This window comes from Cetobacterium sp. (assembly GCF_051653945.1).
GTDB lineage: Bacteria > Fusobacteriota > Fusobacteriia > Fusobacteriales > Fusobacteriaceae > Cetobacterium_A.
Genome location: NZ_JBOFXD010000074.1, coordinates 1 through 52975 on the forward strand (window position 1 = coordinate 1; position 52975 = coordinate 52975).

Below are 52975 nucleotides of genomic sequence, written 5' to 3' on the forward strand. Positions count from 1 at the left end.
TTGTTCATTTACTTCAGCCATATTTCTTCCACTTCCACCAAAAGAATATGTTATTGTTTTAGGTAGTCCTACCTCATCTAAAATCTCTTTTATATGCTTTTGACCTGTCACTAAATCTAATCCATTAGAAGTGTTAGCGTCAATTGTTACCATTGTAATCTTATCCTCTTTATCAATTCCATATGCTCCTTCACCAATTTCAAAAGTAGCTATATCTTTTAATTTTACAACTCCGCCATTTTGAGATTTTATTCTCATCTCCTTTATTTTTTCAGGCGAGTTTCTAAACTCTTCAGCAAGTCTTAAGCTTACATCTACCTCTTCATTCGCTGTTTTTATCTTTATTGGAGCTCCACCTAATATTTGATAGCTTACTGAAAGTGTCAAATCGTTAACTTTAACTCCATAATACTCCATTTTTTTTCTATCTAAAATTATTCTCACTTCTGGATTTCCATTGACCATAGAGTTATTTATATCTGTAAAGCCTGGATTTGCTGCCATTTTCTCTGAAATTACTTTTGAAACATAACTTAACTGATTTAGATCATCAGATTTTAAAATTAAAGATATATCTCTTCCCGTACCTCTTCCAAAGGCCATTCTAGGAACTAGATTTAATTTTACATCTGGTATATGTGAAACCTTTTTTCTTGTCTCCCCCATTATTTGTTGTACTTTTTTGTCTCTATCGCTTTTAGGTCCTATATCCACAATTATTGATACGGCTTCTTTTCCTACTGAAGATATAAATTTCTTTGTTTGAGGATCTTTTCCTACAATAGATTCCAACTCTTTTGCCACTCTATTAGCTTTTTCAATCTCCATACCACTTGGAAGTTCAGCTATAATACTATATATTCCATCATCAGTTGTTGGCATAAACTCTCCACCAATATTTCTAGCTCCATATCCAACAATACCTATAAACAGAGACACCATACCTATAATAACTATTGCTTTATGTTTTAAAGAGTTTGATAATATCTTTGAATAATATCTTTTTATATACTTTAAAACCCTTCCCTCTTCATGTACTGTATTTTTAGACTTTAAAATTCTACTTGATACCATTGGTACAAAAGTTATAGCTATTATCAACGATGCTAATAAAGAAAATGTTATTGAGTATGCCATATCCTTATAGATTTCCTTTGCTCTTCCCTCTCTTATAACTATTGGAATAAACACTGCTATTGTTGTTGCTGTTGATGCTATTATTGGAATGATAACCTCTGTAGCTCCATTTTCAGAAGCCTCCATTCTATCTTGTCCTAACTCTGTTAAATGTCTAAAGATATTATCTAAAACAACTATCGAGTTATCTACTAGCATCCCTACACCTAAAGATAATCCCATTAAAGATATTATATTCAGTGTCATTCCTTTAGCTCCAAAGAAACCAAATGTTGCAATTATAGAAACTGGTATAGCTACTGTTACAACTAAAGTGGCTCTCCAATCTCTTAAGAAAATAAACAGTATTATTCCCGCTAATACAAGTCCTGTTACAGCATTATTTTCAACTGTATTTATAGATCGGATTATATCCACAGCAGAATCTCTATTTATAGTAAAAGATGCACCCTTGGGTAAAAGGGGTTCCATTTTCTTCAATTCCTCTTTTGCTACTTTAGATATTTCAACTGTATTTCCAACGTCACTTTTCTCTATGTTTATTATTATATTTTCAATTCCATCAGTTCTACCGTAACTACTTCTATCTTTTATTCCTAAATTAACATCTGCTACATCTGTTAAATACAGAGTATCTCCATCTAAATTTTTTAAAACTATTTCTTGAATATCTTCTAAAGTTTTAGCTTCTCCAGATACTTTCACCAAATATTCCTTATCCCCTTCTCTTATATATCCAGATGGGAAATTTAAACTAGCACTTTTTAATGTGCTATACAAATCAGTAACTGTAAGATTATATGCCTCTAATTTCTCTGGATCAATATTTATGCTTATCTCCTTTTCTAATCCACCAAAAACACTTACAGTTCCAACACCTTCTATTCTTTCCAATCTTGGAATAACAACGTTATCTGCAAAACTTTTTAGGTTTATCAAATCATTTCCTCTTAATCCAATAAGCATTACTCTATCTCCAGAAGATGAAGTTTTTCTTATAACAGGTTCATCAATATCATCTGGTAAACTATTTCTTATTCTACTAACAGCTGTTACTAAATCATTAACTTTATTGTCTATAATAACACCATATTCAAACTCAACTGTTAGAGCTGATTTTCCCATAGTTGATTTAGTTGTAATTCTTTTTATTCCTTCTACACTTGTTAAACCTTTCTCAATCTCTTTTGTTACTAGTTTCTCCATATCATCTGGAGAAGCTCCTTTCCAGCTTACTCTTATAGCTGCCATTGGCATATTATAATTTGGCATAAGCTGTGTTTTTAAATTAACTAATGTCAATATTCCTAGTATAACCATTGATATTATTATCATCATAGTGACAACAGGACGTTTTATTGAAAATTGTGCTATATTCATCTGTCCTCCCTAATTTAAAATGTTAACTTTATCTCTATCTTCTAATAAAAATTGACCCTCTGTTACAAGTTTCATATTTGAATAAAGTTCATCACTTATAATCTCTTGCTTTTCATTATTCGAATATCCTCTTTCTACCTTTATCCTCTTAGCCTCTCCATTTTCTACTACAAAGATATATGAATATAGTTCCTTTATGACAATAGAATTTTTCGGAACTAAATATCCATTTTTACTTCCTGTTTCAACTAAAACCTTAGAGTACATTCCTTTTTTTATTTTTCCCTCTGGATTTTCAATCTCTACCTTTATTTGATATTTTTTATTATCTTTATTTGCTACAGGATTTATTTCATATACATTACCAAAATAGTTATTTTCAATTCCCTCCAAATCTATTTCTGCTCTATTTCCAACAGATAATTCACTTATTTCATGAACTGATACTCCTGTTTTTACAAGTATTTTACTATCATCAACAACTGTTACCAAATCACTATTTGGTGTTATTTTTTCATAAAGTTTTAAATTTAAATCTGTAATAACTCCACTTAATTTTGCCTTAACAATTAAATCTTCATAATCTTTCTTAGCAGCTAAATAAGTTGCTTCTGAATTTTTTAAAGCACTTTCTCCTTGAAGAAAACTAGTCTTCTTCACTAAATACTCATCTTCGGATATAAGTTGCTTTTCATAAAGTTGCTTAAACTTTTCATAATTTTTTTTCTTTATTTCAAAATCTGCTTTATTAGAAGTATATGTTGCTTGAGCTTTCAAGTAAGTCGATTGTACTTCTTGATCTTCTAAAACTAATATAACTTGATTTTTCTTTACTTTATCCCCATTTTTAAAGTTTATCTGCTTTACAGTTCCACCCGTTTTAGTTACAACTTTAACCTCATTTAAAGGCTCTGTTACTCCACTTGATATATTTAGACGTATTATCAATTCTGGTTTTATCTCAGATACTTTAATATTTTTTCCTAAAATTTCTTTAGCTTTCTGTTTTCCATTACTATTATCACATCCAAATAATATTAATGATATTGATATTATCAGTAACTTTTTTATCACTTTTTTCCTCCACCTATTATTATTTTGTATATAAAACTATTTTATCATATTTAATATTTATTTGCACCGCTTATATTTAATTAATATTATACTATATTTTTAAAAAAATATACTTACTTTTATCAACCAAATGTAACTTTTTTTATATTGTTATGTTATAATAATAAACACACAATCGGGAGGTACTTTTTATGAAACATATAAATCTTTTAATAAAACCATCATCCAGCCTTTGCAATATAAATTGTGATTACTGTTTTTATAATGATGTTGCATTTAATAGAACTCATCCAAGTTTTGGTTTTATGAGTATAGAAACTTTAGAAAAATTAGTAAAAGAGAGTTTCTTCACTGCAAAGAATTCTATTACCTTTTCTTTCCAGGGTGGAGAGCCTACTCTAATTGGAATTGAGTTTTATAAAGCATTTCATAGTTTTATAAAAATATATAATACAAATAATATTTCCGTTAATTTTGCTATCCAAACTAATGGAATTCTATTAAGTAAAGAATGGGTTGATCTATTTAAAGAAGAAAAATATTTAGTTGGTATTTCTCTAGATGGTCATAAAGAAATACATAACTTTTTTAGAAAAGACAAAGTAGGAACTGGAACTTTTAGTCAAACTTTTAAAAATATTAAACTATTACAAAAAAATAATGTCGATTTTAATATTCTTTGTGTAGTTAATAAAAAAACTGTTGAAAATTTAAAAGATATCTATCTTTTTTTTAAAAACTCTAAGTTTAAGTATCTACAATTTATTCCCTGTTTAGACAAACTTAATAATTCCACTGGAGATTATTCTTTAACAGAACAAGAGTATGGATTTTTCTTAGATGAACTTTTCAAACTATGGAGTAATGATTTAAAAAATAAAAAATACACTAGCATTCGTTTTTTTGATAATTTGTTGGCTATCATTTTAAATAATCAAGCTGAATCTTGTGATATGAACGGTCACTGTAGTGTTAATACTGTTGTTGAAAGTAATGGGAATATCTACCCTTGTGATTTTTATGTTTTAGATGAACTTCTACTAGGAAACATTCACTCTACTTCTTTAAAAGAGATTCTTATTTCTGAAAAAGCTTATGATTTCGTTAAAAGTTCGTTAAAATTCGACCTAGAATGTAAAACTTGTAATTATTTTGATCTTTGTAAAAGTGGCTGTAGAAGACATAAAAATTTTCAAGATGGAACTTATAAAAATAGATTTTGTAACTCTTTTAAATATTTTTACTCTAAGAATATTAAGCAACTTTTAGAAATTGCTCGTTCATTTTAATATTTATAACAAATCAATAAGGAGTTTATATGAGAAAATATAAAAAATTTGAAAGAGTTTTATTCTTAATTTTTATTTTTACTAATATCTTAATAGTATCTTTAGTTTATAAAAAAGAGGAGGAAAATTATAATAAATACTTAATAAGCCAAATTGAAGAGAAAAAAAGAATATTTCAACTAAAAACTGATTTACTATATTCGTCTATTTTAGATTTAAAAAACGAAAACGCTTTTTTAGAATATGAATCCAATCCAACACCATATAATCTTCTAAAAGTTTTTAAAACATTAAAAACTAAAAATAGTTTTTTTAGTAAATTTGGTTACAAAATCTCCTTTGGAAGTAGTGACTCTGATATTTTTATCACTCCAGAAGAAACTGTAAATAAAAATGATTTTTTTACTGATTTAAAATTTCAATTAAATTCGAATGATAACCTTCAAATAATTGATGATGAATCTACACTGTATCTTCTTAATTTTCCATCTAAACTTGAAACATTACAGAAAAGTTTGTGGTTAATTACCATTGATAAAACCATCTTTTTTTCTGACATAAAAACAAAAGATATTGGGAAATGGGCAATTGAAAAAAACAATATTTTTTATTCAATTATGCCATCTTTTGAAAAACTCAAAATATTAAATATTGAAAGTCTATATACTTTTAAAGATAACGCTTTTGATTTTAATTTAGTTTTCGAACCAAAAAAATATAAACTGTTTTCTAGTATTCTTTTAGATATTTTTAAGATAATAACTTTAACTACAACTATATTTATTTTCATTCTTAAAATATTTAAATTTTTTCAAAATCCTATTATTTATATTAACCAACGAAAAAATCTTAAAGATTACATCTTGGGAATTAAACATACTAAAGATATAGAAAATTTTACTGAGAAATTTGAAAATTTAAACTTTCCATTGAGATTAGTTTTAATTGAACTTTTCGACTCTGATACTCCTGAACTCTATACAGATACTTTACCAATAGTTAAAGAATATTTAATAAATTCTCTAAGTGGATCTTTACAATACGAATATGTTGATATTGATTATAAAAGTATTCTTTTTATAGTTTCAGAAGAAATTTTAACAGACATTGACGACGGATTTTCATTTTTGTTAGAGCACATTCACAAGAAATATAATTTGAAATTAACAGCTTCTATATCCAATGAAATTTTACATTTAGAAACAATCCCAAAAGAATATATCAAATGTAAACGAACTTTAAACTTCAAATTTTTATACAGCAGTTACTTTGTTCTTTTAGAATCTTTTACAAATAAAAACAATCCTAGCTTCTTTTATTCTATTGATATAGAAAATAAACTATGTAATAGACTCTTGAACGGAAATTTTTTAGGATGTAAAAAAATAATTGATGAAATTTTTGAAGAGATTGATATTAATTTGGATAAAAATAAAGTAAATGATTTTTCATTGCTTTTATGCAATACTTTAGGAAGAGTTATTTCTCAATTGGAAGAGTTCAATATAGATAACAAAATAGATATTCATATAAAAGAAACTAGCATTCCAAATTTAAAAAATACATTTTTAAAATTTTGTAAAGAGATTTGTGACCTAAAACAAGTAGAGGAGAATACTACTAATATTGAAATTAAAAACAAAATTCAACAATATTTAGAGGAGAACTATTCAAATGATTTTTCTCTTGAAGATTTATCTGAACATTTAGGCTTCTCTTTTAGATACACAAGCTTACTTTTTAAAAAAAATATGGGTGATAATTTTAAAAATTACCTCAACCTCTTTAGAATAAATAAATCTAAAGAGATTATTCAAAATAATAAAAATATTAAAATTAAAGATGTCGCTGAATTAGTTGGATACAATAGTTCTAACACTTTTATTAGAATATTTAAAAAATATGAAGGGATCTCTCCAGCTAGATTTTTCTTAGAAAATATAAACGGTAACTAGAATAAAAAAAGGAGATAATAATATCTCCTTTTTTACTTATTTATTACTGAACTCTATCATATGCTCTTTGATTTATTTCTAAAAGCTCTTTTAAACCTAATTTATTAACTCTCTCTACAAATTTTTCATAAGATTTGTCAAAATCCTCTGCACCTAATACCCATTTTTGACTCATCTCATCTAAAGCCATTGATATTTGAGAATTAATCTTTTGTACTTTTTTTGCTTCTTCTGGAGTATATTTAAAAAGTGGAACTTGATCCATTATATAACCATTTGCCATGTACATTTCAGACCATTCAGTTGCTTTTGGATCTCCCCAAGCTTTTTCATATTCATAATCTTGACGTGCTCCCATTTTAAATTGTAATCCGTTATCTCTTAACACTTGTAACGCATTTTTTCCAGGAGATTTCATTACTTTATCTGTATAATATTTTTTCCCATTTTCATCCTTTGCGAAAGTATCTCCCTCAACTCCCCAGTTATAAAGTTCATATCCTTTATCTGAGAACCAATAATCCATGTATTTAATCACTGTTACTGGATCTTTAGCACTTGCAGAAATTCCCCATCCACCTAAAGATGTTGTTCTTGCATCTGGAGCATAGCTCTTCCCTTTATATTTTGGTGGTGCAATTGCTATAAATTCAAATTTTTCATTTTGTTTTTTTAATTCTTCATCATTATTGTATCCTGTAGTACTTGCAAACCAATCAAATGTCACTCCTCCAACATCATTACGTAACATATAATCTCTTCCACTGAAACCTCTTGTATAAATCTCTGGGTCTATAAGCCCCTCTTTATACCATTTAATTACTTCAGGCATGGCTTCTTTGAATCTCTCTTGAGTAGGCCCATACTTTACTGTACCATTATCTATATAAAATCCATATTCAGCTCCAAACAACCCCACTAACTCTTTTGTTGCAAATTCAATAGTTCTATCAAAATACGGAATTTCATCTGCTTTCCCATTTCCATTTGGATCTTGCTCTTTAAAAGCTTTTAAAACTTTATAAAAATCATCCATATTTTCTGGAACTTGTAATCCTAACTTATCTAACCAATCTTTTCTTATAAATAATCCCTGTGATGCTTTCATTGCATACCAATCATAGTAGCATGGAATATAATATATTTTACCATCTGCAGCTACTGCATCCATTTTATATCTTGGATATTTTTCAAAAAAAGCTTTTATATTTGGAGCATGCTTATCTATTAATTCATTTAAAGGTACCATTCCTCCTGCCATTCCTAAATTTTCAATTTTATCTGGATAGGCATAAGAGATAATATCTGGTAAATTACCTGAAGATACTGCTAAATTAAAAGCTTGGACCTCATCAGTTAAATTTTTAGATGTTGCACTTTCTAATTTTATATTTGTATCTTTGAAAGCTTCTTTAAATACTAGCCAATTTTCATCAAAAACTTTTCCATTTTGAATTGCCAAAATTGATAATGTCACTGGCTTTTCAGATACTTTATAATTTTTATTTTTTTCATTAACATCATTGGAAAAACTTTTTAATCCTAATAAGGCTAATGATAAAACCAACATAGACTTCCTTCTATACATATTTCAGACCTCCCAAAAATCTTTCTTATTTTCAGTATACCCCCTCATACCTTCATTTTTCAATGGTTGTTTTTCTAACTATATGCTTTTTTCCTGTTTTGAATATACGATTTTTTAATATTGAAAACTGAATATTTACTTTTTTTATAACTAAATGTATTATTAAATATATAAAAGAATTACTACTTATTAAAAAGAAAAAATTCTTTTAAAATACTATAATAATGGTAATTTTTACTTATAATTAAATATTAAATTGAAAAAGTAAAATTATTTAATTAACTGGGAGGAGCTATGAAAAATAAACTATTCAAAGAGAATAGTAAAAAAATAATCGAAACTTGTGATTTACTTTGTAAAAATACATTTATTTTTAATCACAAATGGGATATGGAGGCTTGTAAAACTCCATATACCTTTTCTGAAGAAATTATTTGGAATAAAATTCCTTTTGACGATCCTGAATGGACATTTATGTTAAATCGTCATAAATTTTGGATCTATTTAGCTAAAGCCTATGCCTTAACCTCTGAAAAAAAATATTTTGATACTTTTATCTTACAAGTTAACTCATGGATTGACACTGTAGACGTTTTCAAAGATGAATATTTCAATTGTTCTAGGACTATTGAAATAGGAATTCGATGTTTAAATTGGATAAAAGCTATTAAAATTTTTAAAAATAGCTCTTGTAATTTGAACTTTATTGAAAATAAAATGATTGAATCTCTTATATATCAATGTGAACTTCTAATTAAAACTTATGATGATTTTAGAACTCTTAGCAATTGGGGAGTTATGCAAAATTGTGGATTAATATCTCTAGCTTTAAATTACCAAGAAAAATACTCTATTCTAAGCCAATACTTAATTATTGCACTAGAACGTTTAGAACATCAATGTAAAATTCAAATTTTACCCGATGGAGTTCACTGGGAGCAATCTCCTATGTATCAAAATGAAGTTTTAAATTGTCTTCTTGATATTGCTTTTGATTTTGAAAAATCAAATTTAGATACTCCTACCTTTATTCTATCTAGTATAAGAAAACTAGCTTATAGTAATGCTTCTATGAAAAAACCAAATCATAATCAACCTATGCAAGGAGATAGTGATGAAACTGATTTAAGAGATATTATTACTCGATCAGCTTACATTTTAAAAGATCAAAATCTAAAGTACTTCGGTTATAATTTTGTAGACTTTGAATCTATCTGGGATATTGAAGATTCAAATGTTTCTAAATATGAAGAACTACCAATTAAAAAGCCTAATTTTACTTCAGTCGCTCTAAAAGAAAGTGGAAACTTTTATCTAAGAGATTCCTTTGAAGATAATAGTAATTACCTTTGGTTTAGATGTGGAGCTCTTGGTAGTGGGCATGGGCATGGAGAGCACCTACACTTTGATTTAGTGTCTAATGGAGAAGATTTTATAAGTGATCCTGGAAGATTTACTTATGTTGAAGGCAATAGAGATCGAGAGTTTTTAAAAAGTTGTTTTGCACACAACACTACTATTATTGATAATCTTCCATTTAGTAGATTTAATGGAGCATGGGGTATTATTGAATCTGCTTTAACTTTAAATACATACCATTCTTTTAATACAACCTTTGATTTTGTAGAAGGCGGACACTTGGGGTACATCTCTTTAGAATCCCCTGTTGTTACTAATCGAAAAATCTTATATTTAAAAAATGATTTGTGGATTATTATTGATGAATTTTTAACTGAAGGTGCTCACGAATATTCTCAAATCTTTAATTTTTATCCAGATAAAAAGCCTATAATTGAGAGTCAAAAAGCTTTTATAAAAGGAAAAAATAGCAATCTTTTCATGTATTGGATTGACAAAGACTTGAACTTAAATTTAAAAGATAGTATTTTTTCTACTGAATATAATAAAAAAAATTCTAGTTTTCAATTAGTTAGTTGTATAAAAAGCAGTAAAAGTAAAACACTGTTTACTGTAATATCTTCTAAAGAACTCACTATCAAAGAGGCTTCCATTTTAAGAGGAGATGGATCTTTTGTTCCCTCTTATGAGGCTCAAGCAATTGAAATTACTTTAACTCCAAATAATAAGATCGTTGTTTTTAACTCAATGATTGATATAAACAATCAGAAAAAAAGCTATTTAGTTGATGATATCTTACTTTATGGAAAAACTGGATTTATTAAAAAGTATAATAATACTACATCTTTTGAAATTATTAAATATTAAAAAAATATCCCTTAGATTTATTCTAAGGGATACTTCTTTATATTTTTTCTACTTTTACTTTATCGAATAACTCCTTAACAGTATCTAAATCAATATTTCCTGTTTCGTCCATCATTGCATTAGATATTCCGCAAGCCATTGCTAATTTTAATATTTCCTCTGTTGATTTCTTTTCATTTAAACCATATGCAAATCCAGCAATTGTTGAGTCACCACTTCCTACAGGATTTTTTATTTTTACCTTAGGTATACTTACTCTATAAACATCATTTTTTTCATCAATAAAAATAGCTCCATCTTTTCCTAAAGAAACCAATAGATTTTTGCATCCTCTATTTTTTATCTCTTTAGCACCTTCTAAAAGATCTGAAAAAGTTAATAGTTCTCTCCCTAACATTCCTTCTAGCTCTTCTTTATTTGGTTTTATAAGATATGGATTGCCTTCAATACCCTTTAATAAAAATTTACCACTTGTATCAAGTATCACTTTTTTATTACCAGCTATCTCACATAAAACTTTATAGATATCATCTTGAACTCCTTGAGGAGCACTTCCACTAATACATATTGTTTCAAATCTATCAAAATTATTTTTAAAAAACTCTAAAAATTTATCAATATATTTTGATGAAACTTTTTCTCCTGGTTCTAATATTTCAGTTTGTGTTCCTTTTCCTAATATGGCTATGCAACTTCTTGTTTCTGCGTCTGTTTTTATAAAACTATCTTTAATACCTATACTTTCTATTTTGCTACTTATCCAATCGCCACTGTTCCCACCTAAAAAACCACTTGCCTCAACACCTTCTCCAAGTAATCTTAAAACTCTTGAAACATTTAATCCTTTTCCACCAGCTGTTTTAGATGCTTTTCCTCTAAAAATGCTATTTATTTCAAAATTATCTATTTCATATCTTATGTCAATTGCAGGATTTAATGTTATTGTTAATATCATAATTATCCTCTATTATCACTTTTACACATAATTATTTTATCTACAACAACCTTTTTCATAGCTTCCTTTGCTGGAATTAAATATTTTCTTGGATCACTTTCATTTGGATTTTTTAAGAAAAACTCTTTTAAACTCTCTGCGAATGGTATTTTTAATTCTGTTGCAATATTGACTTTACAAATCCCATCTTCTATTGTTGTTCTAACTGAGTCAAAAGGTACTCCAGATGCTCCATGTAAAACTAATGGTATATCCACTAATTTCTTTATCTCTTTTAATCTATCATAATCTAGTTTTGGTTCATTTTTATATAATCCATGAGCTGTTCCTATAGCTACTGCTAACGAATTTACTCCCGTTCTCTCAACAAACTCTTTAGCTAACTTTGGATCTGTATATGAAGATTGTGATTCATCAACTATTAAATCATCCTCTTGTCCTACTAATTTTCCTAATTCTGCTTCTACACTCACATCATATCTATGAGCAAAATCTACAACCTCTTTTACTATTTTTACATTCTCTTCAAATGGATGATGTGATGCATCTATCATAACTGACTTGCACCCTAATAAAATAGCTTCTTTTATACTATTTACATCTTCATGGTGATCTAAATGGAAAGCTATTGGTATATCATACTTTTCACTTGCTGCCTCTATCATTTTTATCAGATATTCAATACCTGCATATTTAACTGTACTTGGTGTTGCTGCTAATATAACTGGTGATTTTAACTCGTTTGCTGTATCTACTACCACTTGGATTGTCTCTAAGTTATGAATATTAAAAGCTGGTACTGCATACCCTCCTTTTTGTGCATCTAATAACATTTGTCTTGTTGAAACTAACATTGTGATTCCTCCTTATAATCGTATATTATAACACCTTGTACAACCCTATTTACCTCTCCTGTTGGACACGGATTATCTGGATTTATTCCAAAACTTTTTGATTTATAAAATGCAAATAATTGAGCAAAATATATATAACTAAACATATTGAATACTTCATCTACATTGTCATCATTACTACTAAATGTATAGTAATAATGTGAATTTTCTCTAGCTTCATCTGAATTTTTCATGTCCAAAGTTACTAAAACCTTCTTTTTGTTTTCACTATGCATCTCTTTTAATAGATCTAACTCATATTTTCTTGTATAATCATTATTTGAAAGCAATGTAATAATCATTGTTGTATCATTTATAATTGACTTTGGTCCATGTCTAAACCCTAGCGGTGAATTGTAATGTAAACTCATATGACCTGCTGTTAACTCTAGACATTTCAATGCTGCCTCTTCTGCTACACCTTTTAAACATGAGCTTCCTAAATATACAATTCTTGATATATCTAAAGTTATTAATGAATCAATTAATGACTTCATATCTTCATCTTTTATCTTTTCTATCTGATTTTTCATTATATCTTCTATTTTTTCTAGAGATTCTAAATTAAATATTAAAAGCCCTGTTAAAGACATACAAGTAAAGCTACTTGTCATTGCAAATCCTTTATCATTAGATTCTTCTGGCATTAAAAGAACAAGTGCTTTTTTATCATCTTTTTTATTTATTGCTAACTTTCCATCTTTATTACAAGTTATTAAAATATGACAAACATCATCTATTATCTCATCTGCTAACTTAACCGTTGCCACACTTTCTGGACTATTCCCTGAACGAGCACATGAAATCAGGATTACTTTTTCATCTTTTTTTAAATAGTTTTCTGGGTTAGAAACTATATCAGTTGTAGCTATCGAAAGAACATTTCCTCCTAAAGCTGGAGTTATACTATTTCCTACAAATTCAGAAGTTCCTGCACCTGTAAAAATAATCTTTCTATTTTTAAAATCATTTTTATCTAAAAATGATTTAATTTCTTCTTTTTTTTCTTTCACTAAATTTATTGTTTCTAGCCATAATCTTTTTTGTTGTTCAATCTCTTTTAAGGTATAAAAATCTTTCATTTATTTATTCTCCTCCCATAATTTTAATGCATAAAGTGCTGATCCATAAACTGGTGTATATTTTGGTTCAAGTATTAGTGTATCAACTTTATTATCTTTTAAATATTTTTTTAAATTATCAAAAATATATTTTGAAGCTTTAAATACACCACCTACATAAGAAACCTTTATAGGCTTCTCAATGAAATCTATTTTTTCAGATATAGCTTTTATCATAAGTCCAATCTCTATTGATGCTTCTTTAAATATCTCTATACAATATGGGTCATTTTTTTCTGCTGCTTTATAAACAATTATTGATAATTGAGCTATTTTTCCCCTATCAAGAGAGTATTGATTATAGATTAAATCTATTAAATCAAAATCCTCTTTTAAATTTAACTCTTCTCTCATAGTCGTATATAAAACTGTTTTAGGATATCTTCCATCTGCTTGTTTTGTAAATACTTCAATTCCTCTTTTAGCAATCCAGTAAGCTGATCCTTCATCACCACATGCATGTCCCCAACCACTTGTCCTTGCTTCCTCTCCCAGTTCATTTATTCCATATCCAATAGCTCCTGTTCCAGCTATGATATTAATCCCAGGATTACAATCCAACGATCCAGCCCATCCAGCTTTCATATCGTTTCCTAGTTGAAACTTTACCTCTCTCCAAGCCTTTTTAGCAACATCCTCAATTATTTTTTGATCCTCTTTTACCTCTCCATATCCTGGAATCCCTGCAAATATATAACCAATATCATCTTTAGTTATATTTAACTTTTCTAAAACTTCCTCCAATATAGATATCAACAATTCTTCTAATCCATTAAAACCAATTTGTAAATAATGACCAGTTCCTTTTTGAAAACTCAAAACTTCATTTTTATTTTCATCTATAACTGAAACAGCTGTTTTTGTTCCACCGCTATCTATTCCTATAAAAAATTTCATTATGTACCACCCCAACATTTTTTTACTGGTACATACCAGTTAAAAAGATTATAGTTAATTTTTTTTATTTTGTCAATTATTTTTTCAATAACAAAAACAAACCCACTTATAATAATTTTAAACATACTCATCTCCCTCTCTAACCTATATTTTATATAAAAAAATTTCAAAAATATTTTTTTCAAGACAAATTCTCATAACTTTGATATAATTTGAAAAAATTAAACTTTATTAGGGAGGCACTATAGTGATTGATAAATCTTCCACAACACCACTGTATTTACAGTTAGTTGAAATCATTTTAGAACAAATAAAATCTGGTACATACAATGAAGGTGAAAAAATTCCGTCTGAAAGAGAATTGTCAGAAACTTTTAGTATTAGTAGAGCCACTGTTCGACAAGCCTTATCTGAACTTGAAAAACAAAAAGATATCTATAAAATACATGGAAAAGGAAATTTTGTGTCAACTCACAAAATAAATCAAGATTTAAATGGTTTTTATTCTTTTAGTGACGAAATGATTAAATTGGGTAAAATTCCTGGAAATAAAATTTTAAATCTGATTTTGAAAGAAGCTGGAAATATTATAGCTACAAAACTAAACATACATCCTAATGATAAAATCTTTATTTTAAATAGAGTTCGTTTAGCTGACAATGAAGCTCTAATGTATGAAACAACATACTTACCTCAGTGGAGATTTGAAGAAATTTCAGAAAATGATATTGAATTAAATGGACTATATAATCTCATGAAAAATAAATACAATGTTTCTATCTCATATGCTGAAGAATCTTTTTCTCCATGTATTTTAAATGAAAATGATAGTTTATTTTTAAATGCAGTTCCTGGTGATTGCGGTATGATTCTTGAGAGGTATACATTTGAAAAAAATAGTGTTATTGAGTATACAAAATCAATCGTTAAGGGAAATAGTTTCAAATATAAGGTTCGTCTAAATAACTTTATTTAAATATAATTTATCGGTGTTTCAGAATTATGAAGTTCTCTTATTGGTATAGTAAATTAGATTGCTAATTATTGGAAAACAAAAGGTGATTGGAAATAAAAAATGGGCTAATTAGCCCATTTTTTATTTATTTTAAAATTTGATCTTTATCTTTTGAATCATACTCTATAACTCTTCCTAAAGAGTCCCCAGGTTCACTAAAAGGATAATCTTTTACACTTGCTACTACTCCATCATTTGGTGCTTCATAATTTTTTAAAACCTTTCCAAAAGCATCATATTGAGTAAATAAAATATCCCCTTTTTTTACTTTATCCATTACATTGACCTTCGCCTCTACAAAGCCACCTTTTTCAGCTCGAATACGACTCCATGAATTTCCATAAAATGTTTCTATCTCTGGTGTTATTTTTTTCCCACTTAAATTATCCCAATAAATAAGATTGTTTATAACTCCATTGGTAGCTCTTTCCACTATTGTAGCTTCTTGTGTTTCAGAAGACCCCAATTCAAATGTGATACTTGGAATTCCCAATTCTACAAATGATGTTTCTACAGAACCTTTTTCTCCATTATCCATTTTTACAATATCTGCTCTTGTTAGCTCCGCCATCTTTTTAATATCTGAATTTCTAAAGTCAGCATAAACAAATAATGGAAATTTACTTCCTTTTCCACTTGTATGTAAATCAATTACTTTATCTGCATTTTTTGATAACAGATTATTCCAAAGCAGTGTTGAGTATTTTTGATCTGAAGTTGCTACTTTTCCTGAGTCCATCTGTCTATTCAAATCTGATGTACTTTCAGAGCCCCCTCCAAATGTATAACCTCTATTATTATTTAACAATCCAGGTATATTCATTCCATGAACTATTGTTATTGTTCCCTTTAAATCTTGTGGTTTTAATTTCTCTTTTATCTTATAAGTAGTCAAAATAGGATTTAATTCATTTCCATGAACACCTGAATTAATTAAAAATTTCTTACCTGATTTTTCCCCTTTAATTACTGTAACTGGAATATACCACGGATTTCCTAAGCTATTCTCTGTTCCTTCAAAGAAAAATTCATATATTTTTCCATTCTCCAAGTCCTCTACATCTAGGTTTGTTACTATATCTTTCCCAAGATATTTTTCTCCAGTGTACTCAGTTTTAGCAAGTACTAGTGTAGTTAATGATAAAAAAGTTAATAAAAAAGTTTTTGACATTTATATCCTCCCAAATTTTAATGTCTACCCCAAAAGAAAAAGACATACCTAAATTGGTATGCCTTCGAGAACTTAATTACAAACTAATAAGCGTATCGTTATGGCAGCGTCACAATACTTAATTCACAGGGTTCATAAAGATCATCGCCGTCGGCCTTAGGCTCCTTTTATGGAAGTGAACTAACCTCTCTTCTATTGTTAGGAGGAGTATACTATAAATCAAAAATTTATGCAACTATTTTTATTTTTTTAAAGGATTTATATTGATATTTTGTAATAGTAGTAATATAATTGTAATTATTTAAGGAGGAAATTATGAAAATATCAATAATTTTAGATTTTGTATGCCCATATTGTTATGTTGGAGAAAAAATTTTAGAAAAAGCTTTAAAAGAAAAAAATTTAAAACCAGAGTTCAAATTCTTTCCTTATGAGCTTTCACCTGAACCAAAACCACAACCAATAGTTAATGAAGCTAGCAAAGAATATTTTGAAAAAAATATAGTTAATTGGGCAAAAGAGGAAAATATTGAAATTAATTTTCCAACAATCAGTCCAAAACCTAGAACAGCTTTAGCTTTTGAAGGAATATATATCGCTGAAAAATATGACAAAGGAATTGAATATGTTAGAGCAGTTCTTAAAGCGTATTGGCTACACAATAAAGATATAGGAAATGTTGAAGTATTAATTGAAATTGCAGATGATCTATTAATACCAAAATTTGAATTTGCTGATGCTTTATTATCTGGTAAATTTAAAGAAGCCCATCAAAAACTAAATGCTGAAGTTTCTGAATTTGATTTTGATGTTGTACCTACTTTCTACATTGATGATACTCAACTTGAAACTTTTCCTAGAACAACTGAAAAATGGTTGGAATTATTAAAATAGTAAAAATGGCTATCTTTTAGATAGCCATTTTTTTAATACATTCTATAACCCATATTTGTTAATTTTTCTCTCACTTTTTCTTGATGCTGTTTATCAAAACACTCTAATACAAAAGTTGCTTCTTGAGAAGTTATCCCTAAATTTTGACTGTACATAGTCTGGTTTATGCTTAAAATATTTGCATTCATTTCACAAATAGTAGCTACTACTTTTGCCATCTCTCCAACTTTATCCGAAAGCTCTATTGAAAATGCAAATCTTCTTCCTTCAAGCATAAGAGCCTTATTTAAAACTCTTTCAACAAGGTTTATATCAATATTACCACCTGATATTACAGCACAAACTTTTTTATTTTCAACTTTTATTTTTCCAGCTAAAATTGCTGCAACCGTTGTAGCTCCTGCTCCTTCAGCCACAACCTTACTTTTTTCCATAAGGAATAGTATTGCTTTTGCTATTTCATCTTCTGTTACAGTTACAATTTCATCAACACATTCTTGAACTATTTTAAATGGTTCGCATCCTGCTTTTCTTACTGCTATTCCATCTGCAATTGTTGGTTTTGTTGAAATTTCACAGATTCCTTTCATAGCAACAGCTTCTGCCATTGAAGCTGCATGAGCTGCCTCAATTCCAATCACTTTAGCTTCTGGTCTTAATGATTTTATAGCTTTTGCTATACCACCAATAATTCCTCCTCCTCCGATAGGAACTAAAACAACATCTACATCTGGGATGTCCTCTAATATTTCTAAACCTATTGTTCCCTGTCCTGCCATTACAAATTTATCATCAAAAGGGTGTAAAAAAGTGGCTCCAGTTTCTTTTTGAATTTCACAAGCTTTTCTATAAGCATCATCATAAACTTCACCTTCTAAAATTACCTCTGCACCATACGATTTTGTAGCTGCAATTTTTGCTAATGGAGCTGTTGCTGGCATAACTATTGTAGCTTTTATTCCTTGAGCTGCCGCTCCTAAAGCTACTCCTTGAGCGTGATTTCCTGCAGAAGAAGCAATAACACCTGCTGCTCTTTCCTCTGGTGAAAGACTTGCTATTTTATTTAAAGCTCCTCTTAATTTAAACGAACCTGTTTTCTGAAGATTTTCTAACTTAAAATACACTGTATTTCCAGTCATCTCTTTAAGAGTTGGACACTCTACTACAGGTGTTCTCTTTAATGAATCCTTTATAGTTTCATTAGCTTTTAATATATCTTCTAAGGTAAAATTACAATCCACGGTTTAACCCCTCCAAATTTCATTATTATATAACTTTTTACAACTTTATTATATATTTTTAGAACATTTTTTTCAAGAATTTTTTAATTTTTTTGATTTCTTGTAATTTTATATATTGTAAATAACAATACACCAGCACTCATAAATTGAATTGGAGATAATAATCTTCCATTAAAGATATAATCAAATACTATTGAAGAAACAGGAAAACATAGTTCACACATAGTTGCAATATTTGCTTTTATATATCTAAGTCCTATATAATAAAGAAGTACCGCTCCACTTCCTGTTGTTAAACCTATAATAACAAAAATCATCCATTGATGAGGAGTTGTTTTTAAAAACCATCCTAAATTTCCATTAGCTATAACTATTAATCCAGTTATAATTGATGTAAATAAATATCTTGTATATAAGGCCGTTCTAAAAGTGGAATGTGCCAGTATTTTTTTACCAAATACTGTAGAACTACCAAAAGAAAATGCCGCTAAAACAGCATAAATACTTGCTAATCCTATGTTATCTCCAACTTCAAAATGAGGTAAAGAAAACTGAAACGTTAATAAATACCCACTCATCAGTGCAGCTATCGTCCAAAATACAAAGTTTTTCCCCACTCTTTCTCCTAACAAAATTCTAGCAAGAAATATTGCAAAAACTGGTTGTAACTTTTGTAAAAGAGTTACTACTGTTAGATGATTAAAGTTAACTAGAAATAAAGCTTTTACTATAGATAACGTTCCTAGAGTTCCTCCAAATAAAGCTATTAAAAAATAAAAAAATAGATCCTCTTTACTTAATTTTTTTATATTCATAATTTCAGATTTTCCAAATAAAATACTCATACCTATTAGAGGTAATAGATGTAGCACAAACACAACATACGCTACATTTAATTGATACAATCTAGGAGTCAAGACTATTCCGTCAAATCCCCACATTGTTGCAGCTAAACAAATTAATCCTGCTCCTAAATATTGCTTTTTTATATTAAACACTTTTCCTCCTAGAAAAATAAAGTCGTCTGATTTGTTTCACTTAAAGACTCTATACAGTTAAATTCCTTTAATTTATCTACAGTTGTTTGAGAAGCTTTTGTTCTTCTTTTAAGATCTTCATAAGATATGAACCTTCCTAGCTCTCTTTCTCTAACTATATTTTCCACTACTGATGCTCCTAGTCCATTTAATCCCATTAGTGGAACTCTTATCTTTCCATCTTCTATTATGAATTTAGAACCGTGAGATTTATAAACATCTAAATTTAAAAATTGAAATCCTCTTGCATGCATCTCTACTATTATTTCACATACTGCTAGTTGAGCTTTTTTCTTAACATCAAGCTTTGGTTCCCTATTCAATTCTTGAATTTTTTCTTTAACTTTTACCAAATCATTCATTAATTCAAAATCAAAATCCTCAACTTTTCTGCTCAAATATGCTGCATAGAAAGCTAAAGGATAGTGAACCTTAAAGTAAGCTATTCTCATAGCCATCATTACGTATGCTACCGCATGTCCTTTAGGGAACATATATTTTATTCTTCTACATGACTCTATATACCACTCTGGAACGCCATGGCTTTTCATCAAATCAGAGTACTCTTTCCATTGAGCAACATTTTTGCTCGGTTGTCCTTTTCTTACAAACTCCATAATTTTAAAAGCTGTTCCTTTTTCAATACCTTGATCTATTAAGAAGTTCATAATGTCATCTCTAACAGATATTACTTGTGACAGTGTTGCTTTTCCCTCTCTTACAAACTCTTGGGCATTATTTAGCCATACATCTGTTCCATGTGATAACCCCGATATTCTAACTAATTCTGCAAAAGTTGTGGGCATTGTATCAACTAGCATTTGTCTAACAAAGCCTGTTCCAAATTCTGGAACTCCATACGTTCCTACAACCGAACCTATCTCTTCTTGAGTAACACCCAATGCCTCTGTTCCTGAAAATATCTTCAATGTCTCAGAATCACCTAAAGGTATATCATAAACATTTACTCCTGTATACTCTTGTAACATCTTTATTGTTGTAGGATCATCATGCCCTAGTATGTCTAATTTTACTAATTGTTCATCCATTACGTGATAATCATAATGAGTTGTTGTTGAATCACTACTCTGATCATTTGCAGGTCTTTGAACTGGACAAAACTCATATATTGAGTTACCTTGAGGAACTACAATCATTCCCCCTGGATGCTGTCCTGTTGTTTTTTTAGCTCCTTCACATTTTTGAGCCATTCTCATAACTTCAGCTCTTCCTGAAAATATACTATGATCTTCAAAGAACTTTCTTACGTAACCTTCAGCATTTTTTTCTGCTAAAGTAGAGATTGTCCCAGCTTTAAATACATTTGATTTTCCAAATAAATCTTCACAATATCTGTGAATTTCCGATTGATACTCTCCTGAGAAGTTTAAATCTATATCTGGAACCTTATCTCCATTAAATCCCATAAATACTTCAAACGGGATTGAATGTCCATCTTTTTTCATCTGTATACCACATTTTGGACAAACTTTATCTGGTAAGTCAACCCCAGCTCCTTCTCTTTCAATAAATTCTGAGTGCTTGCACTCTGGATTAGTACATAAATAATGTGGATAAAGAGCATTAACCTCTGTTATTCCCATCATGTAAGCTACAATCGATGAACCTACTGATCCTCTTGATCCAACTAAATATCCATTATCTAAAGATTTTTTAACTAGTTTTTGAGCTGATAAATACAGTACAGAGAATCCATTTCCTATAATTGCTTTTAACTCTCTTTCTATTCTTGCCTCAACATTTTCAGGTAAAGGATTTCCATATAGTTCATAAGCTTTTGTGTAAGTCATTTCTCTAACTATGTTTTCTGCATTATCTATTTTTGGAGGATAAAATCCACTTGGAATAGGCTGAACTTTTTCAATCATCTCATTTAATTGATTTGTTGCCTCAACAACAATCTCTTTAGATACATCTTCTCCTAAATAATTAAACTCTTCTAACAATTCGTCAGTAGTTCTAAAATAAAAGCTATTGTCTACTCTATATTGATTTTCTCTGAATACACTTCCACTTCCATAAAGAAGTATTGATCTTATTTTATGATCCTCTTTTTCTAAATAATGTACATTTGACGATCCAGTAATTAACTTTCCTCTCTCTTTTCCTAAATCATAAAGATATCTATTCATCTTTTCAACATCTTTAAAAGAAGATATAGCTCCAGTTTCATCACTATCTAAAAATTCTGAAAACCCAATCCTAGGTTGAAGCTCAATATAATCATAAAAATCAATCAATCTTTCAACTTTTGATAAATCATTTCTAAAGTATGCTTCTGACAACTCTCCACTATTTGAAAAATGAATTGAAGTTGGAGCTCCAATGATCAATCCTTCTCTATTTTCATTTAAAATAGTTTTCAAAATTCTTGGCTTTTTGTTTCCAAAATAGTCAATGTGTGCTTGAGATACTAATTTGTATAGATTTTTTAATCCTACTAAATCTTTAACCAAAACCATTACGTTTCGTATATCCTGTTTTCTATAATTTAAAGGAAACGCTCCTGTCATATCTAACTGATTTGTAACTCCATTTTCTAAATACTTTTCTAAGAATATAGCAAACATAGCTGCTGTAGCTTGAGAGTCATCAACAGCTCTATGGTGATTTTCTAAAGCTACTTTTAGAAATTTTGTCATAGGTTTTAATCCATATCCTTTTTGATTAGGATATAAATCTCTAGCCATTTGTAACGTATCTATTACAGCTGGATTATAATCTATTTCTAAATATTTTTTTATATCTCTTTTTAAAAATCCCATATCGAAGGGTGCATTGTGAGCTACTAAAGTAGCATCTCCTATAAACTGTATAAAATCTGGTAATATTTTATCTATAGTTGGCATATTCTCAACTAACGCATCATCAATTCCTGTAATTTCCTGGATTTTTTTTGGTATTTTTTTTCCTGGATTAATTAATTGTGAATATCTATCCACTATTCTTCTTCCCTGTAACTTTACAGCTCCAATCTCTATAATCTCATTTTTATGAGAATTTAAACCTAAAGTTTCCAAGTCAAATACAACATATGTTTCTTCGTCTATTAAAACATCTTTAGCATTTTGAACCATTGGCTGCGTGTCATCTACCATATACATTTCACATCCAAAGATTATCTTTAGATCTTTTCCCTTAGCTGCTTTATATGCAAATGGAAAAGCATGAACAACACCATAATCTGTTATTGCTACAGCTTTATGACCATATTCTAAAGCTCTTCCTACTATCCCCTTTACATCTTCTACTCCACACATTTCACTCATTTTTGTATGAGTATGAAGCTCAATCATTTTTTTATCAGCTGAATCTATTTTTTTAGATTTTACTTTATCTAACTTATTTAATATATTCACTAAAATTATCTCTTCGTTGTTTTCAAAGCTATCAATTTGCTTTTTACCACTAATTTTTACAAAATCTCCAACTTTAACATCAAAATCTTCTGGACTATTTAAAAATATTTTAGCAGTTATTGAGTCCTCACCATCTGTTATTCTTAAAACTTGAAGAATTTTTCCAGTTCTTAACTCTCTTCCTTCTGTAGCAAAAAGTTCTCCCTCCACTACTGCTATCTCATTTTCTATTAACTCTTTGAACTCTGATATTGGCATACTTGGACTCTTTATGTCTTTCTTTTTGCTAAAGCCACCTCTCCCCATAGGTACAGCTGATTTAATTTCAACTGGTGGAGTTGCTACTTTTTCTGTTGGTACTTTTTCAGAAACTTTAGAATTTAAAGTTATTATTTTATTTTCTATTTCAGTTTCTATAGATTTTATTTCACTATTAAAATCTCCCGATATGAAATTTACTCTAAATCCTCTAATTCCATAGTTTTCTAAAAGAGTCTGTATTTTTATATCTAAATTTGAACTATACAATGTTTCTACTGCCATCTCGTTTTTCAGTTCAATATCAATTACTTCATTTTTTATAGATATTCTATATAGATATAGAAATGATTTTGAAATTGCATTAGTTCTCTTTAATTTTTCAATAACTCTTTCAATAATTTCTAAAAAGTTTTCTTTTGTAATCTCTTTCGTTAAATAATCTATTTTAAAATTAATATCCAACTCATTTCCAAACTTCTTTTTTAAATTTTCATAAGCCTTATCTAATCCTTTTAAATCTTGAGGTGTAGAAACTACACAAATGAGATCCATTTTTTTATTTCTTTCACTAAAAACAATCTCTGTTATCTCTATATTTTCAATCCCCATGTCTTTAAAAATATTTCTTTGAGGTCTTATTCTAATTTCTCTTCTCAATTAATTTTCTCCTAATAATCTATCTAAAATTATTGAAACTGCCGATCTAACAGATAAGTGATTATATTCTGCATTTCCTCTAATTGGTTCTAATATATAATCTGACATATTCATTACTTCATCTATTAATCCCCAACCTGTTCCAAATAATATTAAATATGGCTGATCATCATTAATCATTTTTTCAGATAAATTTTTATAGCTTATTGAGTTTGGAAATATTTTTGCCGATGTTGTTATTATTAGAGGCTTTTTTCCCTCTCTCTCTTCTATTTCAGAAATACTTTTTTCTATTGATTCGTAAACTCTTGTTCTACCAAAAGCTTCCTCTCTATCTCTGTTATACCCCGCTCCAAATCCTTCTTGCCAATATCCAATAATTCTTTCTGTAAGTTTTTTTTGTGCATCTACTGATACTATGATATGGTATTGATTTACATCATATGTTCTACACGTTCTTGAAATATCATGTATATCAAAGTTCGTTACTGACGTACAAACTACATCTCCTCTTTTATTGTAAACTGGTGAGTGAACTAGTCCTAAATATATTGCTTTTCTCATTAATCTTACCTACCCTATTCTCTCTAATTTTTTGTACATTTCTATTTTTTCTAAATATACTTTATTAGCATATTTTAAATAATCTATATTTTTATCAGAAAGTTTTTTTACTACTTTTGCAGGAGATCCTATTATCAAATCTCCCTCTTGTGCTTCTAACTTATCAGTGACTAAACTTCCTGCTCCTACGATACAGTTTTTAGGAATTTTAGCTCCATTTAATAAAATTGATCCCATTCCTACTATGACATTATCTCCAACTTCACATCCATGTATAATACAGTTATGTCCTATTGTTACATTTTCTCCTATTATTACAGGATATGGTGTATCTCCATGAACTGTTGTATTATCTTGGATGTTTGAATTATTTCCAACTGTTATTTTACTCATATCAGCTCTTAAAACTGCAGAAAACCAGATACTTACATTATCTCCAGTTTCTACATCTCCAATTATAGTCGCATTATCAATAATAAGGTTATTCTTTCCAATTTTTGGAACTAACTCTCCTAATTTATATATCATATCTCTTGCTCCTCTTTTATCTCTTTTAAAAGTTTTTTTTCTAGTTTACTAAACTCTCTACCTTTTAAAAGCTCTGGTCGTCTTTTTAAAGTTCTTTCTAAACTCTGCTTTAATCTCCACTCATCTATATTTTTATGATGACCTGACATCAAAACTTCTGGAACTTTTAATCCTTCAAATTCAGCTGGTCTTGTATAATGAGGATAATCTAATAATCCATTATAAAAAGAGTCATTTTCATAAGACTCTTTTTTTATAACTCCAGGAATAAGACGAATTATTGCATCTGATATTACCATAGCTGGTAACTCTCCACCTGTTAAAACAAAGTCACCTAAAGATATCTCTAAATCTACTTTACTATCTATTACTCTCTCATCTATTCCTTCATAGTGACCCGCTATTATAGTTATCTCTTTTTCAGTAGATAACTCACATGCTAATACTTGATTTAATTTTACACCTTGAGGAGAGGTATAAATAACTTTTCCTTTATTCCCCTCTAGAGCTCTCAGTAATGGTTCTGGTTTCATAACCATTCCAGCTCCACCTCCAAAAGGTATATCATCACACTGCTTATGTTTTCCTTCAGCAAAATCCCTTATATTAACTATGTTAATTTCTACTTGTTCTCTTTCCACAGCTCTTTTTACAATACTGTGTTCTTTAAAAGAATTAAAAAACTCTGGAAATAGTGTTAATATATTTATTTTCACAACGTTCTCCTTAATCTTTCTTTCTTTCTCTCATTCCTTCAATTAAAGAAACTAATATCTCTCTTTTATTGAAATCTATATTCTTTACAAAAACCTCTACATCTGGAATCATTGTTTCAAACTCTTCATCCTCTATAACATAGATGTCATGAGCTGCAGTTTCATATATATCTACAACTTCACCTATACTTTCGCCATCTTCTGTTATAACCTTCATTCCCATTACATCATTAGCTAAAAACTCATCCTCTTCAATTCCTAAAAGATCTCTTCTTACTTTTATAACTCCATTTTGAATTAAACCAGCATCTGTCTTATTTGTTAACTCTTCAAATTCTACAATCCATTTTTTATCTATCATGCTCGATACTTTTTTTATAGTTAAAATTTTTACCTCTCCTGATGGTAGCTCAATCATAACTTTATTCCCATTTAAAATCTCTAAATCATCTATATTTGAAGTAACTTTTATTGCTCCCTTTAAGTGATGAGTTCCTGAAACTCTTCCAACTGATAATAACTCCATTGACATTCTCCTTTAATTCTTTTAAATTTTAGTCTACAAATTCAACATTTACATTTAATCTATCTTTAACTCCAGCCGCTTGCATAACTCCTCTTATTGAATTTGCTGTTAAACCATTTTTCCCAATAACTCTTCCCATTTCACCTTGAGCAACACTTACTTTAAAAGTTACAGTATCGTCTATTAAATCATAACTTATTCTAATTCCCTCTTTTGTTTCTACTAATTCCCCTATAATATAATTAATTAATAACTCTAATTTTTCCATAAATTTATCCTCCTAATTTTTATTTTATAACTCTCCAGACCAAGGTCCTTCCCAAATTATTTCAGCTTTTACCCATTTTCTATTTAAGTCTTCAACAATCATTCTAACATCCTCTTTAAAATCAGTTGTAGAAACTATTGTTAAATCACCCTCGTCGGCATTTTTTGTCCTTACAATTCCAACGCCCTCATATGCTTCCATTATTTTATTAATAAAATCTATATCTTCACGTTTTGTTTTTATTTTAAATTCATAACTGTCCATTTTTTACTCCTTATTTAAGCTAAAAGGAGGCTTTCAAAAATTAGGAAACTCCCTCTTTTATCCATGCCTCACTTATTAAAAGTTTTATTCTTCAAATATCTCAGCTAAATCTATAAACTGTTCAATTGTTAAATTTTCAGCTCTTTCTGTTTCTGATATTCCTAATTTTTCTAATTTTTCTCTTATAAAATCTTTAGAATACCCTAAAGTCGTTAGATTATTTATGATATTTTTTCTTTTGTTTGAAAAAGCTGCTTTTACGTATTTAAAAAATAGACTCTCTGAAATTCGATCCTCATATCTTCTATCATTGTAAAACTTTATTGACATAAAAGCTGAGTCCACCTTTGGTGGTGGTGTAAAAAATGCTTTTGGTATTGTGAATAAATACTCTGCTTCTCCATAATACTCTACAGCTAATGTCAAGACGCTTCTCTCTTTTCCAGATTTTGAGCATACTCTTTCTGCAACTTCCTTTTGAACCATTATAAACATTTCACTTATTATATCTCTATTTTCAATGATTTTATTTATAATTGGTGATGTTATGTAGTAAGGAATATTAGCAACTACTCTTCCTTTACTCAATACATTTTTTAAATCTACTTTTAAAACATCCTGCATTATTAAATTAAATTTAGGATTTGATGCGTATTTTTTTGTAAGTATCTTTTCTAAATCAGTATCAATTTCAATACATGTTACATTTTTTGCTTTTTCTAATAATAAAGCTGTCAATGCACCTTCTCCTGGTCCAATTTCAACTATATGCTCATCTTCTTTAACATCTGAAACTTCCATAATTTTATTCAAAACATCATTTTGATCTGTTAAGAAGTTTTGCCCAAATTTTTTCTTATGTTTAAAGGACATCTTTCCTCCTTTTACTTTTTTACTTTCTAACTACTTTTCCAATATAAGGAAGGTTTCTATATAGCTCATCATAATCTAAACCATATCCAACTACAAACTCATCTGGAATTTCAAATCCAATATACTCTCCAACCATCTCTACTTTTCTTCTACTTGGTTTGTCCAATAAAGAACACACTTTTAAAGAGTTTGGTTGTTTTGACATTAAGAATTTTTTAACTGATTCTAAAGTTAAACCTGTATCGATTATATCCTCTATAATTAAAACATCTTTTCCTGTTAAATCTTCATCAACATCTTTTAAAATCTTTACTACACCTGTACTATCAGTTCCTCCATGGTAACTAGAGACTTTCATGAAATCCATAGCTAAATCTAACTCTACATTCTTTAGTAAATCTGCCATGAACATGATTGATCCCTTAAGTAGACCTACACAAATAAGATCTTTTCCTTCATAATCTTTTTCAATCTTCTTTGCAACCTCTCTTATTCTAGCTTGTAAATCACCCTCAGAAATCATTTTCTCTATCGTGTAATCCATTTTACCCTCCTAATTTTCAAATAATAGTTTACAAAATATTCTATCATTTAAGCTACTATTTATCAAGTAATTATTGATATTTTAGTGCCACTATGATATTATTTTATAAGTATTTAGAGTATTTTATTATTTAATTTCATAGCACCACTTTAGGAGGAAAAATGAAAAAATATTTAGCATATTTGCTATCATGTATACTTATTGTTTTTATCTGTTTTTTTAGTTTTAGTATATTCTTAAAAACATATTTTAACAAAAGTTTTTATTCTTTACCAAATCTTGTTGGAATGAATTTAAAACAGATAGAAAACATACCATCTATTGATAAAGTAAATGTAATCGTTGCAGGAAATGATTTTTCTGATTTACCCATTGGAACTATCTTCAAACAAAATCCAGCTCCTGAAAAAGTTGTAAAAGAAGGAAGAACTGTTAGAGTCTGGCTAAGCAAAGGTAAAGATGACTATACTATGCCTGATTTTACAAATAAAAACCTTATCGAAGTTTCAGCTAAACTCCAAGAAGAAGGAGTTAAAATAAAAAAAGTTTCTTATACATCTTCAAACTTACCATACAACACTGTTTTAGCCACAACTCCATCTTTTGGTCAAAATACTCAAAAGAATAAAGGGGTATCTCTTTTATTAAGTAATTCTAACTCTGTAGCTTCTGTTGAGGTTCCTGATACAATAGGATTTACATATGAAGAGGCTACTAACGAATTAATTTCAAAAGGTCTTATTGTTGGTGTTGTTACAGAAAAAGTAATTCCTAATTTAGAAAAAGGAATTATCGTTGAAACTACTCATATTGGTGATACTGTTCCTGCTGGAACTATCATTGATATTGTTGTTAGTTATTAATTTAAGGAGAGTGAATTATTATCGAAGGAATTGTTATCAATAAAATTCAAGGATTTTATAATATTGAAAGTGAAGGAAAAGAATATCTTTGTAAATTAAGAGGAATTTTAAAAAGATCAGACAAAAGAGAAAACTGTACAGTTGGTGATTACGTTGTTTTTGATGCAGATGGTTTCATAACTCAAGTTAAACCTAGAAAAAATCTTTTAAGAAGACCTTTAGTTGCAAATATTGATTATGGTGTTATTCAATTTGCTGCTAAAGATCCTGCTATTGACTATGAAAGAATAAATATTTTAATATTAAACAGTTTATATAATAAAATCAGTCCTGTACTGATAATCAATAAAATAGATCTTTTATCACATGAGGAATTAGAAGAAATTAAATCTAATTTAAAATACCTATCTAAGATAGATATTCCAGTTTTTTATATATCAACTTACAAAAATCTTGGTATGAATGAACTAAAAGAATTTTTAAAAGATAATGTTACTGCTTTTGGGGGGCCTTCTGGAGTTGGTAAATCAAGTATTTTAAATCTATTACAAGATTCAAAAGAACTAAAAACAGGAGAAACAAGCAAAAGATTAAGAGCTGGAAAACATACAACTAGAGATAGCAAACTACTTGTTCTTCCCAGTGGAGGATTTGTTATAGATACTCCAGGGTTTTCATCAGTTGATCTACCACCTACTAGTGATGCTCAAGATTTAATAGCACTTTTCCCTGAATTTCAAAAATTTGGAGATGGGTGTAAATTTAATAATTGCGTTCATGTGAATGAGCCTCAATGTGGAATAAAATCTGCTGTTGATTCAGGAAAAATTACAAAAGAAAGATATGAGTTTTACAAACGTTGTTATAATAAATCTAAAAATGAAATTTGGAATAAATATTAGAGCAAATATTATTACTTAAACTATTACACAAAGGAGTGAAATTTTAAATGATAAAAAAAGATATCAAAATAGCACCATCAATTCTTTCAGCAGATTTTAGTCAGCTAGGTAATGAAGTTATCGCAATTGACAAAGCTGGTGCTGACTATATACACATTGATGTTATGGATGGAATGTTTGTACCAAACATAACTTTTGGAGCACCTGTTATAAAAGCTATTAGAAATAAAACTAGTTTAGTTTTTGATGTTCATCTTATGATTGAAGCACCTGAAAGATATATTGAAGATTTTGTCAAAGCTGGTGCTGATATAATTGTTGTTCACGCTGAAGCTACAAAACATCTTCATAGAACTATTCAATTAATTAAGTCTTTTGGAGTTAAAGCTGGTGTATCTTTAAACCCTGCTACTTCTGTTGAAGCTATAAAATATGTTATTGATGATTTAGATATGGTTTTAGTTATGTCAGTTAACCCTGGATTTGGAGGACAAAAATTTATTGAAAACTCGATTCAAAAAATTCAAGAAGTTCGTACTTTAAATAATACTGTTGATATTCAAGTTGATGGTGGAATAACAAATGAAACAATTGGAAAATGTATAGACGCTGGAGCAAATATTTTTGTTGCAGGTTCTTATGTTTTCTCTGGTAATTATGAGGAGAGAATTAAATCTTTAAAGGAGAGATAATTATGAATAATATAAATAAAGTAAATGATGTCTTAGAGAATTTTTATAAACTTTTCTATGAGACAGAAGATTTAGCATTAAAAAGAGGCATTAAATGTATAACTCATACTGAGTTACACATAATTGAAGCTATTGGAAAAGAATCTCTTAGTATGAATGAACTATCTGATAGACTTGGAATTACTATGGGAACTGCTACAGTGGCGATTACAAAACTAAGAGAAAAAGGATTCATTGATAGAATTCGTTCTGATGCTGATAGAAGAAAAGTTTATGTTTCTCTATCTAAAAAAGGAATTGAAGCATTAAACTATCATAACACTTATCACAAAAATATAATTTCAACTATCACAGAAAATATTCCAGAAAAAGATTTAAATCATTTTACTGAGACTTTTGAACTGATCTTAAAAAATTTAAAAGATAAAACTGAGTTTTTTAAACCTCACTCTGTTACAGAGTTTCCTGTGGGAACTGTAGTATCTATTAATGAAGTTAAAGGAACTCCTATTGTACAAGATTATTTTGCTAATAATGGAATTGAGCATTACACAACAGTTAAAATTGTAGAATCTGAAGAAAAAGATAAGGTAGCACTTGAAAAAGAGGACGGTTCTATTTTAAAAGTTAATCTTTTAGACGCAAAAAATCTTATTGCTATAAAGGTTGAAGAATAATGTTGTACCTTGATGGTATATCTTTAAATAAAGTTAAAACTGAGTTAGAGAACTCTTTAAAAGGAAAAGGTGTTAATAAAGTAGTTCAAACCAGTTCACTTGCTGTAAGTATTAATTTTGGGAAACAGAGATTTATACTCTCTTGTTTCCCTTCTCTTTCATTATGCTACCTATCAGATACAAAAGAGGATAACTTATTAGAAGAAAATAGTTCTTTTGCTTTAAATTTAAAAAAATATATTGTTGGTTCAACATTAATATCTATTAATCAATTGGGATATGACAGAATTCTTATCTTTACTTTTTCTAAACTAAATGAACTTGGAGAAGTAAAAATTTATAACCTATATTTTGAGATGATGGGAAAGCATTCTAATCTTATTCTTACTACAAAAGAAAATAAAGTTCTAGATTCTGTAAAGCGTTTTTCTATTGAGGAGAATCCAAGTAGAGTATTGTTCCCTGGAATTGATTATTCAACACCATCTCTTGAAAAAAAACTTTCTCCCTTAAATTTAAATGAGGAGGAGTTTCTTAAAGAGAAAAATGAAAAATCACTTCTTAAAAATATTGAAGGACTTGGAAAAACTCTTGCTAATTCACTTACAACATTTGAAAATCTAAAAGATATTTTAAAAGATGAAATAGCTCCTAAAATCTTTTTTAATGAACATAATGAAATTATCTTAGCTACTGTTTTAAATATAGAACCCAAAGAGTATGCCTCTGTAGTTACGTACAGCTCATTCCAAGAGTTAATAAATTTTTATTTAAACAATCAAAATTTATCTAATACTTTTAAAATTTTAAAAGATAAACTTATATCTTGCATAAAAAAAGAGATTAAAAAATCTGAAAAAGTAATTATTTCTATAAAAAAAGATTTAGAAGAGAAAAAAAACTTTGATAGATATAGAGAGCTCGGAGATATATTAGCTGCCTCTTTATATTCTTTAAAAAAAGGTATGACTGAAGTAGAACTTTACGATTTTTATAATGATTGTATGTGTACAATTCCTCTAGATCCATTAGTAACACCACAGATAAACTTAGAAAAAATATATAAAAAATATAATAAATTAAAAAAAGGTATGGAACATAACCAAAAAAGATTAATTGAAATATCTGATAATTTAAAATATTTTTTAGGAGTTGAATCTTTTATTAATAATAGTGATTCTAAAGAAAATCTAAAATTAATCGAGGAAGAGCTTTCTAGTCAAGGATATTTAAAAGTTTCTTTTAAAGCAAAACATAAAAAAAATATTAAAAAACAAGCTATTAAAACTTTTAATTTTGGAGAAATTACCATTGATGGTATTCTAGTTCGATACGGTCGAAACAATTTAGAAAATGATGCTTTAACAACTAAATATTCTCACAGAGAGGATATGTGGTTCCACTGTAAAGATATGCCTGGAACTCATGCTGTTATAAACGCCAGTGAGTCATTGTCTGAAAAATCTATTTATGATATCGCTGTATTTTGTGGTCAACAATCAAAGTTACCTAAAGGTACTAAACTTACTGTAGACTACACACAAATCAAATATTTAAATAAGCCTAAAGGAGCTAAACCTGGGTTTGTTACTTACAAAATTTTCAAATCGATTCTTGTTACTTTATAAAATGTAATAGGAAAATTCTTTATAAGAATTTTCCTATTTTTTTATTTTTTTCTCTACTTTTTGACCTATTTTTTGTTATAATAAAAAAAACAAAATTCTATTTTCCAGGAGTGGTTTATGAAACAAAAATTATCTTTTTTATTTTTTATTCTTTATATGACTGTTTTTAGCTCTACTTCATCTCTCTATAAATCATTGGAATTAAAAGATAAAATGAATTATATTGTATTTAAAAATGCTGTAAAAGGAGCTTCTAAAATTAAAGGAAAAAACTTCCAGTTTTTAACAGTTATTGATTTTACTAAACCATCTACTGAACCAAGATTCTCAGTTATTGATTTAAAAGAAAAAAAATTACTTTACTACACTTATGTTTCTCATGGGAAAAACAGTGGAAAAGTTCTTGCTACAAAATTCTCTAATGCACCTAACTCTTTCCAAAGTTCTCTTGGATTTTTTATTACTGATACAAAGCCATATTTTGGAAATTATGGTTATTCTTTAAGATTAAAAGGGCTAGAGAATCGTTTTAACTCTAATGCTTATGATAGAGCAATTGTCATACACGGTGCTGATTATGCATCTAAAAAATATATTGATCAAATGGGGTTTTTGGGAAGAACTCTTGGATGCCCTGCTATTCCAACCGAACTATCCAAAGAAGTTATTGATCTTTTATCCAATAACTCAATAATTTTTATAGCTGGTGACGATACTAAATATTTAAAAGAAAGTACATTTATAAATTAAAAGGAGAGAATATTACATTCTCTCCTTTTAATATTGATCAATTGTTTTTAACCAGCTTTCTTCATTATTTAAAAATTTTTCTACTTCTAGTTCTCCACTCTTATTCATCTTAAAGTTTATAACTCCCTCAATTTCTTTTTCATTTGCCAGAATAGAAAATTTATGAGTTACCCCTTTTAAATCAAATACTGCTTTTTTATTCTTCCCTATTTTTTTATCTTTTTGTCCAGAAATTTTTATCACTATATTTGTACTCATATCTTTATTTTTATAGTTATTATTTACAATTAGAGTGTGCTCTTGACCTGTTGAATATAAAATCCAGCCAATTAAACATATAGTAGTCAAAAATATCGATATACTTAACTTTTTTCTCATATAGTTTCCCCCTTACTATCAGAGATTTCATTTGCTCTTTCTGCCCGTTTCTCTCGTTCTCTTCTCCATTCGTGCATCACTAAAACTAAAGCTATTATTCCATACGATACAAATACTCTAAAATACTCTCCTATTTGAGCTGATCCCATCAGTTCCTTTCCTGCCACAGGGGAAATAATAAACATCATATGAAATAAAATAATTCCTGTTATTGCATTTGGAATACTTGCTTTAACAGCTGATGCTCCTCCAATTAATAAAGCAGCAATAGAAAACATCCCTATTTGTTCATGACTATTGTAAGTATTCATAGTTCCTATATTTTGTAAATATATAATTTGACCAAATCCTGCAAGCACTGTTGATATTACAATAGCTAAAACTCTTGTTCTATCTACATCTATTCCTGCTGCTCTAGCTATTTCAATATTTTGTCCCACTGCTCTCATATCTTGTCCTAACTTAGTTTTTCTAAACCAAACTATAAATACACATAGGAGTCCTACTAACAAAAATGTTGCTGCAGGTATTTTTTGTCCTAAAATATCTATCTCCAACAGGTTATCTAATCCTCTTCTAATACCTTGCAAATCTATTGCATTTCTTATTCCACTTCCTCTTGAAAGTATCAATTTTGGATTTGATATTTTTATTATGCTTCCCATTCCATACAAAACAACTAATTGATAAATTCCATTCATAAATAATCCTAAAATCATAGAAGTTATCATCTCTTTTCCTTTAGATTTATTTAATATATTTCCACTAAAGTATCCCAGTGCCATTGCTATGGGAGTTGATAAAATCATAGCTAAAAATACTCCTTGATATCCTATTATTCTATATTCTGTTATAAAAATAAGAGCTATTTGTCCCGCCATTGCTCCTAAAACGATACCAAAGTTTAAACCCATTCCAGCTATTATTGGAATTAATAACGATAGAACTAAAAATAAATTTCTATCCAATCTTAATATCATCTCTTGAATTAAGTATTGAGGAGTTAATTTAGATATTGGAATTATTGAAGAAATGAAGATTAAAATAAAAATTGGAACTATATTTTTTTGTAAAAAACTTTTTATTTTTTCCATTATCTTTCCCCTCCTTTTCTAGTTAATGCATAGATTATCATTCCATTTGATATTATAACTCTGATAGTTTCTGACATATCTGTTTTTATCAATCCACTTATTACTATTGGAGTCATTGTTATAACTCCTTGAAACAAAACAGTTCCAACAATAACATTGAATATAGAAGCTTTTCTCACTGAAGCTCCCCCAATTAAAATTGCTGCTATAGCAGGAAATGCCATATAAAAAGGTGCTAAATACAGTTGTATAAATCCAAAACTTTGTTGGTAAACAATTATTCCAATACCCGCTATCATAGTTGACATTATAACTGAATTTATTCTTGCTTTGTTAATATCAACACCTATTGATCTAGCAAATTTTTCATTAGCTCCAACAGCTTTCATGGCTAATCCATTTCTACTTTTAAAATATTCTTTTATTAAAAATGCTAATAATAAAAAGAATACTATCTCTCCGATATAACTAAAGTTTCCTGATAATGAAAATATTCTACCTAAAATTTTATCCCAATATCCTTCAACACTTATTGTTGTTCTTAATCCCTCTCCACCATATGCCCAAATCATATCAGGCTTTTTAAAAGGTAATACAAGCCACATAATACACATAAATGCAACTGATGAAAATCCAACATACGTTGCTATCATCATCTCTCCACCTTTAACTCTATTTAATATAGAGCCATATCCATAACCAAATAATATTGATATTGGTAGTGATATCAATATTGCACATAAAAATCCAATTACTCCAGTTAATCCTAGCTCTATACTTAAAACTGCTCCAAGTAATCCCGCTTCTACACCTAAAGGCATACCAAAGTTTAATCCTGTTCCTCCTTGAATCATTGGAATAAGAGACAATACTAATATTATATTCATTCCTACCCTAATCAAAGTATCTTGAAATGCTACTTTTAAATTAACTCCCACAAAAGGTGCCAATGTATATAGAGAGAGTAAAAACAAGGCTATTATTATTCTTGGTAATCCTATCTCTTTTATTTTTTTAACTATATTCTCATTCATTTTTCTCCCCCTTAACTCCTGTCATTAATTTTCCAAATTCTAACAGGTCATCCTCTGGAGATAGAATACCTGCAATTTCCCCCTCCGTTACAATTGCGATTCTATCACAAACTGATCTTAACTCCTCTAATTCTGACGAAGTTAAAATTATTGTCATTCCACTATTTTTATTATATTCCTTCAATGTTTCAAGAACAATTTTTTTTGCTCCAATATCGATTCCTCTTGTAGGTTCAGATATAAAAAGTATATCTGGGTTTATTGTAAATGCTTTTGCTAAACATACCTTTTGTTGATTTCCACCACTTAGTTCTCCTACTCTTTGGCTTCCTCCCATACATTTAATCTCCAATTTTTCTATATAGTGCTGACTGTTTTTATCTATTTCCTTTTCATCTATACTTTTTAATAATCTAAAATATTTTTCTTTTAAAAATTTATTTTTTATATATATTGATGGATAAGCTATATTCATACTTATCTTTTCATCAAGTATAAGTCCTACTTCTTTTCTATCTTCAGATACAAAATACATCCCCTTCTCCAAAGGTATTTTAGGATTATTTAAGATTATTTTTTCATTTTTATATATAACCTCTCCCCCTGCTGGATAAAGTCCCATTATTCCATTAGCTATTCCTACCTTCCCTTGACCAGCCATTCCTCCTAATCCTATTATTTCACCTTTTCGAACTTTTAAATTTATATTTTTAGCTTTTTCTCCAGGCATATCTACCCATAACTTTTTCATTTCTAAAATAATTTCTGGGTTACTCTCTTTTTTCTCTTCTTTTTTAGTTTTTTCTCCTATCTCTCTACCTATCATCAGTTTTGTAATTTCATCTACATTAGTTTCTGATGTTTCTAATTCACTCATCATAACACCATCTCTTAAAACTATAATTCTATCGGAAACATCAATAATTTCATTTAATCTATGAGTTATAAATATAATTGCTATCCCTTCACTAGCCAATCTTTTCATTGTTTTTAATAAAATTTCAGCTTCTTTTTCTGTTAAAACTGCTGTTGGCTCGTCTAAAACTAATAGTTTTACATTTTCTCTTTCTATCTCTCTTGCAATCTCTATAAACTGCATATGTGCTACAGGCATCTCATCAACTTTAATATCCACATTCAAATCGACTCCCAAATGTGATATTGCAACCTTTGCTCGTTCTCTATCTTTATCAAAATCTATTTTACTAATTCTCTCTCCAAATATCTCTTTCACAAAAGATTTCTTTAAACTTTCTCTATTTAAAACTATATTCTCTGAAGCCTTAAATCCTGGAATTAAAGAAAATTCTTGATGAACCATTCCTATTCCCGCATTTAAAGCATCAAAAGAACTTTTAAAATGTACTTTTTCTCCTTGAAAAATCATTTCTCCATTATATCCACCAGTTTCTTCTATTAAAGACATTCCAAATATTATCTTCATTAAAGTGGATTTTCCTGCACCATTTTCTCCAACAAGACCCACTATCTCTCCCTCTTTTATTGTAAAGTTTATATCTTTTAATACTGTATTTTCTCCAAAACTTTTAGACACTTCTGACATTCTTAAAAGTTCTTTTTGCATTATATCACTCCCTTTTATAACTCTATTAAAAATTTTGACCACTAGTCAGGCAAGGTCTAGTGGTCAATAATTTCAATTATTTTATTGAAAAATATTTTTCTGGCACTTCTAGTTCTGTCATTTTTAAATAACCTTTCCCTAAAACATATGTATCTTGATATAATAAATAGAAATTCTCTCTTTCTACTCCTCTAACATCTACATAGTTACTTCCATTCCATTGAGCTCCTGGAGTATTCTTTGCTAAAACTTCTTTCAAAGTATCAAAATCATCTATTTGAGCTTTTCCATCTAGTACTTCTTTTGCTAAATCAACTAAAGAAACTGTAACAGAGAAATTATATGAATAAGTCCATGTTCCCATTCTTTTTGCTCCACCTTTTTCTCCCACAGTTTTTTCAACCTTTTCTAAAATTTTTGGCCAATTCCCTTTTTCATCCTCTGTAAATTGTATCCCTAAAGCCCCAGGATATCCCATTGTAGGCGATGGTAAATCAGCTTCAACAAAATACCCACCTTTCTCTGCAACTCTTTTTAATAAAGGCTCTGTATGAGCATCATTTGTTGCAAAAAAAGCTGTTTTATCTCCATATTTAGTTATCCAATTTGGAACTTGCTCTAATATAAATTGTTGTGCTCCTGCTACTCCTACATCACTTACAGGATCTGGAGCTGTCATTTCAATAAACTCCATTCCTAAATCATTTGCAGCAACTTTCATTACATTTCTTCTTTTTGATAGAAGCTCGTAACTCATATGTCTAGGAAATGAAATATGCATAAACTTATCTGCTCCCATCTCTTTTGCTGCTTTTACTATTAAATAACCTCTTGCTATGCTATCTGGATTCACAACTAAATCTGAAACTTCTCCAATCATTTCTGGATCTTCGTGTGGTGAATTTGCTAAAAGTAAAATATCAGGTCTTTTTTCTCTAATTCTTCTAAAGGCTTCCACTGTTCCTGGAATTGCTTCTCCTACAACAATCGCTTTCATTTTAGGGTCATCTGCTAAGCTTACCATTTGAGATATTGTCGTTTCCATCTCCTGCATAAAATTATCTGGATAAGTTACATGAACTATCTCTCCACCCTTATCTGCTGGTCCATATAATTTTATCACCTCTTCAGCTCCTCTTAGTCCATCTTCCGATTGAGAAACTGTTCCAGTTATTACTCCAATATGATATGGTACTTGTCCCATACTAACTATTGATAATAAAAAACTCATTAAAATTAAAAAAAACTTTTTCATAAATCCTTATCCCTCCCTACAACTTTATTTTAATTTTATTATTTGAATAAATATATTTTATATTCAACTTTTTTAAAAATATATTTTTATTATATACATATTAATATCGTATATAATTATTATTAATATAGATTCTAATTTTTCTTGTATACTATTTTTTTAGTACTTATGTCTGTTTTTTATTTTTACAAAAAATAAAAAAACTGCAGCACTGCAGTTTTTTCTTACACTTTTATTTTGCTAAATCATATATTGCTTGAACATATATTTTTAACCAAGTATCTAACTTGTCTAATTCTAGATACTCATTTTTTTGATGCATATTATCCTCTTGACCTTTCAATAGAGCTCCAAATGCAACTCCATTTGTTACCGCTCTAGCATAAGTTCCCCCACCAATGGAAACTGGTTCTGCATTTATATCTCCAGTTATATCTTTATATATATCCATTAATGTTGTTACTAAGAAACTATCTTTAGGAACATATAACGGGTTCTTTGCTGATCTTATTGAGATATTTAAATTTTTAGTTTTTGCTCTTTTCTCTACTTGATCAATTACTTGTTCTTTTGTAAATGTAACTGGATATCTGATGTCAAATCCAAACATTACATTTTTACCTTCACACTCAATTTTACCAATAGTTAATGTTAGCACTCCAGATGGTTCATCTTCAAAATTAATTCCTAATCTCTCTCCTGAATACTCCATTTTTATATACTCATTAAAAAATTCTACTAAATTTTTTAATTTTTCATCTTCAATTTTTAAAGTTGATAAGAAACTAAATAAAGCTGATATTGCATTGTATCCATTTGCGGGTCTAGCTCCATGAGAAGCTTTTCCTAAAGAAACTATTTCTATTTTTCCATCTTTTTCAGTTGCTGATATTTTAAACTCTTTTCCGTCGTTATATTTTTCTAAATTTGAAAATATCTCATCTTTCATTGATAATGGAAATATCCCTATAGCAGAATCTGGAACTGAATTAAATGCAACTCCACCTTTTATTGAGAAACTTAACTCCTCTTCATACTCTTGGCTTAGCATTAAGTGTAAAATCCCTTTTTCAGCATAAGTCACAGGAAATGATGAATCTGGAGTAAATGCCATAGCTGGTTGTGGCATATTTAATTTTCCAAAATAATGGTTCATACATCCCCATCCAGTTTCTTCATTAGCTCCCACTATCACTCTAACTTTTCTATTTAATTTAACACCTGAATCTTTAATAGCTTTTAATGCATATAAAGCAGCAATTGTAGGTCCTTTATCGTCTAAAACTCCTCTTCCATACATTTTGCCATCTACTATTTTTGCTTCATATGGTGGATGATCCCATCCTTTTCCTTCAGGTACAACATCCACATGTCCAAGAATACCTATCATCTCATCATCTGAACCTACACCAAAATCGATATGACCTGCATAGTTCTCAAAATTTTCAACTTCAAATCCTAATTTTTTTCCTAAATCTAACATATGCTCTAGAGCCTTTGCAGGCCCTTCTCCAAAAGGCATTCCTTCTAATGGTGCCTCTTGCACACTTCTAATTCTAACTGACTCTTGAATTGATTTAACAACATCATCTTTGTAATTTAGTACAAACTCTTGTAAATTCAAAACTATTCACCTCTCCCCTTTACTTTTACATCATTTACATCTATTAATGTATCTCTATATTTAGTATAGAAATATCTTACATACTCATATTCAAAAGGACTTCCAGTCCCGTAATATCTAAAATTTTGACTTTCTTTTCTTGCATTAACTGCTCCCATAGTAGTAACTCCAAAATTATTAACATCAAAACCAATAGGTTGGTCGTATGGGTTTATCTCTGAAATACTTACTATCCCAGCTGCTTTACCCGCTGTATCTCTAAGGTTAGATGGTCCAAAACCAGGTAATACTAAATATGGTCCATTTCTAACTCCATATTTTGCCAGAGTTAATCCAAAATCTTCATATGTTTTTGGTAATTCTAAAGTAGATGCCACATCAAACAATCCTAAAATACCAATTGTTGAGTTTATTCCAAATCTAACAAAAGTTATCGTAGCTTTTCTTCCTTCAAATTGTAATATTGAATTTATGAAAGTATTGATTTCTTGTAAATTTGAAAAGAAGTTAGACACACCTTTTTGAACAAATTTCGGTGCAATAAATTCATAAGTATTAACAACTGGAATTAAAACATACTTATCTAAATAATAATTAAAGTAGTATATTCTTCTATTTAAAGGCTCTAAAGGATCATAAACCTCTATAAATTTGGTTCCATTTATCTCCTTCTTCTCTACAACCTCACTTCTTATCCCTTCTGGTTCATATATAATCTCTTTTCCATTTCCTAATTTTAAGTACTCATTACTCTTTAAATGAGTATGTTGATTTAAACTTTCTTTTTTTTCAAGTTTTTTTTCAGAAATATCATTTTTAGTTTTTAAAGGAGAACAGCTAATAAAAAATATACAACTTATAACTAAGCTTAATTTTTTACAATTCATTGTTGAACACCCCCTTCTCTAAAAACTCTAACATTTTATCCACGTTGGTTTGATAAAACATATTTCCACAATGCCCCCCATAAGGATATATCAAACTTCTTTCTTTAAAAACATTTTTTATAAAACTTCTATCCTTATCAGATAAAATAAAATCATCCACATTAGTTACTGCGACTATTTTATCTTCTTTCTCTAAATAACTTTTAATTATTCTTAAATCTCCATATTTTAAAACATCATTAAAAGTTAAATCTCCACCTAATATTTTTAAATAATAAGGATATGCCAATCTATTTAAATAATCACTAAAATTTGCAAAGTTAATACTTTCAAAATATGGATACATACTTGAGAATTTTTTTGGAGTAACATTTGAATAAACATGTGTTCCATTTATCTGATCTACTATATAATTTAAATCAATTGATGTTAAATTAAATGCAAGTCCAATTAATCTTTCCATCTCTTTATTAGATAACTCTTGCTTTTCAAAAATTGAATATATCCCTTCTTCTGTTATTTGAAAATCACTAGGAGAAATATTCTTTTTTACAACCTCCATTACCTCATCAATAATTTCTACTATTTGTCCTTTATTTTCTATATTTTTTGACAACATATTATCTAAAGTAGTTGCTGAATAGTATAAATTAACAGATGGATTAACCATGTAAACTCTTTTAAAATTAAAATCTTTTCCTTGAGAATCTAAATAAGATAATATAGCCGAGTGTGTTGCTCCCATGCTATATCCCATCAAATAGGTATCTGTTATTTCAACTTTTTCTTCTTCTTTTACTTTTTCTAACATATCCCCCATGATATTATACAGATCCAGACCATCTTGAATCAAAACTCCAGGTACCTGGCTATTTGATACATTTAATATAAAATTAGAGTTAAATACCGAAGTTACAGTTAACACATGATATCCTGCATTATAAAATATTTTTTGAAAGTTTTTTGTCCTTGTAGAGTTATACGCAGATCCTGTTCCTGATAAAACAAAAATTAAAGGAGCTTTTCCCTTTTGTTTGCTTAAAGAAAAATTAAAACCTTTATCAAACCACATATTTGCAGGTACCTTCTTACTTCTTTCTAACATAATTTTAAAATCTTTAATAGGGACTTCGTTTGGTATTCCTTTTGTCATAATCTTAGAGCTTCCAACTATTGTCGCTACATACGGATTTTTCATTGGAAATTTATACTCAGCAAAAATTTTTACCGTTAGAATTAACATAAATATTACTCTTATACATTTTCTCATTATAAAAATTCCCCTCCTTAAAATAAGATTAAATAATTTTTTTTAACTCCTCTAAAACTCCATTTTCATTGTTACTTTTTGCTATAAAATTTGATATTCTCTTTATTTCTTCATGTGCATTTTCCATTGCAAAACTATACTTCCCCTTTTTTAACATTTCTAAATCATTTAGATAATCTCCAAAAATCATAGTTTCCTCATAACCCACTCCCAATTTTTTTTGAAGAGCCTCCAATGCTATTCCTTTATTAGATTCCAAATGACTTATATCTAACCAAATTTCACCTGAAACAACAATTTGACAATCTTTTTCATTTGCTATATGGGGATAAACATTTCTTTCTGTTCCACTTAAATCACAATAAGTAATCTTTATTATTTCATCATCTATAAAATCTAAAAGATTTGAAACAACCTTTCTTTCCTCATAATACTTCTCTACTTCTGTAACAAATTCTGTTTCAGTCGATTCAATATATGCAGATTTCTTACCACATAATACGACATTTGTTGTAGGTATCTTTCTTCCTATTTCAACATATTTTTTTATTATCTCTTTAGATAATATTCTTGAATATATCTCTTTTTCTTTTTCTACAACATAACTTCCATTTTCAGCAATAAAAACTATTTTATTTTTTATCTTATCAAAATTTTTTCTTAAATTTTGATACTGTCTTCCACTAGCTACAACAAATTTAATACCTTTGTTCTCCATCTCTGAGTGAATCTTCCAAAATTCATTTGAAAATTCTTTTTTATCATTTAAAAATGTTCCATCCATATCTGTAACAACTAGTTTTATCATTAAAATCTCCCCCTAATACTTATTTATTATCTAATCTATTTCTTACATCATATAAAATAATACCCGTGGCCATAGCTACATTTAATGATTCTGCACTTCCATAAATTGGAATTATTACTTTCTCATCACTTTTTAACAATATGTTTTGAGAAATTCCGTCACCTTCATTCCCAAATATAAATGCATTTTTTTCTTCTAATTTCATTTTTGTATATGGAATAGAATCTTTTTCTAAAGCTGTAGCTATTATTTTATACCCTTTTTCTTTCAATAGATGTATAGTATCTTCCTCTTCTAAATAGTAGATATTTACACTTAAAATTGACCCCATACTGCTTCTTACAGTTTTTTCATTGTAGCAATCTACACTTCCTTTAGTTAAAATTATATCCTTAAATCCAGCCGCATCCGCCACTCTTATAATTGTCCCTAAATTTCCAGGATCTGCTACTCTATTTAAAATAATAATATTTTTATCTAAATGATCCAATTTTTGTTCTTTAGAATTATAGCAAATAATAACACCTTGAGAATTTTCTTGAGAACTTAACTCTTTAAATAATTTTTCGCTTAAAACTATTTTTTTACATTGAAATTTTTCAGATAATTTTATACTTTCCTCTGGAACTCCCTCTTTAAATACTATTATCTTAGGAACCTCTTCAAATTCCAAAAATTTTCTTCCTTCTGCCAAAAATAATTTATCTAATTCTCTATATTTTTTTGCTTTTAACTTTTTTAAACTCTTAAAAAGTTCATTGTCTTTACTTGTTATTATATCCAATGTTATATCTCCTAAAATTAATTATATTTTATATATGATTATACATTAATTTTGTTCTATTTTCTAGTTAAATAATCTTTAGCTGTAATTATTCTTGACTATCTTTAAAAAATATAATACAATTTTTAACGATTATATAATTTATATTTTAGGGAGGTTTAAGTGAAAAAAATAATAACTTTATTATCTTTAGTTTTTCTACTAATTTCATGTGGTAAAGAAAAACAAAAAAATGAGAATGTTCTTTTCCTTTATGGATGGGCTGACTACATTCCCACTAAAATTTATGAAGATTTTGAAAAAGAAACGGGTATTAAAGTAATTGAAGATATCTACTCATCAAATGAAGAGATGTTTGCTAAGATTAAGGCTGGAGGATCTGGATATGATATATTAACACCTTCAACTGATTATGCTGAAATTTTAATGAATGATGGAATGCTTGAAAAACTTGATAAGTCTAAATTACCATCATTAAATAATATAGATCCTATGGTATTTGAAAAGCTACAATATTTTGACTCTAATAACGACTATGCTTTTCCCTTTGCAATGGGTGCTACAACTATAGCAGTAAATACTAAATACGTTAAAGATTTTCCAAGAGATTTCACAATCTATAACAATGCTGAATATAAAGGGAAAATGACTCTACTAGATGATATGAGAGAGGTTATGACCTCTGCTTTAGGAACTTTAGGATATCCTCAAACAACTGAAGATGAAGCTGCTATATCCCAAGCTGCTAATCTTGTAAAGGAATGGAAGAAAAATATTGCCAAATTTGATTCAGAATCTTTTGGTAAAGGTTTTGCTAATGGTGATTTCTGGGTTGTACATTGTTACCCTGATAATGTTTTAAACGAATTAACTCCAGAACAGTTAGAAACAACTGAATTTATAATCCCTGAAAAAGGTGGGACAGCTTACATTGATTCATTTGTTATCCCTAAAACTGCACCAAATAAAGAAGCTGCGTATAAATTTTTAGATTTTGTGCAAAGACCTGAAAATTATAAGCTAATTGCAGAACATTTAAGAATCCCATCTATAAATGTTCCAGCTAGAGAACTTATCACTGTTGAACCTCTATATTCAATAGATGATTTAAGACATACTGAAATTTTAAGAGATATTAAAAATACACTAGATCTTCAAAGTAAATATTGGCAAGAAATTCTTATTGATTAATCCTAAAAGTCTAACTTAAAAATTTAAGTTAGACTTTTTTATTTCTTGTAACACTCTTATTTATAGTGTATAATTTTAGAAAAGAATACACTTAGGAGGACCCCCTATGAATTTTAATATTAGAAGAAATGAACTAGTTGAAATTTTCTCTGAATTTATTAATATTTTAAAAGATAACCCAATTAAACCTATTATTTCTGGTTTAAAAATAGAATCAAATAGTGGCAAAGTAACTTTTACAGGTACTAACCTTGACATTAACTATATAAAAACTGTCTATTGCGAAACAATTGAGGATGGTGTAGTTATTTTTAAGCCAAATTTAGCTTTAGAATATATTAAGCTTTTAGATGATGAAACTATTAACTTATCATCTAAAAATGATATTCTTTCCATTCATTTAGCTGAATTTACTTTATTATATAATGATAATTTTCCTGAAAATTTAAAGCTTCCACTTGTTGATGAAATTGCAAAAATTTCACCTCAAGAACTTTATAAAAGTTTTGAAAGAACAAAGTTTTCAGTTGCTCCTTCAACAGAAAACTTAGCAATCAATTGTATCAGAACTCTTTTTAGAGAAGACAGAATCTCTTTTGTATCAACTGATTCATATAGATTAACTTATTTAAAAACGGATAATAAATCTCTTTTAGAAAAGGATTTTTCAATTCCTCTTGAATCTGTTAATATTTTGTGTAAACTAATCAAAGATTTAAATGAAGATATAACCATTGGTTCAAATGGAGAGAATCTTATCTTCCTATGGAAAGATACTTATTTCCTTACAAAAGTAACTACTCTTCCATTCCCTAATTTTGATGCTATTCTCTGTGGAAATAGTTTCAGTAAAGAGATGGAATTTAATTACAATGATTTCAAAAGTGCTTTAAAAAAGGTATTAACAGTGGCAAGAACTAGCAATGAATCAAAAAATGGTGCTATCTTAGAATTCAAAGGAAAAAAACTTTCTATTTCTGCTTCTTCTGGTAAAGCAAAAATTAATCAAAAAGTTGATATGATTAAAAATGGAGATGATTTTAAATGTTCTCTTAATATAAAATTCCTTTTTGAATTTGTTGAAAATTTAAATAATAATGTTTTTATTAAAGGAAACTCTTCTTCAGCTATGTTTGAAATCACTGAGGGAGATAACAGTTCTTATAAGTATATTTTAATGCCTCTTGCACTAAGAGACTAACACTCAATTTTAGGCGGTTTTTATGATAAAAATTTACAAAAGTCATAATGATATTTTAGAAAAAAAACTTTTCTCAATTTCTGAAACACTTGAAGTTGAAAAATTAACTGAAAAAAATACGTGGATTCATCTTTCAAATCCCACAGAAGAGGAAATCAAAGTTGTTACTAACAGCTTTGATATTCCTGAAGAACATATCCGAGCTGCTCTTGATGAAGAGGAAAAAGCTCGTTTGGAAATTGATGATGATATTATCTTAGTTATTATTGATGTTCCCATCCATGATGAGAACAATCGTTGCTCTTTTACTACTGTTCCACTTGGAATAATTTTATTGAACAATCATATTTTAACTGTATCCACTGTTAAACTCTCTCTTATTGAAGAGTTTGTTCAAGGTAGAATTAAAAGTTTTTTTACATTTAAAAAAACAAGATTTATTTTACAAATGCTTTTTAGAAATTCTACATATTTTTTACTTTACTTAAAACAAATTGGAAGAATAAGTGATAATATCGAAAGGCAACTAAAAAATAATCTTAGAAATCAAGAGCTTATGCTTCTTCTTGAATTAGAAAAAAGTTTAGTTTATTTTACTACATCTTTAAAATCAAACGAAGCAGTTCTTGAAAGAATGATGAGAACTGAAATTGTAAAAAGATATCCAGATGATTTAGAACTTCTTGAAGACGTTATAATAGAAACTAAACAGGCAATTGAAATGGCAAATATTTATTCAAGTATTTTAAGTAGTACTCGAGATGCTTTCTCCACGGTTATGTCAAACAACCTTAATATAGTAATGAAAAAACTTACTTCTATTACAATAGTTTTTGCCATTCCTACTGTTGTTTCTGGACTTTGGGGAATGAACGTAGGTGGTGTTCCCTTTGCCTCAGATACCTACGGTTTTCTTTGGGTTCTACTTGTAGCATTTGCTTGTGGAATTATAATAACGTGGATTTTATTTAAAAAAGAACTATTTTAATTGAAAAGGCTCTGATTAACAGAGCCTTTTTTATTACTTATTTTTTCTTATTTCAATTATTTTTTGTGCTAAATTCTCTTGAAGCTCCTCATATTTTAAGAAACTATATTCAAATCTTCCTCTACCCTGAGTTAAAGATTTTAAATCTATTGCATATTTTAATATCTCACTTTCAGGAACTTCTACAGTTAAAAGCTGCTCAGAGTAAGCTTTGGGTTCCATTCCTAAAATTCTTCCTCTTCTTTTATTCATATCTCCCATAATATCTCCTATATACTCATCAGGAGCTACTATTTCCATTTTTACAATTGGCTCTAATATAACGCACTTAGCTGTCTCCATCCCTTTTCTAAAGGCTAATATAGCTGCTTGCTTAAATGATATTTCATTTGAATCTACAGGATGGTAAGATCCATCATACAGTGTTGCCTTTATGTTTATTACTGGATATCCCGCTAATTTACCTTTATTTTTTGCTTCCAACAATCCCTTTTCTACTGCTGGGATATAAGTTTTAGGAACTACTCCACCATGAATATTATCATAAAATCCAAATTCATCTCTATTAGGTTCAAATTTTATAAATACTTCTCCAAATTGTCCCGCCCCTCCCGACTGCTTTTTATGTCTTCCTTGGGCTTCAACACTATTTTTTATTGTTTCTCTATATGAAATTTCTGGCTCTTTTAACAAAGCATTCACACCAAATTTATTCTCAAGTTTATTAAGAAGTATATTCAGATGTTTTTCCCCTTGTCCACCAATTATTAACTCTTTTGTTTCGTAATTTCTTCCTATTGAAAAAGATGGGTCCTCATCCATTAATCTTTGAAGAGCTCCACTTAATTTATCGTCGTCACTTTTTTCTTTTGGAACAATAGACATATATAAGCACGGCTTTGGAAACTCTATTACTTGGTATAAAATGGCGTTATCTTTATCGCATAGAGTATCTCCTGTTTGAGCATCTTGAATCTTTGTCATAGCCCCTATATCTCCTGCTCTAACCTCTTCTGCTGGTAATTGTTTTCCACCTCTAAAAAACGAAATGTTTCCTACTTTAACTTTTACTCCCTTATTTGAAATTAATACTTCATCATCTTTTCTAATAACTCCTGAATTAACCTTAAATAACGATATTTTTCCCATATATGGATCCACTATTGTTTTAAATATAACCGCAGAAAATGGTTCATCTACTGCTACTTTTCTTGTTAATATTTCACTTTTATTTATTGTATAACCTATTTTAATACCTCCATTTACCTCTAACGGTGTAGGTAAATAGCTATATAGCATTTCAAAAAGAGTTCGGACACCTATTCCATTACTTGCTGATCCAATAATAACAGGAACAATCTCTCCGCTGACAACACCATTATGTAATCCCTGCTTAATCTCTTCCTCAGTAAAATCCTCTCCTGAAAAATACTTGTTTAAAAGATTTTCATCAGTTTCAGCAATCGCTTCTAATAGAAGATTTCTTACTTCTGATATATCTATATCTTCTGGAATTGGAGCATCTTCACATGATTCGCCATTAAAAATTCTACCTTTTAAATCCACAACATTTACAAAACCTTTAAACTCCTCTTCAAATCCTATCGGTATACAAAATGGTGCTACTTTCTTTCCAAATTTTTCTTTCATATCATAAAGAAGCTTCTCATAATTGTGAACCCCTTTATTCATTTTATTAATAAAAATAACTCTTGGAACGCCCGATTCTTCAAGTAATCTCCATGCTCTCTCTGTTCCTACTTCCACTCCTGCTGCACCATTGATAACTAAAACTGCTCCTCCTGAAACTGCCAAAGCTGATGAAACCTCTCCTGAAAAATCTGAATATCCTGGTGTGTCTAGTATGTTATACTTATGTCCTAAATACTCAAGAGGTATAACTGACGTATTAATCGAAAATCCCTGTTTCATTTCCTCTTTATCAAAATCTGATATACTTGTTTGAGAGTCAACACTCCCCATTTTAGGGGTTGTATTAGATATGTATAGCATGGCCTCTACTAAGCTACTTTTTCCACTTCCACGATGCCCCAAAAGAGTTATATTTCTTATCTCACTCATTTCATAACTAATCATAATTGTTCCTCCTATTTTAAGAGATTTTTTACGTTAGTACTTATATAGCTAATATTTCTTAATAAGTCAATAGCAATTTCTAAAAGATATAAAAAAGCCGAGAAATAATCTCGGCTTAAATAACTAAATATTAGTTCATTTTGTCTACTAAAGACTTTCCAGCTTTAAACTTTACAGTTTTCTTAGCTTCTATTTTAATTTCTTCTCCAGTTTTTGGATTTCTTCCAGTTCTTTCAGGTCTTTCAACTACCTCAAATTTTCCCCATCCGATGAAGTTGATTTCCTCTCCAGCTTGTAAAGTTTCCTCTATTGTAACTAGAACTGAATCTAACTTTCTTTCTGCTTCAGCTTTTGAAGAGAATACACCTTTTTCAAATAATACTTTTGCGAATTCTTTTTTTGTCATTATATTTTCCTCCTAAAATGCTTCTATTATTGTAATTAAGTACAGTCATTTATATCATATAAACCAATTAATTTCAAATGTTTTTTAGGTTTTTTTGGATTTTTTTGACAATTTGGTATATAATCAAATCATACCAAAGGAAAGGATGTTCTTAATATGATTAAAAAAATAGTATTTTTGTTTTTAACCCTTGTTTTATCTTCGTGCACATCGCTAAAATACAGTGTTAATTCGTCTAAATACAAATCAAAATCTTATAATGAAAGAGTTAGATTTGTTATTTTACACTACACTGCTTTAAATGATGAACGTTCAATCACTGCCTTAACAAAAAATAGTGTTAGCTCTCATTATTTAGTTACTCAAGAATGGTATGATTCTGTTTATTCTTTAGTTCCTAATACTCAAAGAGCTTGGCATGCTGGTACTAGTTCCTTTGATGGTTACAAAAATCTAAACGACAACTCAATTGGAATTGAGATTTCTAATTTAGGTTACTCAAGTGCTAATAAACAAAAAACAGTAAATTTAAAAGAGGGAATAGTTGATACAACCATGTTCTATCCATATAATGATGCCCAAATTTTTAAAATTGGAATGTTATTAAAAGAACTTACTCTTAAATATAAGATTAATCCTAAATATATTTTAGGACACTCTGATATTGCTCCTACTAGAAAGTTTGATCCTGGTCCAAAATTTCCGTGGAAACACCTTTATGATCAGTATGGTGTTGGTGCTTGGTTTGAGAAAAAAGATTTTAATACTTTTTATTCCCAAGAACTTTTTAATTCATACTCAGTTAAAGATTTAAAAAATGAATTACGTAAATACGGATATGATATTAATTCAACTGATAATTGGGATTTGCAAAGTAAAAAAGTAGTTTCTGCATTCCAAATGCACTTTAGACCTAAAAAAGTTAATGGAGTTTTTGACCTTGAAACTTTTGCTATTATAAAGGCATTAAATAAAAAATACAAATAATTTTATTGACAAAATAACTATTGGTGTTCTATAATCAAGTCAACAATAAAATATGATAGATAAACTTCAGGGCAGGGTGAGCTTTATATTGGCAATTCCCGACCGGCGGTGATAGTCCGCGAAACCTTCGGGTTTGATTTGGTGTAACTCCAAAACCGACAGTATAGTCTGGATGGAAGAAGTGTTTTTTTTATGCACAATTTTCTAATTTATTTATTTTTAAGCCCGAAGTCTATCTTCGGTTTTTTTTTATAAAAAATTTGAGGAGGACTAAAAATGGTAAAAATTTATGAGGGAAATTTTATAGGTGAGAATTTAAAGGTAGGTATCGTTTGTGCTAGATTCAATGAATTTATTGTATCTAAACTTCTAGCTGGTTCAATAGATGCTTTAAGAAGACATTCAGTTAATGAGGAAAATATACATGTTTCTTGGGTTCCAGGAGCTTTTGAAATTCCTCTTATTGCAAAAAAAATGGTTGAAACTAAAAAATTTGATGTTGTTATAGCTCTAGGAGCTGTAATTAGAGGAGCTACTCCACATTTTGATTATGTTTGTTCAGAGGTTTCTAAAGGTGTTGCATCAATATCTTTAGATTCTGGAATTCCTGTAATTTTTGGTGTATTAACAGTTAATTCAATTGAAGAAGCTATTGAAAGAGCTGGTACAAAAGCTGGAAATAAAGGATTTGAAGCTGGACTTTCTGCTATTGAAACTGTTAATCTTATTAGAAGTATTTCAGAGGAATAATTATGCATAATTACTTTATGGAAATAGCTATTAATGAAGCTAAAAAAGGTATAGGTGCTGTTAATCCTAATCCGCTTGTTGGAGCTGTTCTAGTTAAAGATAATAAAATTCTAGCAATGGGACACCATGAGTTTTATGGTGGCCCACATGCTGAGGTCAATGCTTTAAATAAATCTAATGATACTGAAGGGTGTACTCTCTATGTTACTTTAGAACCTTGTTCTCACTATGGAAAAACACCGCCTTGTACCAATCTTATTATTAAATCTAAAATAAAAAAATGTGTCATTGCAACTTTAGATCCTAATCCATTAGTTAGTGGTCGAGGGGTAAAACAATTGGAAGAAGCTGGTATTGAAGTTATCATAGGGGTCTTAGAAAATGAAGCTAAAAATTTAAATAAAGTTTTCTTTAAGTATATAAAAAATAAAATTCCATATATTTTTATAAAAGCTGGGATAACACTTGATGGCAAAATAGCTACTCAAGCTTTTTCTTCACAGTGGATTACAAACTCTTTAGCTCGAAATAAAGTAGAAAAATATAGAAATTTTTTCTCTGGAATTTTAGTTGGAGCAAATACTGTTATTCAAGACAATCCTTCCCTTAGATGTAAAATCTCAGGCAATCGTAATCCTTATAGGTTAATTTTAGATAAAGATTTAATTGT

At 28.9% G+C, this 52975-nt stretch carries 49 protein-coding genes and 1 riboswitch; of the genes, 17 read left to right on the forward strand and 32 right to left on the reverse strand.

The genetic code is table 11. The features are described from left to right. Together ACRC8M_RS08195 and ACRC8M_RS08200 are read right to left on the reverse strand one after the other, a co-directional pair. Positions 1-2517 (reverse strand): efflux RND transporter permease subunit (locus tag ACRC8M_RS08195; RefSeq protein ID WP_438528687.1); only part of this gene is annotated, 2517 nt, incomplete at its 3' end. Between the two features lie 9 nt (positions 2518-2526). Next, positions 2527-3591, reverse strand: coding sequence for an efflux RND transporter periplasmic adaptor subunit (locus ACRC8M_RS08200; protein WP_438528688.1), 1065 nt, complete (start codon positions 3589-3591; stop codon positions 2527-2529). Between the two features lie 191 nt (positions 3592-3782). Between ACRC8M_RS08200 and ACRC8M_RS08205 the strand changes: the two genes are divergently transcribed. Both ACRC8M_RS08205 and ACRC8M_RS08210 read left to right on the forward strand, forming a co-directional pair. Further along, entirely contained in the window at positions 3783-4880 is a 1098-nt protein-coding gene (locus ACRC8M_RS08205; RefSeq protein WP_438528689.1) for an anaerobic sulfatase maturase, read from the forward strand. Positions 4881-4909: 29 nt separating this feature from the next. After that, a complete protein-coding gene (locus tag ACRC8M_RS08210) occupies positions 4910-6835 on the forward strand; it encodes a helix-turn-helix transcriptional regulator (RefSeq protein WP_438528690.1) in 1926 nt (641 codons plus the stop codon). 43 nt (positions 6836-6878) lie between these two features. On the opposite strand, the gene ACRC8M_RS08215 is transcribed toward ACRC8M_RS08210, so the two are convergent. Continuing rightward, positions 6879-8423 carry an extracellular solute-binding protein gene (locus tag ACRC8M_RS08215; protein WP_438528691.1) on the reverse strand — a complete coding sequence of 515 codons (1545 nt, stop codon included), beginning with the start codon at positions 8421-8423 and terminating at the stop codon, positions 6879-6881. 294 nt (positions 8424-8717) lie between these two features. On the opposite strand from ACRC8M_RS08215, the gene ACRC8M_RS08220 reads away from it, so the two are divergent. Continuing rightward, on the forward strand, positions 8718-10649 hold the full coding sequence (locus ACRC8M_RS08220; RefSeq protein ID WP_438528692.1) for an alginate lyase family protein: 1932 nt from the start codon (positions 8718-8720) through the stop codon (positions 10647-10649). Between the two features lie 37 nt (positions 10650-10686). On the opposite strand, the gene ACRC8M_RS08225 is transcribed toward ACRC8M_RS08220, so the two are convergent. Genes ACRC8M_RS08225 through ACRC8M_RS08245 form a run of 5 tightly spaced genes read right to left on the reverse strand, consistent with a single transcriptional unit; the run spans position 10687 to position 14640 of the window. Beyond that, entirely contained in the window at positions 10687-11604 is a 918-nt protein-coding gene (locus tag ACRC8M_RS08225; RefSeq protein ID WP_438528693.1) for a 1-phosphofructokinase family hexose kinase, read from the reverse strand. Between the two features lie 2 nt (positions 11605-11606). After that, positions 11607-12458: a tagatose bisphosphate family class II aldolase gene (locus ACRC8M_RS08230; RefSeq protein ID WP_438528694.1), complete on the reverse strand. Its 852-nt coding sequence runs from the start codon at positions 12456-12458 to the stop codon at positions 11607-11609. Further along, a complete protein-coding gene (locus tag ACRC8M_RS08235) occupies positions 12452-13579 on the reverse strand; it encodes an SIS domain-containing protein (RefSeq protein WP_438528695.1) in 1128 nt (375 codons plus the stop codon). Before ACRC8M_RS08235 ends, ACRC8M_RS08230 begins: the two co-directional genes overlap by 7 nt. Beyond that, positions 13580-14515, reverse strand: coding sequence for an N-acetylglucosamine kinase (locus ACRC8M_RS08240; protein WP_438528696.1), 936 nt, complete (start codon positions 14513-14515; stop codon positions 13580-13582). After that, entirely contained in the window at positions 14515-14640 is a 126-nt protein-coding gene (locus tag ACRC8M_RS08245) for a hypothetical protein (protein ID WP_438528697.1), read from the reverse strand. Before ACRC8M_RS08245 ends, ACRC8M_RS08240 begins: the two co-directional genes overlap by 1 nt. A 122-nt stretch (positions 14641-14762) precedes the next feature. Here ACRC8M_RS08245 and ACRC8M_RS08250 point away from each other — a divergent pair, with 122 nt between their 5' ends. Then, on the forward strand, positions 14763-15491 hold the full coding sequence (locus tag ACRC8M_RS08250) for a GntR family transcriptional regulator (protein WP_438528698.1): 729 nt from the start codon (positions 14763-14765) through the stop codon (positions 15489-15491). A 124-nt stretch (positions 15492-15615) separates the two neighbouring features. Here the strand turns inward: ACRC8M_RS08250 and ACRC8M_RS08255 are convergent, their stop codons facing one another. Then, positions 15616-16701, reverse strand: coding sequence for a M14 family metallopeptidase (locus ACRC8M_RS08255; protein WP_438528699.1), 1086 nt, complete (start codon positions 16699-16701; stop codon positions 15616-15618). Positions 16702-17016: 315 nt separating this feature from the next. Here ACRC8M_RS08255 and ACRC8M_RS08260 point away from each other — a divergent pair, with 315 nt between their 5' ends. Further along, positions 17017-17595 (forward strand): DsbA family oxidoreductase, encoded by a 579-nt coding sequence (locus ACRC8M_RS08260; protein ID WP_438528700.1) that lies wholly within the window; start codon positions 17017-17019, stop codon positions 17593-17595. A 32-nt stretch (positions 17596-17627) separates the two neighbouring features. On the opposite strand, the gene ilvA is transcribed toward ACRC8M_RS08260, so the two are convergent. The 11 genes from ilvA to hpt all read right to left on the reverse strand — a co-directional run bounded on the left by ilvA (position 17628) and on the right by hpt (position 28454). After that, entirely contained in the window at positions 17628-18836 is a 1209-nt protein-coding gene (ilvA, locus tag ACRC8M_RS08265) for a threonine ammonia-lyase (RefSeq protein WP_438528701.1), read from the reverse strand. Between the two features lie 83 nt (positions 18837-18919). Continuing rightward, positions 18920-19825, reverse strand: coding sequence for a DMT family transporter (locus tag ACRC8M_RS08270; protein WP_438528729.1), 906 nt, complete (start codon positions 19823-19825; stop codon positions 18920-18922). Between the two features lie 17 nt (positions 19826-19842). Continuing rightward, on the reverse strand, positions 19843-24123 hold the full coding sequence (locus ACRC8M_RS08275) for a PolC-type DNA polymerase III (RefSeq protein WP_438528730.1): 4281 nt from the start codon (positions 24121-24123) through the stop codon (positions 19843-19845). Between the two features lie 48 nt (positions 24124-24171). Beyond that, positions 24172-24735 carry an RNA methyltransferase gene (locus ACRC8M_RS08280; protein ID WP_438528702.1) on the reverse strand — a complete coding sequence of 188 codons (564 nt, stop codon included), beginning with the start codon at positions 24733-24735 and terminating at the stop codon, positions 24172-24174. A gap of 9 nt (positions 24736-24744) precedes the next feature. Next, positions 24745-25263 (reverse strand): gamma carbonic anhydrase family protein, encoded by a 519-nt coding sequence (locus ACRC8M_RS08285; RefSeq protein WP_438528703.1) that lies wholly within the window; start codon positions 25261-25263, stop codon positions 24745-24747. Beyond that, positions 25260-25979 carry a tRNA (guanosine(37)-N1)-methyltransferase TrmD gene (trmD, locus tag ACRC8M_RS08290; protein ID WP_438528704.1) on the reverse strand — a complete coding sequence of 240 codons (720 nt, stop codon included), beginning with the start codon at positions 25977-25979 and terminating at the stop codon, positions 25260-25262. Before trmD ends, ACRC8M_RS08285 begins: the two co-directional genes overlap by 4 nt. 10 nt (positions 25980-25989) lie before the next feature. Then, a complete protein-coding gene (gene rimM, locus ACRC8M_RS08295; RefSeq protein ID WP_438528705.1) occupies positions 25990-26505 on the reverse strand; it encodes a ribosome maturation factor RimM in 516 nt (171 codons plus the stop codon). A 28-nt stretch (positions 26506-26533) separates the two neighbouring features. Next, positions 26534-26773, reverse strand: a complete 240-nt coding sequence (locus ACRC8M_RS08300) for a KH domain-containing protein (RefSeq protein ID WP_438528706.1) — start codon at positions 26771-26773, stop codon at positions 26534-26536. Positions 26774-26797: 24 nt separating this feature from the next. Next, entirely contained in the window at positions 26798-27037 is a 240-nt protein-coding gene (locus ACRC8M_RS08305) for a DUF4911 domain-containing protein (RefSeq protein ID WP_438528707.1), read from the reverse strand. Positions 27038-27121: 84 nt separating this feature from the next. After that, a complete protein-coding gene (rsmA, locus tag ACRC8M_RS08310) occupies positions 27122-27910 on the reverse strand; it encodes a 16S rRNA (adenine(1518)-N(6)/adenine(1519)-N(6))-dimethyltransferase RsmA (RefSeq protein ID WP_438528708.1) in 789 nt (262 codons plus the stop codon). A gap of 19 nt (positions 27911-27929) precedes the next feature. After that, complete coding sequence (hpt, locus tag ACRC8M_RS08315) at positions 27930-28454, reverse strand: hypoxanthine phosphoribosyltransferase (protein ID WP_438528709.1); 525 nt, start codon at positions 28452-28454, stop codon at positions 27930-27932. A gap of 161 nt (positions 28455-28615) precedes the next feature. Between hpt and ACRC8M_RS08320 the strand changes: the two genes are divergently transcribed. The 6 genes from ACRC8M_RS08320 (at position 28616) to ACRC8M_RS08345 (ending at position 33966) form a co-directional block, all read left to right on the forward strand. Continuing rightward, positions 28616-29317 (forward strand): PASTA domain-containing protein, encoded by a 702-nt coding sequence (locus tag ACRC8M_RS08320; RefSeq protein ID WP_438528710.1) that lies wholly within the window; start codon positions 28616-28618, stop codon positions 29315-29317. A 35-nt stretch (positions 29318-29352) separates the two neighbouring features. Continuing rightward, entirely contained in the window at positions 29353-30219 is an 867-nt protein-coding gene (gene rsgA, locus ACRC8M_RS08325; RefSeq protein ID WP_438528731.1) for a ribosome small subunit-dependent GTPase A, read from the forward strand. 50 nt (positions 30220-30269) lie between these two features. Further along, positions 30270-30911: a ribulose-phosphate 3-epimerase gene (rpe, locus tag ACRC8M_RS08330; RefSeq protein ID WP_438528732.1), complete on the forward strand. Its 642-nt coding sequence runs from the start codon at positions 30270-30272 to the stop codon at positions 30909-30911. After that, positions 30911-31588 carry a MarR family winged helix-turn-helix transcriptional regulator gene (locus ACRC8M_RS08335; protein WP_438528733.1) on the forward strand — a complete coding sequence of 226 codons (678 nt, stop codon included), beginning with the start codon at positions 30911-30913 and terminating at the stop codon, positions 31586-31588. The genes rpe and ACRC8M_RS08335 overlap by 1 nt, the downstream gene beginning before the upstream one ends. Then, on the forward strand, positions 31588-33216 hold the full coding sequence (locus tag ACRC8M_RS08340; protein WP_438528711.1) for an Rqc2 family fibronectin-binding protein: 1629 nt from the start codon (positions 31588-31590) through the stop codon (positions 33214-33216). The genes ACRC8M_RS08335 and ACRC8M_RS08340 overlap by 1 nt, the downstream gene beginning before the upstream one ends. Before the next feature lie 117 nt (positions 33217-33333). Further along, entirely contained in the window at positions 33334-33966 is a 633-nt protein-coding gene (locus tag ACRC8M_RS08345; protein WP_438528712.1) for a murein L,D-transpeptidase catalytic domain family protein, read from the forward strand. 27 nt (positions 33967-33993) lie between these two features. Here ACRC8M_RS08345 and ACRC8M_RS08350 read toward each other — a convergent pair whose 3' ends face one another. The 10 genes from ACRC8M_RS08350 to ACRC8M_RS08395 all read right to left on the reverse strand — a co-directional run bounded on the left by ACRC8M_RS08350 (position 33994) and on the right by ACRC8M_RS08395 (position 44685). Next, complete coding sequence (locus tag ACRC8M_RS08350; RefSeq protein ID WP_438528713.1) at positions 33994-34344, reverse strand: DUF6672 family protein; 351 nt, start codon at positions 34342-34344, stop codon at positions 33994-33996. Then, on the reverse strand, positions 34341-35438 hold the full coding sequence (locus ACRC8M_RS08355; protein WP_438528714.1) for an ABC transporter permease: 1098 nt from the start codon (positions 35436-35438) through the stop codon (positions 34341-34343). Before ACRC8M_RS08355 ends, ACRC8M_RS08350 begins: the two co-directional genes overlap by 4 nt. Continuing rightward, entirely contained in the window at positions 35438-36472 is a 1035-nt protein-coding gene (locus tag ACRC8M_RS08360; protein WP_438528715.1) for an ABC transporter permease subunit, read from the reverse strand. The genes ACRC8M_RS08355 and ACRC8M_RS08360 overlap by 1 nt, the downstream gene beginning before the upstream one ends. Next, positions 36465-38057: a sugar ABC transporter ATP-binding protein gene (locus ACRC8M_RS08365; protein WP_438528716.1), complete on the reverse strand. Its 1593-nt coding sequence runs from the start codon at positions 38055-38057 to the stop codon at positions 36465-36467. Before ACRC8M_RS08365 ends, ACRC8M_RS08360 begins: the two co-directional genes overlap by 8 nt. A gap of 76 nt (positions 38058-38133) precedes the next feature. Further along, positions 38134-39288, reverse strand: a complete 1155-nt coding sequence (locus tag ACRC8M_RS08370) for a DUF3798 domain-containing protein (RefSeq protein WP_438528734.1) — start codon at positions 39286-39288, stop codon at positions 38134-38136. 256 nt (positions 39289-39544) lie between these two features. Then, positions 39545-40936 carry a dipeptidase PepV gene (gene pepV, locus ACRC8M_RS08375; RefSeq protein ID WP_438528717.1) on the reverse strand — a complete coding sequence of 464 codons (1392 nt, stop codon included), beginning with the start codon at positions 40934-40936 and terminating at the stop codon, positions 39545-39547. Between the two features lie 2 nt (positions 40937-40938). Beyond that, the gene (locus ACRC8M_RS08380; RefSeq protein ID WP_438528718.1) at positions 40939-41823 is read right to left on the reverse strand and encodes an MlaA family lipoprotein; all 885 of its coding nucleotides are present in this window, start codon (positions 41821-41823) and stop codon (positions 40939-40941) included. After that, positions 41813-43093 (reverse strand): serine/threonine protein kinase, encoded by a 1281-nt coding sequence (locus ACRC8M_RS08385; RefSeq protein ID WP_438528719.1) that lies wholly within the window; start codon positions 43091-43093, stop codon positions 41813-41815. Before ACRC8M_RS08385 ends, ACRC8M_RS08380 begins: the two co-directional genes overlap by 11 nt. A gap of 28 nt (positions 43094-43121) precedes the next feature. Then, a complete protein-coding gene (locus ACRC8M_RS08390; protein WP_438528720.1) occupies positions 43122-43901 on the reverse strand; it encodes an HAD family hydrolase in 780 nt (259 codons plus the stop codon). Positions 43902-43920: 19 nt separating this feature from the next. Then, entirely contained in the window at positions 43921-44685 is a 765-nt protein-coding gene (locus ACRC8M_RS08395; protein ID WP_438528721.1) for a TrmH family RNA methyltransferase, read from the reverse strand. A 162-nt stretch (positions 44686-44847) separates the two neighbouring features. On the opposite strand from ACRC8M_RS08395, the gene ACRC8M_RS08400 reads away from it, so the two are divergent. From ACRC8M_RS08400 to ACRC8M_RS08410, 3 genes are all read left to right on the forward strand, one after another. Continuing rightward, positions 44848-45876 carry an extracellular solute-binding protein gene (locus ACRC8M_RS08400; protein WP_438528722.1) on the forward strand — a complete coding sequence of 343 codons (1029 nt, stop codon included), beginning with the start codon at positions 44848-44850 and terminating at the stop codon, positions 45874-45876. A 106-nt stretch (positions 45877-45982) separates the two neighbouring features. Further along, positions 45983-47077: a DNA polymerase III subunit beta gene (locus ACRC8M_RS08405; RefSeq protein WP_438528723.1), complete on the forward strand. Its 1095-nt coding sequence runs from the start codon at positions 45983-45985 to the stop codon at positions 47075-47077. 22 nt (positions 47078-47099) lie between these two features. Beyond that, positions 47100-48065, forward strand: coding sequence for a magnesium transporter CorA family protein (locus tag ACRC8M_RS08410; RefSeq protein WP_438528724.1), 966 nt, complete (start codon positions 47100-47102; stop codon positions 48063-48065). 33 nt (positions 48066-48098) lie between these two features. On the opposite strand, the gene fusA is transcribed toward ACRC8M_RS08410, so the two are convergent. Together fusA and ACRC8M_RS08420 are read right to left on the reverse strand one after the other, a co-directional pair. After that, on the reverse strand, positions 48099-50162 hold the full coding sequence (fusA, locus tag ACRC8M_RS08415; protein WP_438528725.1) for an elongation factor G: 2064 nt from the start codon (positions 50160-50162) through the stop codon (positions 48099-48101). Positions 50163-50292: 130 nt separating this feature from the next. Next, complete coding sequence (locus ACRC8M_RS08420) at positions 50293-50568, reverse strand: HU family DNA-binding protein (protein ID WP_023049818.1); 276 nt, start codon at positions 50566-50568, stop codon at positions 50293-50295. A 156-nt stretch (positions 50569-50724) separates the two neighbouring features. On the opposite strand from ACRC8M_RS08420, the gene ACRC8M_RS08425 reads away from it, so the two are divergent. The 3 genes from ACRC8M_RS08425 to ribD form a co-directional block, all read left to right on the forward strand. Beyond that, positions 50725-51555 (forward strand): N-acetylmuramoyl-L-alanine amidase, encoded by an 831-nt coding sequence (locus tag ACRC8M_RS08425; protein WP_438528726.1) that lies wholly within the window; start codon positions 50725-50727, stop codon positions 51553-51555. Between the two features lie 58 nt (positions 51556-51613). Next, positions 51614-51743: riboswitch (FMN riboswitch) on the forward strand. An 88-nt stretch (positions 51744-51831) separates the two neighbouring features. Beyond that, positions 51832-52305, forward strand: coding sequence for a 6,7-dimethyl-8-ribityllumazine synthase (gene ribH / locus ACRC8M_RS08430; RefSeq protein WP_438528727.1), 474 nt, complete (start codon positions 51832-51834; stop codon positions 52303-52305). Between the two features lie 2 nt (positions 52306-52307). Then, positions 52308-52975 (forward strand): bifunctional diaminohydroxyphosphoribosylaminopyrimidine deaminase/5-amino-6-(5-phosphoribosylamino)uracil reductase RibD (ribD, locus tag ACRC8M_RS08435; RefSeq protein ID WP_438528728.1); only part of this gene is annotated, 668 nt, incomplete at its 3' end.

Bases quoted from the DNA above. Each gene is read 5' to 3' on its own strand.
- ACRC8M_RS08345 (WP_438528712.1), top strand. From the start codon at position 33,334: ATGAAACAAAAATTATCTTTTTTATTTTTTATTCTTTATATGACTGTT.
- ACRC8M_RS08215 (WP_438528691.1), bottom strand. From the start codon at position 8,423: ATGTATAGAAGGAAGTCTATGTTGGTTTTATCATTAGCCTTATTAGGA.
- ACRC8M_RS08220 (WP_438528692.1), top strand. From the start codon at position 8,718: ATGAAAAATAAACTATTCAAAGAGAATAGTAAAAAAATAATCGAAACT.
- ACRC8M_RS08385 (WP_438528719.1), bottom strand. From the start codon at position 43,093: ATGAGAAAATGTATAAGAGTAATATTTATGTTAATTCTAACGGTAAAA.
- ACRC8M_RS08410 (WP_438528724.1), top strand. From the start codon at position 47,100: ATGATAAAAATTTACAAAAGTCATAATGATATTTTAGAAAAAAAACTT.
- ACRC8M_RS08420 (WP_023049818.1), bottom strand. From the start codon at position 50,568: ATGACAAAAAAAGAATTCGCAAAAGTATTATTTGAAAAAGGTGTATTC.
- ACRC8M_RS08260 (WP_438528700.1), top strand. From the start codon at position 17,017: ATGAAAATATCAATAATTTTAGATTTTGTATGCCCATATTGTTATGTT.
- ACRC8M_RS08225 (WP_438528693.1), bottom strand. From the start codon at position 11,604: ATGATATTAACAATAACATTAAATCCTGCAATTGACATAAGATATGAA.
- ACRC8M_RS08240 (WP_438528696.1), bottom strand. From the start codon at position 14,515: ATGAAATTTTTTATAGGAATAGATAGCGGTGGAACAAAAACAGCTGTT.
- ACRC8M_RS08320 (WP_438528710.1), top strand. From the start codon at position 28,616: ATGAAAAAATATTTAGCATATTTGCTATCATGTATACTTATTGTTTTT.
- ACRC8M_RS08370 (WP_438528734.1), bottom strand. From the start codon at position 39,288: ATGAGTTTTTTATTATCAATAGTTAGTATGGGACAAGTACCATATCAT.
- ACRC8M_RS08365 (WP_438528716.1), bottom strand. From the start codon at position 38,057: ATGCAAAAAGAACTTTTAAGAATGTCAGAAGTGTCTAAAAGTTTTGGA.
- ACRC8M_RS08425 (WP_438528726.1), top strand. From the start codon at position 50,725: ATGATTAAAAAAATAGTATTTTTGTTTTTAACCCTTGTTTTATCTTCG.
- ACRC8M_RS08305 (WP_438528707.1), bottom strand. From the start codon at position 27,037: ATGGACAGTTATGAATTTAAAATAAAAACAAAACGTGAAGATATAGAT.
- ACRC8M_RS08390 (WP_438528720.1), bottom strand. From the start codon at position 43,901: ATGATAAAACTAGTTGTTACAGATATGGATGGAACATTTTTAAATGAT.
- ACRC8M_RS08350 (WP_438528713.1), bottom strand. From the start codon at position 34,344: ATGAGAAAAAAGTTAAGTATATCGATATTTTTGACTACTATATGTTTA.
- rsmA (WP_438528708.1), bottom strand. From the start codon at position 27,910: ATGTCCTTTAAACATAAGAAAAAATTTGGGCAAAACTTCTTAACAGAT.
- ACRC8M_RS08255 (WP_438528699.1), bottom strand. From the start codon at position 16,701: ATGTCAAAAACTTTTTTATTAACTTTTTTATCATTAACTACACTAGTA.
- rimM (WP_438528705.1), bottom strand. From the start codon at position 26,505: ATGGAGTTATTATCAGTTGGAAGAGTTTCAGGAACTCATCACTTAAAG.
- ACRC8M_RS08285 (WP_438528703.1), bottom strand. From the start codon at position 25,263: ATGATATATAAATTAGGAGAGTTAGTTCCAAAAATTGGAAAGAATAAC.
- ACRC8M_RS08380 (WP_438528718.1), bottom strand. From the start codon at position 41,823: ATGAATTGTAAAAAATTAAGCTTAGTTATAAGTTGTATATTTTTTATT.
- ACRC8M_RS08230 (WP_438528694.1), bottom strand. From the start codon at position 12,458: ATGTTAGTTTCAACAAGACAAATGTTATTAGATGCACAAAAAGGAGGG.
- ACRC8M_RS08280 (WP_438528702.1), bottom strand. From the start codon at position 24,735: ATGAGAAAAGCAATATATTTAGGACTAGTTCACTCACCAGTTTACAAT.
- ACRC8M_RS08245 (WP_438528697.1), bottom strand. From the start codon at position 14,640: ATGTTTAAAATTATTATAAGTGGGTTTGTTTTTGTTATTGAAAAAATA.
- ACRC8M_RS08235 (WP_438528695.1), bottom strand. From the start codon at position 13,579: ATGAAAGATTTTTATACCTTAAAAGAGATTGAACAACAAAAAAGATTA.
- hpt (WP_438528709.1), bottom strand. From the start codon at position 28,454: ATGGATTACACGATAGAGAAAATGATTTCTGAGGGTGATTTACAAGCT.
- ACRC8M_RS08210 (WP_438528690.1), top strand. From the start codon at position 4,910: ATGAGAAAATATAAAAAATTTGAAAGAGTTTTATTCTTAATTTTTATT.
- ACRC8M_RS08405 (WP_438528723.1), top strand. From the start codon at position 45,983: ATGAATTTTAATATTAGAAGAAATGAACTAGTTGAAATTTTCTCTGAA.
- ACRC8M_RS08205 (WP_438528689.1), top strand. From the start codon at position 3,783: ATGAAACATATAAATCTTTTAATAAAACCATCATCCAGCCTTTGCAAT.
- ACRC8M_RS08355 (WP_438528714.1), bottom strand. From the start codon at position 35,438: ATGGAAAAAATAAAAAGTTTTTTACAAAAAAATATAGTTCCAATTTTT.
- ACRC8M_RS08360 (WP_438528715.1), bottom strand. From the start codon at position 36,472: ATGAATGAGAATATAGTTAAAAAAATAAAAGAGATAGGATTACCAAGA.
- fusA (WP_438528725.1), bottom strand. From the start codon at position 50,162: ATGATTAGTTATGAAATGAGTGAGATAAGAAATATAACTCTTTTGGGG.
- ACRC8M_RS08300 (WP_438528706.1), bottom strand. From the start codon at position 26,773: ATGGAAAAATTAGAGTTATTAATTAATTATATTATAGGGGAATTAGTA.
- ribH (WP_438528727.1), top strand. From the start codon at position 51,832: ATGGTAAAAATTTATGAGGGAAATTTTATAGGTGAGAATTTAAAGGTA.
- ACRC8M_RS08275 (WP_438528730.1), bottom strand. From the start codon at position 24,123: ATGGGGATTGAAAATATAGAGATAACAGAGATTGTTTTTAGTGAAAGA.
- ACRC8M_RS08340 (WP_438528711.1), top strand. From the start codon at position 31,588: ATGTTGTACCTTGATGGTATATCTTTAAATAAAGTTAAAACTGAGTTA.